This is a genomic window from Citrobacter sp. CK198, from assembly GCF_030333295.1.
Taxonomy (GTDB): Bacteria; Pseudomonadota; Gammaproteobacteria; order Enterobacterales; family Enterobacteriaceae; genus Citrobacter_B; species Citrobacter_B koseri.
Genome location: NZ_JAOWGE010000007.1, coordinates 229,598 through 287,268 on the forward strand (window position 1 = coordinate 229,598; position 57,671 = coordinate 287,268).

The 57,671-nt window shown below is 54.4% G+C and carries 52 protein-coding genes (2 of these 52 running past the window's edge); 26 read left to right on the forward strand and 26 right to left on the reverse strand.

From position 1 onward, the window contains the following. The 3 genes from gltB to OGY62_RS01680 form a co-directional block, all read left to right on the forward strand. Positions 1 to 3,425, forward strand: partial view of a glutamate synthase large subunit gene (gene gltB / locus OGY62_RS01670; protein WP_286458932.1) — the 3' portion only. The gene continues 1,036 nt to the left of window position 1, outside the view; the window shows 3,425 of its 4,461 coding nt (coding positions 1,037-4,461); its start codon lies beyond the left edge, outside the window; the stop codon is at positions 3,423 to 3,425. Between the two features lie 11 nt (positions 3,426 to 3,436). Next, a complete protein-coding gene (gene gltD, locus OGY62_RS01675; protein ID WP_110493749.1) occupies positions 3,437 to 4,855 on the forward strand; it encodes a glutamate synthase subunit GltD in 1,419 nt (472 codons plus the stop codon). A gap of 209 nt (positions 4,856 to 5,064) precedes the next feature. Next, positions 5,065 to 6,150: a PDDEXK nuclease domain-containing protein gene (locus OGY62_RS01680; RefSeq protein ID WP_286458934.1), complete on the forward strand. Its 1,086-nt coding sequence runs from the start codon at positions 5,065 to 5,067 to the stop codon at positions 6,148 to 6,150. Positions 6,151 to 6,280: 130 nt separating this feature from the next. On the opposite strand, the gene nanQ is transcribed toward OGY62_RS01680, so the two are convergent. The 11 genes from nanQ to zapE all read right to left on the reverse strand — a co-directional run bounded on the left by nanQ (position 6,281) and on the right by zapE (position 15,624). Next, a complete protein-coding gene (gene nanQ / locus OGY62_RS01685) occupies positions 6,281 to 6,748 on the reverse strand; it encodes an N-acetylneuraminate anomerase (protein WP_049012049.1) in 468 nt (155 codons plus the stop codon). Then, on the reverse strand, positions 6,748 to 7,620 hold the full coding sequence (nanK, locus tag OGY62_RS01690) for an N-acetylmannosamine kinase (protein WP_286458947.1): 873 nt from the start codon (positions 7,618 to 7,620) through the stop codon (positions 6,748 to 6,750). The genes nanQ and nanK overlap by 1 nt, the downstream gene beginning before the upstream one ends. Then, complete coding sequence (locus tag OGY62_RS01695; RefSeq protein ID WP_071257720.1) at positions 7,617 to 8,306, reverse strand: N-acetylmannosamine-6-phosphate 2-epimerase; 690 nt, start codon at positions 8,304 to 8,306, stop codon at positions 7,617 to 7,619. Before OGY62_RS01695 ends, nanK begins: the two co-directional genes overlap by 4 nt. Before the next feature lie 49 nt (positions 8,307 to 8,355). After that, positions 8,356 to 9,846: a sialic acid transporter NanT gene (gene nanT / locus OGY62_RS01700; protein WP_012135356.1), complete on the reverse strand. Its 1,491-nt coding sequence runs from the start codon at positions 9,844 to 9,846 to the stop codon at positions 8,356 to 8,358. A gap of 120 nt (positions 9,847 to 9,966) precedes the next feature. Continuing rightward, positions 9,967 to 10,860, reverse strand: a complete 894-nt coding sequence (gene nanA / locus OGY62_RS01705) for an N-acetylneuraminate lyase (protein WP_012135358.1) — start codon at positions 10,858 to 10,860, stop codon at positions 9,967 to 9,969. Between the two features lie 137 nt (positions 10,861 to 10,997). Continuing rightward, on the reverse strand, positions 10,998 to 11,786 hold the full coding sequence (gene nanR / locus OGY62_RS01710; RefSeq protein ID WP_012135359.1) for a transcriptional regulator NanR: 789 nt from the start codon (positions 11,784 to 11,786) through the stop codon (positions 10,998 to 11,000). Between the two features lie 115 nt (positions 11,787 to 11,901). Next, the gene (gene sspB / locus OGY62_RS01715) at positions 11,902 to 12,402 is read right to left on the reverse strand and encodes a ClpXP protease specificity-enhancing factor (protein WP_104868129.1); all 501 of its coding nucleotides are present in this window, start codon (positions 12,400 to 12,402) and stop codon (positions 11,902 to 11,904) included. Positions 12,403 to 12,407: 5 nt separating this feature from the next. Next, positions 12,408 to 13,046 (reverse strand): stringent starvation protein SspA, encoded by a 639-nt coding sequence (gene sspA / locus OGY62_RS01720; RefSeq protein WP_286458935.1) that lies wholly within the window; start codon positions 13,044 to 13,046, stop codon positions 12,408 to 12,410. A 314-nt stretch (positions 13,047 to 13,360) separates the two neighbouring features. Further along, positions 13,361 to 13,753 (reverse strand): 30S ribosomal protein S9, encoded by a 393-nt coding sequence (gene rpsI / locus OGY62_RS01725; RefSeq protein WP_000829818.1) that lies wholly within the window; start codon positions 13,751 to 13,753, stop codon positions 13,361 to 13,363. 15 nt (positions 13,754 to 13,768) lie between these two features. Next, the gene (rplM, locus tag OGY62_RS01730) at positions 13,769 to 14,197 is read right to left on the reverse strand and encodes a 50S ribosomal protein L13 (RefSeq protein WP_000847556.1); all 429 of its coding nucleotides are present in this window, start codon (positions 14,195 to 14,197) and stop codon (positions 13,769 to 13,771) included. Between the two features lie 302 nt (positions 14,198 to 14,499). Next, positions 14,500 to 15,624, reverse strand: a complete 1,125-nt coding sequence (gene zapE / locus OGY62_RS01735) for a cell division protein ZapE (protein ID WP_049010584.1) — start codon at positions 15,622 to 15,624, stop codon at positions 14,500 to 14,502. Between the two features lie 192 nt (positions 15,625 to 15,816). Between zapE and zapG the strand changes: the two genes are divergently transcribed. The 3 genes from zapG (at position 15,817) to degS (ending at position 18,910) form a co-directional block, all read left to right on the forward strand. Next, positions 15,817 to 16,215, forward strand: a complete 399-nt coding sequence (gene zapG, locus OGY62_RS01740) for a Z-ring associated protein ZapG (RefSeq protein WP_042292056.1) — start codon at positions 15,817 to 15,819, stop codon at positions 16,213 to 16,215. A gap of 168 nt (positions 16,216 to 16,383) precedes the next feature. Beyond that, complete coding sequence (gene degQ / locus OGY62_RS01745; protein ID WP_047460939.1) at positions 16,384 to 17,751, forward strand: serine endoprotease DegQ; 1,368 nt, start codon at positions 16,384 to 16,386, stop codon at positions 17,749 to 17,751. Between the two features lie 91 nt (positions 17,752 to 17,842). Continuing rightward, complete coding sequence (degS, locus tag OGY62_RS01750) at positions 17,843 to 18,910, forward strand: outer membrane-stress sensor serine endopeptidase DegS (RefSeq protein ID WP_012135367.1); 1,068 nt, start codon at positions 17,843 to 17,845, stop codon at positions 18,908 to 18,910. 103 nt (positions 18,911 to 19,013) lie between these two features. Here the strand turns inward: degS and mdh are convergent, their stop codons facing one another. Next, positions 19,014 to 19,952 (reverse strand): malate dehydrogenase, encoded by a 939-nt coding sequence (gene mdh / locus OGY62_RS01755; protein ID WP_012135368.1) that lies wholly within the window; start codon positions 19,950 to 19,952, stop codon positions 19,014 to 19,016. A 436-nt stretch (positions 19,953 to 20,388) separates the two neighbouring features. Here mdh and argR point away from each other — a divergent pair, with 436 nt between their 5' ends. Then, positions 20,389 to 20,859, forward strand: a complete 471-nt coding sequence (argR, locus tag OGY62_RS01760) for a transcriptional regulator ArgR (RefSeq protein ID WP_012135369.1) — start codon at positions 20,389 to 20,391, stop codon at positions 20,857 to 20,859. 377 nt (positions 20,860 to 21,236) lie between these two features. Then, positions 21,237 to 21,500, forward strand: a complete 264-nt coding sequence (gene yhcN / locus OGY62_RS01765) for a peroxide/acid stress response protein YhcN (protein WP_012135371.1) — start codon at positions 21,237 to 21,239, stop codon at positions 21,498 to 21,500. Between the two features lie 61 nt (positions 21,501 to 21,561). Here the strand turns inward: yhcN and OGY62_RS01770 are convergent, their stop codons facing one another. The 5 genes from OGY62_RS01770 to aaeX all read right to left on the reverse strand — a co-directional run bounded on the left by OGY62_RS01770 (position 21,562) and on the right by aaeX (position 26,522). Next, positions 21,562 to 21,837 (reverse strand): barstar family protein, encoded by a 276-nt coding sequence (locus tag OGY62_RS01770; protein WP_012135372.1) that lies wholly within the window; start codon positions 21,835 to 21,837, stop codon positions 21,562 to 21,564. Positions 21,838 to 21,866: 29 nt separating this feature from the next. Then, on the reverse strand, positions 21,867 to 23,315 hold the full coding sequence (locus OGY62_RS01775) for an NAD-dependent succinate-semialdehyde dehydrogenase (protein WP_115608784.1): 1,449 nt from the start codon (positions 23,313 to 23,315) through the stop codon (positions 21,867 to 21,869). Between the two features lie 90 nt (positions 23,316 to 23,405). After that, positions 23,406 to 25,373, reverse strand: coding sequence for a p-hydroxybenzoic acid efflux pump subunit AaeB (aaeB, locus tag OGY62_RS01780; protein ID WP_012135374.1), 1,968 nt, complete (start codon positions 25,371 to 25,373; stop codon positions 23,406 to 23,408). A gap of 5 nt (positions 25,374 to 25,378) precedes the next feature. Then, positions 25,379 to 26,311 (reverse strand): p-hydroxybenzoic acid efflux pump subunit AaeA, encoded by a 933-nt coding sequence (aaeA, locus tag OGY62_RS01785; protein WP_012135375.1) that lies wholly within the window; start codon positions 26,309 to 26,311, stop codon positions 25,379 to 25,381. A 7-nt stretch (positions 26,312 to 26,318) separates the two neighbouring features. Beyond that, on the reverse strand, positions 26,319 to 26,522 hold the full coding sequence (aaeX, locus tag OGY62_RS01790) for a p-hydroxybenzoic acid efflux pump operon protein AaeX (RefSeq protein ID WP_000051840.1): 204 nt from the start codon (positions 26,520 to 26,522) through the stop codon (positions 26,319 to 26,321). A 183-nt stretch (positions 26,523 to 26,705) separates the two neighbouring features. Between aaeX and aaeR the strand changes: the two genes are divergently transcribed. Continuing rightward, on the forward strand, positions 26,706 to 27,635 hold the full coding sequence (gene aaeR / locus OGY62_RS01795) for an HTH-type transcriptional activator AaeR (RefSeq protein ID WP_049010571.1): 930 nt from the start codon (positions 26,706 to 26,708) through the stop codon (positions 27,633 to 27,635). A 102-nt stretch (positions 27,636 to 27,737) separates the two neighbouring features. On the opposite strand, the gene tldD is transcribed toward aaeR, so the two are convergent. From tldD to csrD, 8 genes are all read right to left on the reverse strand, one after another. Continuing rightward, complete coding sequence (tldD, locus tag OGY62_RS01800) at positions 27,738 to 29,183, reverse strand: metalloprotease TldD (protein WP_047460926.1); 1,446 nt, start codon at positions 29,181 to 29,183, stop codon at positions 27,738 to 27,740. Positions 29,184 to 29,368: 185 nt separating this feature from the next. Beyond that, positions 29,369 to 33,169: an AsmA2 domain-containing protein YhdP gene (gene yhdP / locus OGY62_RS01805; protein ID WP_286458938.1), complete on the reverse strand. Its 3,801-nt coding sequence runs from the start codon at positions 33,167 to 33,169 to the stop codon at positions 29,369 to 29,371. A gap of 67 nt (positions 33,170 to 33,236) precedes the next feature. Then, the gene (gene rng / locus OGY62_RS01810) at positions 33,237 to 34,706 is read right to left on the reverse strand and encodes a ribonuclease G (protein ID WP_012135381.1); all 1,470 of its coding nucleotides are present in this window, start codon (positions 34,704 to 34,706) and stop codon (positions 33,237 to 33,239) included. Continuing rightward, positions 34,696 to 35,289, reverse strand: a complete 594-nt coding sequence (locus OGY62_RS01815; protein WP_200076008.1) for a Maf family protein — start codon at positions 35,287 to 35,289, stop codon at positions 34,696 to 34,698. Before OGY62_RS01815 ends, rng begins: the two co-directional genes overlap by 11 nt. 8 nt (positions 35,290 to 35,297) lie before the next feature. Next, positions 35,298 to 35,786 (reverse strand): rod shape-determining protein MreD, encoded by a 489-nt coding sequence (gene mreD / locus OGY62_RS01820; protein ID WP_012135383.1) that lies wholly within the window; start codon positions 35,784 to 35,786, stop codon positions 35,298 to 35,300. Then, a complete protein-coding gene (gene mreC / locus OGY62_RS01825) occupies positions 35,786 to 36,805 on the reverse strand; it encodes a rod shape-determining protein MreC (RefSeq protein ID WP_049009237.1) in 1,020 nt (339 codons plus the stop codon). Before mreC ends, mreD begins: the two co-directional genes overlap by 1 nt. A 64-nt stretch (positions 36,806 to 36,869) precedes the next feature. Beyond that, positions 36,870 to 37,913: a rod shape-determining protein MreB gene (gene mreB, locus OGY62_RS01830; protein WP_000913396.1), complete on the reverse strand. Its 1,044-nt coding sequence runs from the start codon at positions 37,911 to 37,913 to the stop codon at positions 36,870 to 36,872. Positions 37,914 to 38,220: 307 nt separating this feature from the next. Beyond that, positions 38,221 to 40,161 (reverse strand): RNase E specificity factor CsrD, encoded by a 1,941-nt coding sequence (csrD, locus tag OGY62_RS01835; protein ID WP_047460917.1) that lies wholly within the window; start codon positions 40,159 to 40,161, stop codon positions 38,221 to 38,223. Between the two features lie 203 nt (positions 40,162 to 40,364). Here csrD and acuI point away from each other — a divergent pair, with 203 nt between their 5' ends. From acuI to OGY62_RS01905, 14 genes are all read left to right on the forward strand, one after another. Continuing rightward, positions 40,365 to 41,339, forward strand: a complete 975-nt coding sequence (gene acuI / locus OGY62_RS01840) for an acrylyl-CoA reductase (NADPH) (RefSeq protein WP_047460914.1) — start codon at positions 40,365 to 40,367, stop codon at positions 41,337 to 41,339. A gap of 77 nt (positions 41,340 to 41,416) precedes the next feature. Continuing rightward, complete coding sequence (gene msrP / locus OGY62_RS01845; RefSeq protein ID WP_502873547.1) at positions 41,417 to 42,418, forward strand: protein-methionine-sulfoxide reductase catalytic subunit MsrP; 1,002 nt, start codon at positions 41,417 to 41,419, stop codon at positions 42,416 to 42,418. After that, entirely contained in the window at positions 42,419 to 43,039 is a 621-nt protein-coding gene (msrQ, locus tag OGY62_RS01850; protein WP_286458942.1) for a protein-methionine-sulfoxide reductase heme-binding subunit MsrQ, read from the forward strand. 235 nt (positions 43,040 to 43,274) lie between these two features. Further along, a complete protein-coding gene (aroQ, locus tag OGY62_RS01855; protein WP_012135390.1) occupies positions 43,275 to 43,727 on the forward strand; it encodes a type II 3-dehydroquinate dehydratase in 453 nt (150 codons plus the stop codon). A 22-nt stretch (positions 43,728 to 43,749) separates the two neighbouring features. Then, a complete protein-coding gene (accB, locus tag OGY62_RS01860) occupies positions 43,750 to 44,220 on the forward strand; it encodes an acetyl-CoA carboxylase biotin carboxyl carrier protein (RefSeq protein WP_012135391.1) in 471 nt (156 codons plus the stop codon). Positions 44,221 to 44,230: 10 nt separating this feature from the next. Then, on the forward strand, positions 44,231 to 45,580 hold the full coding sequence (gene accC, locus OGY62_RS01865; RefSeq protein WP_012135392.1) for an acetyl-CoA carboxylase biotin carboxylase subunit: 1,350 nt from the start codon (positions 44,231 to 44,233) through the stop codon (positions 45,578 to 45,580). A 106-nt stretch (positions 45,581 to 45,686) separates the two neighbouring features. After that, positions 45,687 to 45,929, forward strand: coding sequence for a YhdT family protein (locus OGY62_RS01870; RefSeq protein WP_012135393.1), 243 nt, complete (start codon positions 45,687 to 45,689; stop codon positions 45,927 to 45,929). Continuing rightward, a complete protein-coding gene (gene panF / locus OGY62_RS01875; protein WP_047460907.1) occupies positions 45,919 to 47,370 on the forward strand; it encodes a sodium/pantothenate symporter in 1,452 nt (483 codons plus the stop codon). Before OGY62_RS01870 ends, panF begins: the two co-directional genes overlap by 11 nt. Positions 47,371 to 47,381: 11 nt before the next feature. After that, entirely contained in the window at positions 47,382 to 48,263 is an 882-nt protein-coding gene (gene prmA, locus OGY62_RS01880) for a 50S ribosomal protein L11 methyltransferase (protein WP_047460904.1), read from the forward strand. A 141-nt stretch (positions 48,264 to 48,404) separates the two neighbouring features. After that, the gene (locus OGY62_RS01885) at positions 48,405 to 49,181 is read left to right on the forward strand and encodes a carbonic anhydrase (RefSeq protein ID WP_012135396.1); all 777 of its coding nucleotides are present in this window, start codon (positions 48,405 to 48,407) and stop codon (positions 49,179 to 49,181) included. A 292-nt stretch (positions 49,182 to 49,473) separates the two neighbouring features. Continuing rightward, complete coding sequence (gene dusB, locus OGY62_RS01890) at positions 49,474 to 50,439, forward strand: tRNA dihydrouridine synthase DusB (RefSeq protein ID WP_047460900.1); 966 nt, start codon at positions 49,474 to 49,476, stop codon at positions 50,437 to 50,439. 23 nt (positions 50,440 to 50,462) lie between these two features. Next, the gene (fis, locus tag OGY62_RS01895) at positions 50,463 to 50,759 is read left to right on the forward strand and encodes a DNA-binding transcriptional regulator Fis (RefSeq protein WP_000462905.1); all 297 of its coding nucleotides are present in this window, start codon (positions 50,463 to 50,465) and stop codon (positions 50,757 to 50,759) included. Between the two features lie 86 nt (positions 50,760 to 50,845). Beyond that, positions 50,846 to 51,730: an adenine-specific DNA-methyltransferase gene (gene yhdJ, locus OGY62_RS01900; RefSeq protein WP_047460898.1), complete on the forward strand. Its 885-nt coding sequence runs from the start codon at positions 50,846 to 50,848 to the stop codon at positions 51,728 to 51,730. An 82-nt stretch (positions 51,731 to 51,812) separates the two neighbouring features. After that, positions 51,813 to 51,977 carry a DUF2556 family protein gene (locus OGY62_RS01905; RefSeq protein ID WP_047460895.1) on the forward strand — a complete coding sequence of 55 codons (165 nt, stop codon included), beginning with the start codon at positions 51,813 to 51,815 and terminating at the stop codon, positions 51,975 to 51,977. Between the two features lie 52 nt (positions 51,978 to 52,029). Here OGY62_RS01905 and envR read toward each other — a convergent pair whose 3' ends face one another. Next, complete coding sequence (gene envR, locus OGY62_RS01910; protein ID WP_286458944.1) at positions 52,030 to 52,692, reverse strand: acrEF/envCD operon transcriptional regulator; 663 nt, start codon at positions 52,690 to 52,692, stop codon at positions 52,030 to 52,032. 406 nt (positions 52,693 to 53,098) lie between these two features. On the opposite strand from envR, the gene OGY62_RS01915 reads away from it, so the two are divergent. From OGY62_RS01915 to OGY62_RS01925, 3 genes are all read left to right on the forward strand, one after another. After that, positions 53,099 to 54,256 (forward strand): efflux RND transporter periplasmic adaptor subunit, encoded by a 1,158-nt coding sequence (locus OGY62_RS01915; RefSeq protein WP_047460889.1) that lies wholly within the window; start codon positions 53,099 to 53,101, stop codon positions 54,254 to 54,256. 11 nt (positions 54,257 to 54,267) lie between these two features. After that, positions 54,268 to 57,381: an efflux RND transporter permease subunit gene (locus OGY62_RS01920; protein WP_110493742.1), complete on the forward strand. Its 3,114-nt coding sequence runs from the start codon at positions 54,268 to 54,270 to the stop codon at positions 57,379 to 57,381. Between the two features lie 255 nt (positions 57,382 to 57,636). Beyond that, a protein-coding gene (locus tag OGY62_RS01925) for a putative periplasmic lipoprotein (protein WP_012135403.1) crosses the window boundary here: on the forward strand, positions 57,637 to 57,671 show its 5' portion. It continues 187 nt past the right edge of the window; only the first 35 of its 222 coding nucleotides appear in the window; the start codon lies at positions 57,637 to 57,639; its stop codon lies beyond the right edge, outside the window.

Below are 57,671 nucleotides of genomic sequence, written 5' to 3' on the forward strand. Positions count from 1 at the left end.
TCGCTGCCTGTAACCTCGACCGTAACGGTCTGCGTCCGGCGCGCTACGTCATCACCAAAGATAAACTGATCACCTGCGCCTCTGAGGTGGGGATCTGGGACTACCAGCCTGACGAAGTCGTGGAAAAGGGCCGCGTCGGCCCCGGTGAACTGATGGTGATCGACACCCGTGGCGGGCGCATCCTGCACTCTGCGGAAACCGATGACGATCTGAAAAGCCGCCATCCGTATAAAGAGTGGATGGAGAAGAACGTCCGCCGCCTGGTGCCGTTTGAAGATCTGGCCGACGATCAGGTCGGAAACCGCGAGCTGGACGACGACATGCTCGCCAGCTATCAGAAACAGTTTAACTACAGCGCCGAAGAGCTGGATTCCGTCATCCGCGTACTGGGCGAAAACGGCCAGGAAGCGGTCGGTTCAATGGGTGATGATACCCCCTTCGCCGTGCTTTCCAGCCAGCCGCGCATTATTTACGACTACTTCCGCCAGCAGTTTGCGCAGGTGACCAACCCGCCAATCGACCCGCTGCGTGAAGCGCACGTCATGTCGCTGGCCACCAGTATTGGCCGCGAGATGAACGTCTTTTGCGAAGCGGAAGGACAGGCGCACCGTCTGAGCTTTAAATCGCCAATTCTGCTGTACTCCGATTTCAAACAGCTCACTACCATGAAAGAGGAGCATTACCGCGCCGATACGCTGGATATCACCTTCGATGTGACGGAAACCTCGCTCGAAGAAACGGTGAAAGCGCTGTGCGATAAGGCTGAACAGATGGTGCGTAACGGCACCGTCTTGCTGGTGCTCTCTGACCGTAACATCGGGAAAAACCGTTTACCGGTTCCGGCGCCGATGGCTGTCGGGGCGGTACAGACTCGTCTGGTGGATAAGAGCCTGCGCTGCGATGCCAACATCATCGTAGAAACCGCAAGCGCGCGTGACCCGCACCACTTTGCCGTGCTGCTGGGCTTTGGCGCCACGGCGATCTATCCGTATCTCGCCTATGAGACGCTAGGCCGTCTGATCGACACCCAGGCCATCGCCAAAGACTACCGTACCGTGATGCTGAACTACCGTAACGGCATCAATAAAGGTCTGTACAAGATCATGTCCAAAATGGGCATTTCGACCATCGCCTCATACCGCTGCTCCAAACTGTTTGAAGCGGTCGGTCTGCATGACGACGTGGTGAGCCACTGCTTCCAGGGCGTGGTCAGCCGCATTGGCGGCGCCGGTTTTGCCGACTTCCAGCAGGATCTGCTGAACCTCTCGAAACGTGCCTGGCTGGCGCGTAAACCGCTGGATCAGGGCGGTCTGCTGAAATACGTGCACGGCGGCGAATACCACGCCTATAACCCGGATGTGGTGCGCACCCTGCAACAGGCGGTGCAGAGCGGCGAGTACCGCGATTACCAGGCATATGCCGCGCTTGTTAACGAACGCCCGGCGGCAACGCTGCGCGATCTGCTGGCGCTCAATCCTGGCGATAACGCCATCAGCATCAACGATGTTGAACCGGCGAATGAGCTGTTTAAACGCTTCGATACCGCCGCGATGTCCATCGGCGCGCTGAGCCCGGAAGCGCACGAAGCGCTGGCGGAAGCGATGAACAGCATCGGCGGTAACTCCAACTCCGGCGAAGGCGGCGAAGACCCGGCGCGCTACGGCACCAACAAAGTGTCGCGCATCAAACAGGTCGCTTCCGGCCGCTTCGGCGTAACGCCAGCGTATCTGGTCAATGCTGACGTCATTCAGATTAAAGTCGCTCAGGGCGCGAAGCCGGGCGAAGGCGGCCAGTTGCCGGGTGACAAAGTGACCCCGTACATCGCCAAACTGCGCTATTCCGTACCGGGCGTGACGCTGATTTCTCCGCCGCCGCACCACGATATCTACTCTATCGAGGATCTGGCGCAGCTGATTTTCGACCTGAAACAGGTCAACCCGAAAGCGATGATCTCCGTGAAGCTGGTTTCTGAACCGGGCGTCGGCACCATCGCTACCGGCGTGGCGAAAGCCTATGCAGACCTGATCACTATCGCCGGATATGACGGCGGCACCGGCGCCAGCCCGCTCTCCTCCGTGAAATATGCGGGCTGTCCGTGGGAGCTGGGCCTGGTGGAAACCCAGCAGGCGCTGGTGGCTAACGGTCTGCGTCACAAGATCCGTTTGCAGGTGGACGGCGGCCTGAAAACGGGCCTCGACATCATCAAAGCGGCGATTCTCGGCGCGGAAAGCTTTGGCTTCGGCACCGGCCCGATGGTGGCGCTGGGCTGTAAATACCTGCGTATTTGCCACCTGAACAACTGCGCGACAGGCGTGGCGACTCAGGATGACAAACTGCGTAAGAACCACTACCACGGCCTGCCGTTCAAAGTGACCAACTACTTTGAGTTTATCGCCCGCGAAACCCGCGAGCTGATGGCGCAGCTTGGCGTGAAGCGTCTGGTGGATCTGATTGGCCGTACCGACCTGCTGAAAGAGCTGGAAGGGTTTACCGCTAAGCAGCAGAAGCTGGAACTGTCCCGACTGCTGGAAACCGCTGAGCCTCATCCGGGTAAAGCGCTGTACTGCACCGAGCATAACCCGCCGTTTGATAACGGCGTGCTGAACGCGCAACTGCTGCAACAGGCGAAGCCGTTTGTCGATGAGCGCCAGAGCAAAACCTTCTGGTTCGACATTCGCAACACCGACCGCTCCGTGGGCGCGTCGCTCTCTGGCTATATCGCTCAGACGCATGGCGATCAGGGGCTGGCCTCTGACCCGATCAAGGCGCACTTCAGCGGCACCGCAGGTCAGAGCTTCGGCGTCTGGAACGCGGGCGGCGTGGAGCTGTATCTGACGGGCGATGCCAACGACTACGTCGGTAAAGGCATGGCGGGCGGTCTGCTGGCGGTGCGTCCTCCGGTGGGTTCAGCGTTTCGCAGTCATGAGGCCAGCATCATCGGCAATACCTGTCTGTACGGCGCGACCGGCGGTCGTCTGTATGCGGCGGGCCGCGCGGGCGAACGTTTCGCAGTACGTAACTCCGGGGCCATCACCGTGGTAGAAGGCATTGGCGACAACGGCTGTGAATACATGACGGGCGGTATTGTCTGCGTACTGGGCAAAACGGGCGTTAACTTCGGTGCTGGCATGACGGGCGGCTTCGCCTACGTGCTGGATGAAGACGGCGAGTTCCGCAAACGCGTGAACCCGGAGCTGGTGGAAGTGCTGAACGTCGATGACCTGGCCATCCACGAAGAACATCTGCGCGGTCTGATTACCGAGCATGTGCTGCATACAGGTTCCCAGCGCGGTGAAGAGATCCTGGCTAACTGGTCAGTATTCTCAACCAAATTCGCGCTGGTTAAGCCGAAGTCCAGTGATGTGAAAGCACTGTTGGGTCACCGTAGTCGTAGCGCAGCTGAGCTGCGTGTGCAGGCGCAGTAAGGGGTAGAGCAATGAGTCAGAACGTATACCAATTTATCGACCTGCAACGCGTTGATCCGCCGAAGAAGGCGCTGAAGATCCGCAAAATCGAGTTTGTTGAAATTTACGAACCGTTTTCCGAAGGCCAGGCCAAAGCGCAGGCGGATCGCTGCCTCTCCTGCGGCAACCCGTACTGCGAGTGGAAGTGTCCGGTACATAACTACATCCCGAACTGGCTGAAGCTGGCGAACGAAGGACGTATTTTCGAAGCGGCGGAGTTGTCTCACCAGACCAACACGCTGCCGGAAGTGTGCGGCCGCGTCTGCCCGCAGGATCGTTTGTGCGAGGGCTCCTGTACGCTCAACGACGAGTTCGGCGCAGTGACTATCGGCAACATCGAGCGTTATATCAACGATAAAGCGTTCGAAATGGGCTGGCGCCCGGACATGACTGGCGTGCGTCAGACCGACAAACGCGTGGCGATTATCGGCGCGGGCCCGGCAGGACTGGCCTGTGCCGACGTACTCACTCGTAACGGCGTGAAGGCGGTGGTCTTTGACCGTCACCCGGAAATCGGCGGTCTGCTGACGTTCGGCATCCCGGCTTTCAAGCTGGAAAAAGAGGTGATGACCCGCCGTCGTGAGATCTTCACCGGCATGGGCATTGAGTTCAAACTGAATACCGAAGTGGGTCGCGACGTGCAGCTGGACGACTTGCTGGCAGAGTACGATGCGGTGTTCCTCGGCGTTGGCACCTATCAATCAATGCGCGGCGGGCTGGAAAACGAAGATGCCGACGGCGTGTTCGATGCCCTGCCGTTCCTGATTGCCAACACCAAACAGATCATGGGCTTTGGCGAAACCACTGACGAACCGTTCGTCAGTATGGAAGGCAAACGCGTCGTGGTACTGGGCGGCGGCGACACCGCGATGGACTGCGTGCGTACCTCGGTTCGCCAGGGCGCGACGCACGTCACCTGCGCCTATCGTCGTGACGAAGAGAACATGCCAGGCTCCAGACGCGAAGTGAAAAACGCGCGCGAAGAAGGGGTCGAATTCCAGTTCAACGTGCAGCCGCTGGGCGTAGAAGTGAATGCCAACGGTAAAGTAAGCGGCGTGAAGATGGTGCGTACCGAAATGGGCGCGCCGGACGCGAAAGGTCGTCGTCGTGCGGAAATCGTCGCCGGTTCCGAGCATGTGATCCCGGCAGATGCTGTGGTAATGGCGTTTGGTTTCCGCCCGCACAACATGGCGTGGCTGGCGAAACACAGCGTGGAACTGGACTCCCAGGGGCGGATTATCGCGCCGGAAGGCAATGAAAACGCCTTCCAGACCAGCAACCCGAAAATCTTCGCCGGTGGCGACATCGTGCGCGGCTCGGATCTGGTGGTCACGGCAATTGCCGAAGGCCGTAAAGCGGCAGACGGTATCCTGAACTACCTGGAAGTGTAATACTTCTGGCTCCCCTGCCACAGCCTGACGCTGATGGATGGGGAGTCAATATTTCTCTGCTAAATATATGCGAATTCATTCTTCGAAAGCCGCTCGCAAATACGGCTGTAACTCAATGTAATACACCTCTCCTGGATTGACCGGAATATGCCTGAAGCGTATTGGTAGCGATATATTTTTCATTTCACAACTATCGCGCCAGGGATGACATGACTGTACCAACACCACTTCAACACGCTGACGATTATCAGCAAATCCATGACGGTATTATTCGATTAGTGGACAATGCCCATACCGAGGCCGTCCGCAGTATTAATGCTTTGATGACGGCAACCTACTGGGAAATCGGCAGGAGAATTGTCGAGTTTGAACAAGGCGGCGAAGCACGAGCGGCTTATGGTATTCAACTCATTGAGCGGTTATCCGCAGATTTAAGCCAGCGCTATAAGCGTGGATTTTCCACCAGGAATCTGTGGCAAATGAGAACATTTTATCTATGTTTTCAGTATATTGAAATTCCGCAGACAGTGTCTGCGGAATCTTCACATTTGATACAACTCGCTAAAGTTTTTCCGCTTCCCTGGTCAGCTTATGTGCGTTTACTATCGGTAAAAAATCCCGATGCCCGCACTTTTTACGAGAAAGAGACGCTACGTAACGGCTGGTCTGTGCGGCAACTCGATCGGCAAATCTCCACCCAGTTCTACGAACGGACGCTACTGTCCCATGACAAATCCGCCATGTTGCAGCAGCCTGCGCCCGCCGAGCCAACAGTCTTGCCGGAGCGAACCATACGCGACCCGTTCATTCTGGAATTTCTTAACCTGAAGGACGAGTATTCCGAGTCGGATCTCGAAGAAGCGCTGCTCAGTCACCTGATGGACTTTATGCTGGAGCTTGGTGACGATTTTGCTTTTGTCGGCCGCCAGCGCCGATTACGCATAGACGATAGCTGGTTCCGCGTCGATCTGTTGTTCTTCCATCGCCGCTTGCGCTGCCTGTTGCTCGTTGACCTGAAGGTCGGCAAATTCAGTTATGCGGATGCCGGGCAGATGAATATGTACCTGAACTATGCCAAAGAGCACTGGACAATGCCGGGAGAAAACCCGCCCGTCGGGTTGGTTTTGTGCGCAGGAAAAGGCGCGGGGGAAGCGCATTACGCGCTAAACGGCCTGCCGAATACCATCATGGCGAGCGAGTACAAAGTGCAGTTGCCTGACGAAAAACTACTGGCAGATGAGCTCATTCGTTCACAAATAGCACTGACTGCACAGCAAGTTGAATCAACTGAATAACCAATTTACTTTGCACATCAGGAAAAGCACTGCGTCACGAGCTGAATTTTCAACAACTCGACTGACGGGATTATGCACTATCGGGAGATATAAAACGTTATACCGGATGGCTATAAACCATCCGGTATTTTCATGCCTCTAATAAGCTGGCGCGCACCTTCACCACAGCTTTCTTAATCTCCCCTGGCTCGCCAGCCATACACCCGGGCTTATGGGGTTCCCCCGGCATAAACACGGAGAACATCCCCGGTGTCAGCGTAATGGACTGCTGTTCATGGATACGGCGGCAAAGCTGGTAATCCTCTTCACCATGCAGCTCCTCGCATTCGCACGCTGACCCGACTACGCCGAACAGAATGCGCTCCTCACCCGTCAATAACAGCTGAATGTCGATGTACTGCACATGCAGCTCCGCTTTTTTCTCCTGCGGCGACTGTGTGGCAAACTGCATCACATTCATAAACATATCGTCGCCCTGCAATTCGTAGCGCCCGGGCGTTTTCTCCTGCGGCCTTGCCGCCAGCGCCAGGGTTAACGCATCCAGCAATACCGGATGCAGCCCGGCAGACGGTAACGACTGAATTTCTCCCATCAACATCATTTATCTCCCTGAGCTAACAACGCAGCGCCCAGTAGCCCCGCGTCATGTCGGTAATGCGCTGCGCTCAACGTCACCTGATAAACCGCCGGCTCCTGCGCCAGAAAGTGGCGTACCTGCGCCAGATATCCCTCAGCTAACCCTACGCTGCCGCCAATAACCACCTGCTGGCAATCCGTTGTCGCTTTAACATCGGCAATTAACCGCGCGACAACCTGCGCGGAGTGCTGAACCAGACGCACAGCCTGTTCGTTCCCGGCCGCCGCATGTGCAAAGACAGTTCTGGCGTCGCACCCGGCCAGGGAACCCTGCGCCGCTGCCGCGATGCCGCGTCCTGAGGCGATAGCCTCCACACAGCCGCGTCGGCCGCAACCGCAAACCGGCCCCTGCGGATCGGCCAGAGTATGCCCCAGATGCCCGGCCAGACCGCTCATCCCGGTGAGCAATCTGCCGTCGCTCACCACGCCGCCGCCAACGCCGGTCGACACGGTAATAAACACCATATCGCGGACATCAGACGTAAGGGCATGGTATTCCGCCCATGCCGCCGCCTGCGCGTCATTCACCGCCAGCGTCGGCAGACCGGTAAGATCTTCTAACGTCTGCACCAACGGAAAATGCAGCAGACCACCCAGGTTATGCGGATTTATCGCCAGTAGCGCGCCTTCTCTGATAATGCCGGTAGAGGCTATCGCCACCCGCTGCGCGGTCGTTTGCAGCGGTTCAACCAGCACTTTTAGCGCCTCTCGCAGCGCATCCGGCGTTTTGCTGGCGGGGGTCGGCAATTCACGTCGTTCGCGGATGCGTAAATCATCATCCACCCGCGCGGCAGCCAGCTTGGTGCCGCCAATATCGATCGCCAGCGTGCTCATGACGTCGCCTTTTTCAATGCCGTGTTGTACCACTGACAAATATGTTCCAGCCGCGTAATGGCAGATCCCACCGTCACCGCCCACGCGCCGTGACGCATGGCTTCAGCGGCCTGTGCCGGCGTGTTGTAACGCCCCTCGGCAATCACCCGGCATCCGGCATCATGCAGGACTTTGACCAGCGCGAGGTCAGGTTCGTCCGGCGTGTCCGGCGTGGTGTATCCCGACAGCGTGGTGCCGATAATTTCCGCGCCACGTCGCTGACAGGCTAAGCCATCTTCCAGTGACGAGCAGTCGGTCATCGCCAGCAACTGGTGCTGATGAATACGCGCCAGCAGCGCATCGACGGTCGCCGGACGTACGCGGTCAGTACCGTCAACCGCAATAATATCCGCCCCGGCCTGTGCCAGCGCATCCACATCCTCAAGGAATGGCGTGATGCGTACCGGGGAGTCGTCAAGGTCACGCTTGAGAATACCGATAATCGGTACGGAGACCAGCGCACGGGCCGCCCGCAAATTGTCCACGCCTTCAATGCGTAGCGCGACGGCGCCAGCCTGCTCCGCCGCCAGCGCCATCGCAGCCACGATGTCCGGTTTATCGAGCGGGCTGCCAGGAACCGGCTGGCAGGAGACAATCAACCCGCCATTGGCGGCAATGTTTTTATCCAGTTGTTCAAGTAACGACATATCCACTTCCTTACGCAGGTCGCCCGGCAAACTGGCCGGGCAAACCTCATCAGCTTTTGGTTTTTACAAAGGCGCTTTTGTCGCCGCCAAACGGCACGGCCCCGCTGAATGGTTTTCCGTCGATAGCATCATGCATACGTAATGCTTCAGGACGCAGCCAGCGCTGTACGCGAGACGGCATATCCAACCCAATCAACAGGATCACCACAAAGGTCAGGCTGAAGGAGAGCGATCCCAGCGCGGTGCCCAGATCCAGACGCTGTGCGATCAGCGCCCCGAGGATAGGGGCCAGCGCGCCGCCCAGTGCGCCAACGTTATAGGTAAAACCCAGACCTGCCGCTCGCTGGTCGGTATCAAAATAACCGCCAATGAGTTTCGGTAAGATCCCGGAGATCCCCTGCCCCAGCATCTGCTGGAAAAACAGTAGCAGACCCAGTACCCAGACGTTTGCGCCGCCAATCGCAAATACCGGAATGATCAGCACCTGGGAAGCCAGCAAACTGCAAACGTAGGCTTTGCGCGTACCCAGCCAGTCGCCGAGGAAACCGCCCACGCAGCAGCCGACTGCCGCCCCAAAGCCGCTAAAGAAAAGCACCTGCGCAACGGTGTGAGGATCGTAAGCCAGTTCAGTTTTCAGATACGTTGGCAGCAGCGCCTGAATCGGCCATGAATAGAGGAAAGCAAAGAGCACCACGATCATCAGCATCACGCCCGTTGGCCAGCGTTTGCCGCTGCTTTGCACCATAAAACTGATGAAGATAACGGCGCACAGTAACCCTAACACCGCCACGATCGCCGCATTTTGCAGGTCGCCCGCAAAGCAGAACCACAGTGCGGTTGCGGCGGCGATCGTCATCAGCACATTGACGACGCGATGTTCGCCCCGGTAGAGAATATCCACCATCGTGCGCACCGGCGCTTTGCCTTCGTGTTTCTCTTTCCAGTCTTCCGCTTCAGGGATGTTTTTACGCAGCCAGAGCGCGAAAATGATCGGCAGAATGCCAATGAAGAACAGCGCGCGCCAGCCCCAGACCGGAACCACCAGGCTGTAAACCTGCGCCGCCACGACCGCCCCGACGGAGAAACCGGAAATCAGGAATCCACTGGCTTTATTACGTAAGTGCTTCGGCCAGCTTTCAATGACATAGGTGGCGCTGGAGCCATATTCGCCCGCCATTCCCATACCGATCACCAGACGGGCGATAAACATGGTGGTATAGCCGGGCGCAAAACCGCAGGCCAGCGTCCCCATAGAGAAAAGAATGATACTGGTGACCATCGCCAGACGTCGGCCATAGCGGTCACCCATTGCGCCTAACATCAGCCCGCCAAACCAGCGGGAAATAAACGCCGCCGAGATCAGGCTGGCCGCCTGAACCGTCGTTAACCCAAACTCGCCCTGCACTTCCGTCAGAACAAGAGCAATCAACACAAAATCAAAACCATCAAGCAAATATCCCAGCCAGGCGGCGGAAAATGCCCGCCACTGCGCCCGGTTGAGATGGCGATACCACGGGATATTCTGGGTAGAAGTACTCATTTTTCATTCTCCCGACGATTTTTATTGTCGCTTTGCCGGATGGCGGCTTCGCCTCGCCTTACCCGGCCTACGTTTCATATTTTGTAGGCCGGATAAGCGTTAGCGCTATCCGGCAACCGGTCAACCGCGTTCCTGCATTAACTGCTGCGCCAGCGCTTTCAGTTCAGGCAGATACTTCTCATCAACCGGCGAAAACGGCTTACGGCACAGCGGTACGGAGACCACGTCCATGTAGTGCAGCACCGTTTTCAGCCCACGGAATACGCCGGTTTTAATGAGCAGATCGATGACCTTATTGCACTCGGTTTGCAGATGCTGCGCTTTCGCTACATCGCCTTCCTGCAAGGCCTTAACAATCCCCTGATAACGCCAGCCCATAATGTTGTAAGTGCTGCCGATGCCCCCGTCTGCGCCTGCCAGCAGACCGGAAGCGAAGATTTCGTCATAACCGTTGTAGAGCACCAGATCAGGATGCGCACGGCGGATCTGCTCCATCTGATAGAGATCGCCGGAGGTTTGTTTCAGCGCGCCAACGCCGGGCAGCGTGACCAGCGTGTTGATTTGATCCAGCGTCAGCTTCACGCCGCTCAGCGCAGGAATGTTGTACACCACCATCGGTAATCCTTCAGCGGAATCGATAATGGCGCGGTAGTGATCGCAATGCTCTTCAAAGCTAAACGGATAATAAAACGGCGTCACGGCGGAAACGGCATCAAAACCGTAACGATGCGCCGCGCTGGCCAGTTGCTGGCTCTCTTCGGTACTGACCGTACCGACATGGGCAATCAGCGTCACTTTGCCCTTCGCCTCTTCCGCCACAATTTCCAGGACCTGCTCTCTTTCTGCGCGGCTCTGAACGAACGCTTCTCCGGTCGAGCCGCCGACGTACAGCCCATCAATGCCCTGCGCAATGTTGAAACGCACCAGACGGCGCAGGCTCTCAATATCCAGTTTCTGCTGGTTATCAAAAGGAGTTAACAACGCTGGCATTACGCCTCGTAAATCTTTTGCCATAACGACCTCTGTCGATGATTAGTGTTATCTGACTACATACCTTTATACCTGTTATACCAGATCAAATAAGCAGCACCCCAGTACAGAACGCACAGAGTGCGATCTACTTCACTAAACGATCGTCAGGATCGCGATCGCTAACGCAATTTTTTCTTTTGATCGAAGGCGTGCCAGGTGGCGGATACGCTATTGAGGTGGGTTTGCAGCGCGCGGTCAGCTTCATCTGGATCGCGCCGACGAATGGCATCGACAATAGCGATATGCTCTTGATAGCTCACGCTATTATGCTCATGTAACTCCTGCCCGGAGACCGCAGGACGCGCAGCGATCAGCCAGTCCAGCAGCGCGACATGAATCGCCATGAAGATCGGATTGCCGGGGATTTCCGCCAGCACGCGGTGAAACTCGACGTCGGAACGAATGAAGAGCGCGTTATCGTCCAGCGACTGGCTGTTGATCTCCAGGGCTTTCGCCAGCAGATCAATTTGCTCATCCGTCGCGTGTTCCGCCGCATAGCGCACAAGGCTTGATTCAAAGAACAGGCGCAGTTGCTCAAAGTGGGCGATACCGCCGGGATGCGAGAGGAAATCTTTCGCCATGCCGGAAAGTTCGCTGATGATGGTATCAGCAGAAGGCCGCGACACGCGGGCGCGTTCGCCGTTATTGATTTGCACCAGACCTTTACGCTTGAGCGCGGCAAGCGCTTCACGCACCGACGGGCGGCCCACGTTGAAGAAGGTCATCAACTCCCGCTCAGACGGCAGCTGCTCCCCTTCGCCGAATTCACCGCGACGAATCATCTGCTCCAGTTCTTCTTCTACCATTTCCGACAGTTTTTTACGCGCCAGCGGACGGCTGCGCAAACTACGGCCGATGGTTGGCGGAGAATTTTCTGCTTGCGAATCAAATGCGTTCATAGCGTCCATTATGTAAATCGTCGAGGAAAACAGCAACTAAAGCCATCCTATCACAGGATCGAAAGTGGGGTGAAATCGTGGCAGGCGTGAAAAAAAACAGGCCCTGAGGGCCTGTCTGTCTTGGTTACTTCACTACGCGTAATGCGGGTCGACCACCACGCGGCGGCGGCGGATCGTCATCAGGATTGTTGTCATCGCCATGATCGGGCTTATCACCATCAATCACGGACATGACCGTTTCGCTCTCCGCGCCCGGCGTTACATCGTCATCATTTAAGCTGGCGACGTCTTCATCGTAAGCGGCTTCAGGTTCAAACATTGTGCCTGCGCCGTTTTCACGCGCATAGATCGCCAGTACCGCAGCCAGCGGTACGGAGACCTGGCGTGGGACGCCGCCAAAGCGCGCGTTGAAACGCACTTCGTCGTTGGCCAACTCCAGATTGCCAACCGCACGGGGAGCAATGTTCAGAACAATTTGCCCGTCGCGCGCATATTCCATAGGGACATGCACGCCAGGCAGCGTCACATCCACCACCAGGTGCGGCGTGAGCTGGTTATCCAGCAACCATTCATAGAATGCACGCAGCAAATATGGACGGCGTGGGGATAGCTGTGACAAATCCATACTGATTAACCCCGACCGAGGCGCATTTCACGTTCAGCTTCAGTTAAAGAAGCGAGGAACGAGTCACGTTCAAAGACGCGGGTCATATAGCCTTTCAGCTCTTTAGCGCCCGCACCGCTGAACTCAATACCCAGTTGCGGCAAACGCCACAGCAGCGGCGCCAGATAGCAATCAACCAGGCTGAACTCATCGCTCAGGAAATACGGTTTTTGACCAAACACAGGCGCGATCGCCTGCAACTCTTCACGCAGTTGTTTACGCGCAACGTCAGCTTCAGAAGCGGCCCCGTTCACGATGACGTTCATCAGCGTGTACCAGTCTTTTTCGATACGGTGCATGTACAGGCGGCTTTCGCCACGCGCAACCGGGTAAACCGGCATCAGCGGCGGATGAGGGAAACGCTCATCCAGGTATTCCATAATGATGCGAGATTCCCACAGGGTCAGCTCACGATCCACCAGGGTCGGTACGCTCTGACTCGGGTTGAGGTCAATCAGATCCTGAGGTGGGTTATCCTTCTCCACATGCTCGATCTCGAAACTAACACCTTTCTCCGCCAGCACAATGCGGACCTGATGGCTATAGATGTCAGTAGGACCAGAAAACAGCGTCATTACCGAACGTTTGTTGGCAGCGACAGCCATGAAAACCTCCAGGTATATTCAGAATTTTTACTGCTACCAGCCACCGCGTGGCCAGCCAGAAGTTATGTCACCCGCCTGCGGAAAAGTCATTATTGTTCAAAAAGCAAACAAAAAATGAACAATACCCGTTATTTGGGCAGAAAATTGGATGATAGTTTACCAGATTTTGTGACCTTTGTGGTGAGTCGATTCTGGAAATGGGGAAAAAGAGGTGGCAATCAGAGGATTACTTTGGACACACGCGCATTTTTCCATAAAAAAACCCGCCGAAGCGGGTTTTTTCGCCAATGGTAATCTGCCGGAGCAGAAACCCATTAACGTTTGGAGAACTGCGGACGACGACGTGCTTTACGCAGACCGACTTTCTTACGTTCAACCTGACGAGCGTCACGAGTAACGAAGCCAGCTTTACGCAGTTCAGAACGCAGAGACTCGTCGTACTCCATCAGAGCGCGGGTGATACCGTGACGGATCGCACCAGCCTGACCAGAGATACCACCACCTTTAACAGTGATGTACAGATCCAGTTTCTCAACCATGTCGACCAGTTCCAGCGGCTGACGAACTACCATGCGGGCAGTTTCACGACCGAAGTACTGTTCCAGAGAACGTTGGTTGATAACGATTTTGCCGTTGCCCGGTTTGATGAACACGCGAGCTGCGGAACTTTTGCGGCGACCAGTGCCGTAGTATTGATTTTCAGCCATTGCCTATAATCCCGATTAGATGTCAAGAACTTGCGGTTGCTGTGCCGCGTGGTTGTGCTCGTTGCCAGCGTAAACTTTCAGTTTACGGAACATAGCACGACCCAGCGGGCCTTTTGGCAGCATGCCTTTAACCGCGATTTCAATCACACGCTCAGGACGGCGAGCAATCATCTCTTCAAAGGTCGCTTGTTTGATACCACCGATGTGACCGGTGTGGTGATAGTACACTTTGTCAGTACGCTTGTTGCCGGTTACAGCAACTTTGTCAGCGTTCAGAACGATGATGTAATCACCGGTATCGACGTGCGGAGTGTATTCCGCTTTGTGCTTACCGCGCAGGCGAAGAGCCAGTTCAGTAGCCAGACGGCCCAGAGTTTTACCGGTCGCGTCAACAACGTACCAGTCGCGTTTTACGGTTTCTGGTTTAGCTGTAAAAGTTTTCATTAAAAGCTTACCCAATAGATAGTTACACGTTGGTGAACACCCAAACGTTTTCAATTGTTGAGGTTCACACGACAAAGTCCGGCAAACCTACCCCTTCGAATAGCCAATGCCAGCACACAAAAAGTTTTGGGAAAAAAACTTTCTTGTAACGTGGGGTCGCAGGATTATAGAGAAGTCAGGGGCAAAGATCGACCCCTTTTTGTGATTTGCAATGGGTTTTGTGCGGGGCATTTCTGCTGGTCTGATAAGCGAAGCGCCACCAGGCAACCTGCGCCGGATGGCGGCGAAACGCCTTATCCGGCCTACGGCATATGCGAGCGTTTCAGATACTCCTCGCTCTGCATCTCCTGCAAACGCGACAAACAGCGCTGGAACTCAAACTTCAGGCGTTCGCCCTGATAGATCTCATATAAAGGCGCGTCGGCGCTCACCACCAGCTTCACATGGCGCTCGTAGAATTCATCCACCAGCGCGATAAAACGGCGCGCTTCGCTTTCCATCAGCGGCGTCATGACCGGCACATCAAACAGCAGAACCGTGTGGAACAGGCGCGACAGCGCAATATAGTCATGCTGGCTGCGAGCGTCCACGCATAAGGTGATGAAGGAGACCGCCAGCGTCTGGTTTTCCACCCCCATTGTCGGTAACGGACGATGATTCACCTCCAGCGTTGGCGCATTCTCACGTTTCGCACCGGCCAGCGCCAGCCAGAGTTTATCCATCTGTTGCTGCGTTTCGTTATTACGCGGCGAGAGCCACAGATGTGCCTGCGTCAGCGTGCGCAGACGATAATCCACCCCGGCATCCACATTCATGATGTCGCAATGCGCTTTGATAGCGTCGATAGCCGGAAGGAAGCGGGTACGTTGCAGGCCATTGCGGTACAGCTCATCCGGCGGGATGTTCGAGGTCGCCACCAGGGTAATACCGCGGGCAAACAGCGCTTTCATTAAGCCGCCAAGCAGCATCGCGTCGGTGATGTCGGAAACAAAAAACTCATCAAAGCAGAGCACATCCGTTTCGGCTTTGAAACGGTCGGCAATAATCTCCAGCGGGTCGGTCTGCCCCTGTAGCGCCGTCAGCTCCTCATGCACGCGCAGCATAAAGCGGTGGAAATGCAGACGCTGTTTCCGCTCGCCCGGCAGACTATGATAGAAGAGATCCATCAGCCAGGTTTTCCCTCGCCCGACCCCACCCCACATATACAGACCACGCACCGGCGCATTCGCTGACGGTTCACGTTTGCCAAGCAGTTTACCGAAACGGGCCATCAGTCCGCCGGTTTGCGGCGCCGGAGGCGTTTTGGCGATCAGCGCCTGGTAAATCGACTCCAGTCGGTTGACCGCATCTTTTTGCACGTCGTCGGGTTGATGGCTGCCATCGTTGAGGGCCTGAAGGTAACGCGATGTGGGGGAAATGCTTTGCATGATGTTATTGTTATTCCTTGAAAATCGATGTGCCGACGTTCACGGCTGACGAAAAAAAGGCCGTTCTACATTACGTGATATAAACACGGGATTCCACTTCTACGGGATTAGCGGTTATAGTGGCATAATCAGGCGCAGGCATGGAGCCTAAAGCCAACACCCTACGGAAACAAAAGACAACGGGAGATGTTCATGACCTGGGAATATGCGCTAATTGGGTTAGTCGTCGGTATCATCATTGGTGCCGTAGCCATGCGTTTTGGTAATCGTAAATTACGCCAACAGCAGGCATTGCAGTACGAACTGGAAAAGAATAAAGCTGAGCTGGAAGAGTATCGTGAAGAGCTGGTCAGCCACTTTGCCCGCAGCGCCGAGCTGCTGGATACCATGGCGCATGATTATCGTCAGCTGTATCAGCACATGGCGAAAAGCTCCAGCAGCCTGCTGCCGGAACTGTCTGCGGAATCGAACCCGTTCCGTAACCGTCTGGCGGAGTCTGAAGCCAGTAACGATCAGGCGCCGGTCCAGATGCCGCGTGACTATTCCGAAGGCGCTTCCGGCCTGCTGCGTAGTGGCGCAAAACGCGACTAATCGCACATCGTTAAGAAATTTTTCGGGCGCAGCGATTGCGCCCGTCTCTTCTCTCCTGTCCCAGCTATTATTTAGTCATTAACCTCATTGTTACCAGGCCGAAAATTCAATAACATCAAACTGTTTTGAATCGTCTTTCCGTTCACTCAAGGTACGAGAGCAGGCTCCATGAAAAAACAAATCCCGTTGTTAAGTGCATTAGCGTTAAGTGTCGGGTTAACGCTCTCGGCACCGTTTCAGGCCGTCGCATCGATACCCGCGCAGATTCCCGGTCAGGCGGCGCTCCCCAGTCTCGCGCCAATGCTGGAAAAAGTGCTGCCGGCCGTGATTAGCGTGAAGGTTGAGGGAACCGCGACCCAAAGTCAGAAGGTTCCAGAAGAGTTTAAAAAGTTTTTTGGCGACGAGTTGCCTGATCAACCCTCTCAGCCGTTCGAAGGGCTGGGATCGGGCGTCATCATTGACGCCGCCAAAGGCTACGTTCTGACCAATAACCATGTCATTAATCAGGCACAGAAGATCAGCGTTCAGTTAAATGACGGACGCGAGTTTGACGCTAAACTGATCGGCAGCGACGACCAGAGCGACATCGCGCTGCTGCAAATCCAGAACGCCAGCAACCTGACGCAAATCGCCATCGCCGACTCCGACAAACTGCGCGTCGGCGACTTTGCCGTCGCGGTAGGCAACCCGTTTGGTCTGGGGCAAACCGCCACCTCCGGCATTGTCTCCGCGCTTGGCCGGAGCGGGCTGAATCTGGAAGGACTGGAAAACTTTATTCAAACCGACGCCTCGATTAACCGCGGCAACTCCGGCGGCGCGCTGCTGAATCTCAACGGCGAGCTGATCGGCATCAACACCGCTATTCTGGCACCTGGCGGCGGTAGCATCGGCATTGGGTTTGCGATTCCGAGTAATATGGCGCGCACGCTGGCGCAACAGCTGATTCAGTTTGGTGAAATTAAACGCGGCCTGCTGGGAATTAAAGGCATGGAATTGACCGCCGATATCGCCAAAGCCTTCAAGCTGGATGTACAGCGCGGGGCGTTCATCAGCGAAGTGCTCCCGGGTTCAGGTTCCGCGAAAGCGGGTGTGAAATCCGGCGACGTGATCACCAGTCTCAACGGCAAGCCGCTGAGCAGCTTTGCCGAACTGCGCTCACGCATCGCAACGACGGAACCCGGCACGAAAGTGAAGCTCGGTCTGTTACGCGACGGCAAACCGCTGGAAGTCGAAGTCATCCTCGACACCAGCACGTCATCCTCCGCCAGCGCGGAGATGATCGCCCCGGCATTGCAGGGCGCAACGCTGAGCGATGGTCAGTTAAAAGACGGCAATAAAGGCATCAAAATTGATAACGTTGAAAAAAGCAGTCCCGCCGCCCAGGCCGGTTTGCACAAAGATGATGTGATCATTAGCGTTAACCGCGATCGCGTGCACTCGATTGCGGAAATGCGCAAAGTGCTGGAAGCGAAACCGTCGATTATTGCGCTACAGGTCGTACGCGGTAACGAGAACATTTACCTGCTCCTGCGTTAAGTCATCGTTAACCGGACATCAGCCCCACGTGCGATGTCCGGTTAACTCGTGGTATGCTGCTGCCGTTCCCTTTTTTAATGACGCCTCCATCATGTTTGTGAAGATCTTACGTTCGGTCGCAATTGGTCTTATTGTGGGTGCCATTCTGTTGGCGGCCATGCCCTCGCTGCGCAAAATAAATACCCTGACCACACCGCAATTCGACAGCGCGGATGAGACGCCAGCCAGCTATAATTCGGCGGTTCGCCGCGCCGCGCCTGCCGTCGTCAACGTTTATAACCGCAGTATGAACAGCACCACGCATAATCAGCTTGAGATCCGTACGCTGGGATCGGGCGTGATCATGGATCAGCGCGGTTACATCATCACCAATAAGCATGTGATCAACGATGCGGATCAGATCATCGTCGCCCTACAGGATGGACGCGTGTTTGAAGCGCTGCTGGTTGGTTCGGATACGCTGACGGATCTGGCGGTGTTAAAGATTAATGCCACGGGCGGTCTGCCGACAATCCCGATCAACACGAAACGCTCACCGCATATTGGTGATGTGGTTCTGGCCATCGGCAACCCGTATAACCTGGGGCAGACCATTACTCAGGGGATCATCAGCGCCACCGGGCGTATCGGTCTGAACCCAACCGGACGACAAAACTTCCTGCAAACGGACGCCTCCATCAACCACGGTAACTCCGGCGGAGCGCTGGTTAACTCGCTGGGCGAACTGATGGGCATTAACACCCTGTCATTTGATAAGAGTAACGACGGCGAGACGCCGGAAGGGATCGGTTTTGCAATCCCGTTCCAGTTAGCGACCAAAATTATGGATAAGCTGATCCGCGATGGTCGCGTGATTCGCGGTTATATCGGCATCGGTGGGCGAGAAATCGCGCCGCTGCATGCGCAGGGCGCCGGGATGGATCAAATCCAGGGGATTGTGGTCAATGAAGTGTCGCCGGACGGCCCGGCTGCGCAGGCGGGTATTCAGGTCAATGATGTGATCATTTCAGTCAACAACAAACCTGCTGTTTCCGCTCTGGAGACCATGGATCAGGTTGCTGAAATACGTCCAGGTTCGGTGATCCCGGTGATTGTGATGCGTGACGATAAAAAGCTGACGCTCCAGGTCACCATTCAGGAATACCCGGCGACAAATTAACGTAATAAAAAAACCGGAGTCATCTCCGGTTTTTTACTGTGTCTCGGTTAACTTGTAGGCCGGATAAGGTGTTTACACCGCCATCCGGCCTGCACAAAAGCGCTTACTTGTTAACGAACTCTTCGCCCAGGGCGATATCTTTTTTCAGCGTATCCAGCATACCTTCCAGCGCATTCTGTTCAAACGCGCTCAGTTTGCCGATAGACTTGCGCTCTTCCACGCCGTTTTTACCCAGCAGCAGCGGCTGAGAGAAGAAGCGCGCATACTGGCCGTCACCTTCAACGTAGGCACATTCCACCACGTCCTTCTCGCCTTGCAGCGCGCGCACCAGAGAAAGACCAAAGCGCGCAGCAGCCTGACCCATAGACAGGGTTGCCGATCCGCCGCCAGCCTTCGCTTCAACCACTTCCGTACCCGCATTCTGGATACGTTTGGTCAGGTCAGCCACTTCCTGCTCGGTGAAGCTGACGCCCGGGATCTGCGACAGCAGCGGCAGAATGGTCACGCCAGAGTGACCGCCGATAACCGGAACTTCAACGTCGGTCGGCAGTTTGCCTTTCAGTTCCGCGACAAAGGTGTTGGAGCGGATGATGTCCAGCGTGGTCACGCCAAACAGTTTGTTCTTGTCGTAAACGCCGGCTTTTTTCAGAACTTCAGCAGCGATAGCGACGGTAGTGTTCACCGGGTTGGTGATGATGCCCACACAGGCTTTCGGACAGGTCGTTGCGATCTGTTGTACCAGGTTCTTCACGATACCTGCGTTGACGTTAAACAGGTCGGAACGATCCATACCCGGTTTACGCGCCACGCCAGCTGAGATCAGTACGACGTCTGCGCCTTCAAGCGCCGGGGTCGCGTCTTCGCCGGAGAAACCTTTGATTTTTACTGCTGTAGGGATATGGCTCAAGTCAACGGCCACACCTGGGGTCACTGGAGCGATGTCGTACAGGGAGAGTTCTGAACCTGAAGGCAGTTGGGTTTTTAACAGTAGTGCAAGCGCCTGGCCGATACCGCCGGCAGCGCCGAGGACTGCGACTTTCATCCTAAACTCCTTATTATATTGATAAGCTAAGTGTTTGTTGCTCCGCGGCGGCGACCATAATTCACAAATCCAATGAATACAACCACCACGCGTCAAGAATGCGTAGTCACGCAAATTTGGCTTTTATGCATTTAACTTACGTAATAGAAAAGCTAATTTACGTAATTCAAAAGCGCCTGAACCACAGAACAACTTTCCAACAGGTGCTGACAATATACTCTACTGCCCCTCCAAAACAACATCAATTTGATAACATTTAATTTACTTTTAAGCTTATTTGCGCGCCGTGACGCAGGCATGTTTCTTGATAACGGAATTTGATAGAATTCCGCTCTTTCATAACATTATTTCAGCCTCCGGCGAGGCAGACTGTTTGCATAAAAATTCATCTGTATGCATAATAATGTTGTTTCCATCCTCATATTACGGGTGACTTATGCGAAGCTCGGCTAAACAAGAAGAATTAGTCAAGGCGTTCAAAGCGCTACTCAAAGAAGAAAAATTCAGTTCACAGGGCGAAATCGTCCTCGCGTTACAGGATCAGGGCTTTGATAACATCAACCAGTCCAAGGTCTCGCGCATGCTGACCAAGTTCGGCGCGGTGCGTACCCGCAACGCAAAAATGGAGATGGTCTACTGTCTCCCGGCTGAGCTAGGCGTGCCAACCACCTCCAGCCCTTTAAAGAATCTGGTGTTAGATATCGACTACAACGATGCTGTTGTGGTGATCCATACCAGTCCTGGCGCCGCACAGCTGATCGCGCGTCTGCTGGACTCGCTGGGGAAAGCGGAAGGCATCCTCGGGACCATTGCCGGTGACGACACCATTTTCACCACTCCCGCGAATGGCTTTACGGTGAAAGATCTGTACGAAGCCATTCTGGAACTGTTCGAACAAGAGCTGTAATCCCTTCTCCCCGTCGTTAAGCGCGACGGGGAAAAAACCTGCCGCCACCTCTTCCGCCGTCATTTTTCACTGCCTGTCACTTAACAAATAGTGCGTTTAACCGTCAAAAATCATTTACATGGTGAATGTGCATTGGAAAAAACGCACAAATTGCAAAATTTCATATCCTTATGATTTTATTGCATTTAATCTTAGTCACACGCTTTTTAACACGTTTTTAATTCCATACGGTTATAAAAAAACAAATCGTTAACACACAATAACCCATGAAACCATTAGCGTGGTATTAATTAATCGCGTGATTAGTGTATACTTGATTTTGTGATGAGGGTCACGAAACACAGACCCTAATAAAAGAATTCGACGAGGTAAAAATCATGAAAATCAAAACTACTGTTGCAGCATTAAGCGTTCTGTCCGTTCTCTCTTTTGGCGCATTCGCAGCCGAATCCATCAACGCAGAACAAGCGCAAGGCCGTCAGGCTATCGGCTCTGTTTCCGTAAGCGCTATCGGTTCTTCCCCGATGGATATGCATGAAATGCTGAACAAAAAAGCAGAAGCAAACGGCGCATCCGCCTATCAGATTACTGAAGCACGTAGCGGCGACAACTGGCACGCTACGGCAGAACTTTACAAATAAACCCTCGTCGTCTAGTCCGACGACTTGCCCCCGACTGCCGGGGGCTTTTTTATGTTTGTCATCACGAATGGCGAACATTAAACCGCAGCTGCCCTTCCAGTTCCTCTTCTGCTTCATCAAACAGCAAAATCAGCGCGCCGTAACGCCTGCGCAGTTTTTCCGGCAGATGAACAAACTCAATCTCCAGCGGCAATGGCAGCACCTCGCTCATGAGAGCATCCCATAGAGAATCAAGATCGCCGACTTTCTCTCTGGCAAGGCCAAACATCCGCGTAAATTCGCGGTAAAAATCGTTCTGGTCTTCTATTTCATCAAAATCAAAGGTATAGATGTTCATAGCCAGCCACCACCCCCGACGCAGTCACATTACAGGCCGCCGATGTGCAGGGTCTTCACTTCCAGAAACTCTTCAAGCCCCAGCACCGATCCTTCACGCCCCAGACCCGACTCTTTCACCCCGCCAAATGGCCCCAGCTCGGTTGATACGGCGCATTCATTAATCCCAATCATGCCGCTTTCAATCGCCTGGGAAACACGGAATACGCGTTGTAAATTTTGCGTGTAGAAGTAAGCCGCCAGGCCAAACGGCGTATTGTTGGCGCGCTGAATGACCTCGTCTTCACTGGTAAAACGAAAGCAGGCCGCGACCGGCCCGAAGGTCTCTTCACTGGCCAGTTTCATCCCATCGCTACAGTCGCCCAGTACGGTGGGCTGCCAGAAATTCCCGCCTAACGAATGCACTTTAGCGCCTGCCAGCACCTTCGCCCCTTTTGCGATAGCGTCCTCAACATGCTCACGCACTTTATCGACGGCCGCCGGTTCAATCAGCGGGCCGACGATCACGCCCTCCTCCAGACCATTTCCGACCTTCAGTTTTTGTACGGCATCCGCCAGCTTGCGGGTAAATTCGTCATAGACCGACTCATGGATATAGAAACGGTTAACGCTGACGCACACCTGCCCCGCGTTGCGGAATTTATTGGCGATCGCCCCCTGTACCGCAGCGTCAATATCCGCATCGTCAAACACGATATACGGCGCATTGCCCCCCAGTTCCATCGAGACTTTCTTCATCGTGTCAGCCGCGTTACGCACCAGCGTTTTCCCAACGGCGGTCGATCCGGTAAAGGAGATTTTGCGCACCTCGTGGCTGGCCATAATGGCGTCGCTGATCTCCGGGGTATTGCCCGCGACGGCGTTCAGCACGCCGTCAGGTACGCCAGCTTTCTTCGCCAGCGTCAGCAAGGCGAATGCGCTAAGCGGCGTGTTATTCGCCGGTTTAATGACCCCCGTACAGCCTGCCGCCAGCGCCGGGCCTAATTTACGGGTCAACATTGCCATCGGGAAATTCCACGGCGTAATCGCCGCCACGACGCCAATCGGTTCACGAGTGGCAAAGATCCGCGATCCGGGTTTGATCGGCGGGATTATTTCGCCATTTGCCCGCTTCGCCTGTTCAGCAAACCACTGGATGAAACTGGCGGCGTACTCCACTTCGCCTTCCGCCTCTTTCAACGGCTTCCCCTGCTCAGTGGTCATCAGACGGCCCAGCCAGGATTTATGCTCAATGATCAGTTCATACCAGCGATACAGAATGGCCGAGCGCTCTTTTGCCGTTTTGGCCCGCCAGGCAGGGAAGGCTTTTGCCGCCGCCGCAATCGCCTCTTCGGTCTCTTTTTTACCGGCTTTGGCGACGGCGGCTATCGTTTCACCGGTTGCCGGATTAAGAACATCGAAGGTGTTATCCAGCGTTTTCCAAAGTCCATCAACCAGATATCCCGTCTGAAAAAGTTCGTTGTCCTGGAGCGTTTGCATGGTTCTTTCTCCTCCTGATGTCATGTTTTCCGCACGTCAGATAAGTATAGCCACAAAAAAACCGACGCTTTTGGCGTCGGCTCCTGAGTGTTAGTTATCCGTCAAGGCGTGCTGATATTTGTGCAACATGCCGGATAGCCGTTTTACCGGCTCCGTCACCCGTGGCGGCGCTTCCCAGACTCGCAATTTTTCCTGATAGACATCAAGCTCATCCAGCAGTTGTCCAAAGTAGCGCCGACGCTTATCGTCATTTCCGGCTGAAATCACATGATCGGCCGTACGCCGGAGCTGGCGGTGAAAAGCAGATAAATCATGATTGACCGGGATGGGCGCATCACGCAGACGTTGGTGCGCAATGATCATCGTCAGCGCCAGACGAAACTTCGGCAGGTCGCCCGGGAATTTGTTCATTAACAAGAACAACTGCTGATACAGCGCCGGAAGGTGGTTCTCTTTACGGCGCACAACGTTGGTGGTCATCGCAGACACCGCTGCGGAAACGAACTGGTTAAGCAGCACACGTCCGGTTCTGTCGCGTGAATTATCACGAACCAACAGAATGACGATAAACGCCATCATGCACCCCACAATCTGCCCGAGCGCGCTGTCAAGGAACTGACTGAAGTGGAAGGTCATTGGGTTGTCCAGCACGATGATGTTAATGGTACTGGCCAGCGCCCCCATCGAACCCAGCCGCCGTTTCTGGACTTCGATCCCGAGAAAGAATCCCAGCACCGCCAGGCTCAGACACAGCAGCAACATGCTTTGCTGCGTATTCGGGATGATCACTAAAAAATAGAGCAGGCCCAACGGCAGCGCCGCCAGCGTCCCGTAAATAAAGTCGATTGCGACCATGCGCGGGTTGGGTAAGCGCATCGCCAGCGACGTGACGACCGCAATCATCACCATCGCGCCGCTTCCCGACGTCCAGCCCGTCCACAGCCAGAATAAGGTGCCCAGCACACAGGACAGCGTGGTGCGCCAGAAGTTAACCATCGCGTGATGGCGCTCGGCAGATTCCACCTTCACGACGGGCTCGCCCTGCAACACTTCCTCTTCTGTCACGCTGATTTTGGCGTTGCCAATCACGCCGCGCTTTAGCAGCAGATAGCGCGTCGCCGCACCGGCCCAGGTGTAAAGGGTTACGGGCGTTTCACGTTCGCCGGTCCAGGCAATGATGCGGCGCATCCGCTTAAGCTGTTTATGTACGTCCTGCGCGGTTTCGACGGGCGTTTCGAACAGCTCGCGGAAGGTGTCGGTGATCAACTCCGGGTGAGTGTTCTGAATCAGGTATGTTTCACAGGACTGGGTGATCAGCGTCAACGAGAGCGTATTCAGCGCTTTCAGGCGGCGGTTGGCGCGCCCCCAGCGCGATGACTCCATATTGAGATTGCTGCGCATGCCTTCCAGCGCCGCCGTCCGCCGCACCAGATCGCCCCAGGCTTTGTCCACTTCCTCACTGTCACCGTGCTTAATACACAGCTGCATCAGCTGGTATTGCGCCACCAGCAGACCGTCGACTTCACGATCCACTTCCTGTTTCACTGAACGCGGCGAAAAGAGCAGATCCGCCATAATGGCGCAGACGATACCAATCACGATCTCGCTGCAACGTTCAACCGCGAACTGCGGCGTCAGTAGTGGCTCCGCCTGAATGGTAATGACGATGATCAGCGCCGTATACCCGGACAGCCCCCATGCATAGGAGTTTTCAACCCGTACCAGCGAGGAGATCCAGGTACAAAATCCCGCCCAGATACAGCACACCAGAATCATTAATAACGGCGCGCGAATCATGGTGATGATAATGGTCAGCGCGGCGATACAGCCAATAAATGTCCCGATGATACGCAGCATCCCGCGATAGCGAATCGCGCCGGAATAGGGTTCCCCACCGGCGGCGAATGCCGGGCCTGCGGCGACAATCGCGGCGGTCAGCACCGCCCAGCGCGGCGTCTCAAGCTGAAAGTGAAAGCCAACGAACAGCGCCAGGACGATGGCGCATGCCAGTTTTACCGCAAAGCGGATATGCTGGTTGGCAATGGAGAAGATACCCATGGTGATTAACCAAACTCGCGCAGACGGTGCGCCATTTTACGGAAGAAGGAGTCCTGCGTTTCATCACGATCCTGCTTGCCGGTAATCACAACGGTTGCGGTTGTCCCGGCAGGCCACAGGTTGTCCTGCTGATCGTCCAGACGGATACGTACCGGAACACGCTGCGCCAGACGTACCCACTCCAGATTGGAGTCGATGGTCGCCATCCCTTTGGCGTCACGCGTGCTGCTGGCGTTAGTGACCCCAGCCGCCACGCTGTCAACGGTGCCTTTCAACACTTTGTTACTGCCAAGCGGCGTTATCTCTGCGCGATAGCCCGGACGGACGCCTTCCAGTTTGGTCTCTTCCATATAGGCCAGCACGTAGAAAGAGTGCTGTTTCACCAACGCAACCGCCGTTGAGCCACGGGTAATAAACTCGCCGGTGTAGACGTTCAGGTTGGTGACCCAACCGTCAGCAGGGGCGCGAATCACGGTACGTTCGAGGTCTAATTTTGCCAGATCGCGCGTCGCCTGCGCTTTGGCAAGCTGATGTAATACGGTTTGCAGAACGTTATTGGCCTGATCGATCTCTTCACGCGACATCGCCTGGACGCCAAGGCGGTTACGGCGGCCAGCCTCCTGCCGTTTTTCCTGTGCCAGCACCTGGTAGTAGGCAACGTCAGCTTCCGCTTCTTCGAGGGCTTTTTTATAGCGCGGCTGATCGATAGTGAACAGTATCTGGTCTTTCTTCACCAGCTGGTTATCATGCACACTCACGTTGGTGATAAGGCCCGCGACGTCTGGCGCAATGGCAACCACGTCGGCGCTGAAGCGCGCGTCACGCGTCCACGGCGACTCGGTGTAATAGACCCAGGCACGGAAAATTGCGATGAAGGCCAGAATGACCAGTACGAGCGTGATGGCCGTACGAGAGAGTTTTCTTGTTAGTGTTTTCACTTCTACCTCAAACGAACAAGCGCGATATTAAATAGAACAGGCAGCAATACAGCGCGGTATTAAACAGAGCCGGATGCCAGACGAAGTCATAAATGCCGGTTGGAACCAGCATCCGGCGCACCAGCCAGAAAATCGCCAGTGACAAAAGCAATTCGAAAAATATCGGTGGGAAGGAGAGACCAAACACCACGATAACGGGAAACAGACTCATGTTGACCTTGATTTATAAAGAGAGTGCAGGCGATACAGTTTTCAGCCAATGCCACCGCAGGGAAGGGCGTGGAAAGCCAGGCGAGAGCGGCATAGCGGTTATTTGAATAATAATATATTAACGTAACTGTTATGCTGTTATCTATAATATGTGATCTAAATCACTTTTAAGCCAGAGTGAATAATGGAAAGATTAAAACGCATGTCGGTGTTCGCCAAAGTCGTTGAATTTGGCTCCTTTACCGCCGCTGCCAGACAGCTACAAATGAGCGTTTCCTCTATCAGCCAGACCGTGGCGAAACTGGAAGATGAGCTACAGGTTAAGCTGCTAAACCGCAGTACGCGCAGCATTGGGCTGACCGAGGCCGGTAAAATTTATTATCAGGGTTGCCGTCGGATGCTGCACGAAGTGCAGGATGTCCATGAGCAGCTTTATGCCTTCAACAACACGCCTATCGGCACCCTGCGAATTGGTTGTTCTTCAACCATGGCACAAAATGTCCTCGCCGGGTTAACGGCCAAAATGCTGAAAGAGTACCCTGGCCTGACGGTTAACCTGGTGACCGGCATCCCGGCGCCGGACCTGATCGCCGATGGTCTGGACGTGGTGATTCGCGTCGGTGCGTTGCAGGACTCCAGCCTGTTTTCACGCCGTCTGGGGGCAATGCCGATGGTGGTGTGCGCCGCCAAAAGTTATCTCGCGCAATTTGGCGTGCCGGAAAAACCCGCCGACCTCAGCAATCACTCATGGCTGGAATACAGCGTGCGCCCGGATAACGAGTTTGAGTTGATTGCGCCGGAAGGGATCTCCACCCGGCTGATCCCACAAGGACGCTTCGTCACCAACGATCCGATGACGCTCAGCCGCTGGCTGACCGCAGGCGCCGGGATCGCCTACGTTCCGCTGATGTGGGTGATCAATGAGATCAACAGCGGAGAGCTGGAGATCCTGCTGCCCCGCTACCAGTCCGATCCACGCCCGGTTTACGCGCTGTATACCGAAAAAGATAAGTTGCCGCTGAAGGTGCAGGTGGTGATTAACTATCTGACAGACTATTTTGTCGATGTCGCGCAGCTATTTCAGGGAATGTACGGTCGAGGGAAAGAGAAGTGATCAACGGCTCGCCTACAGAACAGGCAGGCCGGATAAGGCGTTCACGCCGCACCCGGCAAAATGCCCGATAACGCAATGGCGTATCGGGCCTACAAAACGACTTTACGCGGTGCCGCCCACGGTCAGGTTATCCACTTTTAACGTCGGCTGACCCACGCCTACCGGCAGACTCTGCCCTTCTTTACCGCAGACGCCAACGCCGTTATCCAGTTTCAGATCGTTCCCGACCATAGAGATCTGCTGCATCGCTTCGATACCAGAACCAATCAGCGTCGCCCCTTTCACGGGTTTCGTCACCTTACCGTTTTCGATCAGGTACGCTTCTGAAGTCGAGAACACAAATTTCCCGGAAGTGATATCCACCTGCCCGCCGCCAAAGTTAGGCGCATAGATACCGTATTCCACAGACTCGATAATCTCCTGCGGCGTGGATTTCCCGGCCAGCATATAGGTGTTGGTCATACGCGGCATCGGCAGATGCGCATATGATTCACGACGTCCGTTACCGGTCGGCGCAACGCCCATCAGACGCGCGTTGAGTTTATCCTGCATATACCCTTTCAGGATGCCGTTTTCAATCAACACGTTGTACTGGCCCGGCGTACCTTCATCATCAATGGCGACCGAACCACGGCGATCGGCGATCGTGCCGTCATCAACCACGGTACACAATTCAGATGCGACCAGTTCACCGATATGGCCGCTGAACACCGACGTACCGCGACGGTTGAAATCCCCTTCCAGTCCGTGGCCTACCGCTTCGTGCAGCAGCACGCCAGGCCAGCCCGCGCCCAGCACAACGGGTAATGTTCCCGCCGGAGCGGCAACCGCCGACAGATTCACCAGCGCCATGCGCACCGCCTCTTTCGCCCAGGCATCGGCGCGTACTTCACCGTCCAAATCGCCTAAGAAAAAGTCATAACCAAAACGACCGCCGCCGCCGCTGGAGCCGCGCTCGCGTTTACCGTCTTCCTCTACCTGCACGCTGACAGACAGACGCACCAGCGGGCGCACATCCGCCGCCAGCGTACCGTCGGTCGCCGCCACCAGAATCAGCTCATACACGCCGGTCAGGCTGGCCGTCACTTCCTGTACGCGCTTGTCGGCTTCACGCGCCGCCTTGTCCACGCGACGCAGAATGTCGAGTTTCTCTTCGCGGCTCATGCTCTGTAGCGGGTCAATAGCGGTATAAAGCATCGGGTGCTCTACCGCGCCCAGTGTTTTTACTTTGCCGTCGCCGCTGTCGCGCACGATGGTACGCGCGGCCTGCGCGCTCTGCTCCAGCGCTTGCAGGCTGATCTGATCGGCATAGGCAAACCCTGTTTTTTCACCATTGATAGCGCGCACGCCAACGCCCTGATCAATGTTGTAAGAACCATCTTTGATGATGCGATCTTCTAAAACCCAGGATTCGTGATAGCTCGACTGAAAATAGAGATCGCCGTAATCGAGACGGCGTTCGGCCAGTTGGCCCAGAATGGCAAACAAATCCTGATGGTTCAGGCCGTTCGCCGCTAGCAATTGTTCACTTACCAGGTTCAGACTCATCGTTTTGCTACTCGTTAGTTACTGTTGTAGGCCTGATAAGACGCGCCTGCGTCGCCATCAGGCGCTTCAATGCCGGACTGCGGTAGAAGTTATGTAGGCCGGATAAGCGCAGCGCCATCCGGCTTTTGCAGTTCGTCATTCATTTCTATTTACTGAGATTGGGGCAATTACTCGCCCCCGTCAAATCATTGCTGGCTTTCTTTACGCGGCTGGCGCAGGACTTCGTTAATCTGCGGTTTGTCTACCGGGCCCGTGATGCGATAGCGCAGAATGGAGACTTTGCTCCACAACGGCCCCAACACTTTACTCGCGGCAAATACCGCCGCCCCGACAATCGGGTTCACCGCAAACGCGGCGGCAACCCCTACCGTGGCGGAGATTTCCGGTGCGACGACGGCTTCAATATCGAGTTCCCGACGCACCAGATTGACAGAACCTTTCATGGCGATGTCGGCCTCCAGCCCATCCACCAGCGTATCGTCAGTGTGCATCACGCCGTCTTTGATCCACGCCGTACTGCGAATAGAGTCAAAGTAGAAACCGTCGCTGAACGTATCGCTAAAATCAAAACGCAGCTTACGCAGCAGTGCATCAAAACTCAGCAGACGTAGAAGCTGCCCCGCATGACCGGTGCTCAGCTCGGTAATTTCACCTTTCCCCAGGCGGGTACGTAAAATGCCATTAAGGGAAGCCTCATCCGGCTGCCAGGGCAGGTTACGCCAGTGTAAGTCATAGTCCACGTTAAACGAGGCGTTGCGGATAGGGGTTGAAACGCCAAAGAATCCCGCTGCGGCATCAATTTTATGGCCGCGCAGTTTCCCCTTCAGCGACGTGCGCTCGCTACCCGGCGTGTTCACCCAGACACCCTCAGCCGTCAGCCGGGAGAAGCCCGTATCCAGCAGCCCGTTACTCAGGGTCAGCGTATTTCCCTGAATCGCGACGTCGCCGTCAATACGCCCATATTTTTGCCCCCACAGCCAGCATTCAACGCAGCGTAACTGCACATCAGGCCAGCCGCGGAAACTGACTCGCTCAAGGGAGGAGAACGGCGAGGTCGCCTGCGCGCCGTCTGTACGCTTCGCCGCGCTCGGGTTGTAATACAGGTATTTGATGTTCGCCTGCCACGGGGCATTATTGCGTATCGCCAGCGTGGCGTTAATCTCGCGCCCCTGCGCTTCGACCTTCTGACCATTCAGCGACGGCTCAGAGACAATGCTCAGGTTATTCCACTGTTGCCCGCCCAGCGACAGCGAAGGCGTTCGTAGCGTCACGCGCTGCGGCAAACTGGTCTTTGCGCCAACGTTATCCGCCGCGCCTTTCTGGAACAGCGCCAGCCACTCTGCGCCATCCATTGCCGGAAGATTAAGCTCAACGCCTTGTCGGTCAGGCAATGTCGGCGTGGTGCGGCTATCCGTTGTCCAGATTGCCCGATCCAGCGTCAGTTTCTGATTCAGCAGCCAGCGGCTGTTAAAGTGATTATTTTTCCCGGCGCTGCCGGTCAGCGCGAAGCCACGCAAGTTACCGTCAGCCTTAATGCTCACCGGCAAGGATTCCCCGGCCTGCTTGTCGAGCGGTGACGGTAAGTGACTGCTCACATTCTTCAGGTCGCCTTTCAGTTCTACGTTGTATGTCGCACCAGAGTGATAAGGAAGCGCAATGCCCACTTTACCGTTCCACGCCATACCGCCGCTTATAGCATCGTTCACCTGCGCAGGTAGCACGCCCATACGGTCCGGCTGCCAGTTGCCGTTAAGGTTGACGTCGACCTGATAGGCCTTTTCCCCTTCATTGGTGGAGAAATCCACGTTCAACGGCTGATTAAACCAGTTTGCCGTTAACGGTTCGCTCTTAAGATTGCCGTTGTTGAAGCTGAACTTACCGCTCAGGTTCTTCAGCGTGCTGTCGAGCGGCTTAATGAACAAACTATTATTACGCAGCAAGACATCCCCTTTGGCGGTGACCAGCTCGCCATCCAGCGGAATATCAAGATGTAAGCGAGCATTCACATCGCCGTCAATCTGGAGCTGCTCCAGCGTGGCACCGAGAGAATCTTTCAGCGGCGTGTCGTCAAAATACGGGCCGACCGCTTTACCCGGCCCATTGATATCGGCATCAATCAGCAGCTTTTCTTTGGCATAGTCCGGGATGATCGCGGTCAGATTGCTGGCCTTAACACCGCCCAGATTGACGCTATCCGCCTTCATCCACAGGCCATCGTTCAGGAAGTCCAGCTCAATGTTGAGGTCGGTCAGCGCGGGCCAGTCAGGCTGGAAAGCAAACTTCGCGTTACGCAGCGGCACCAGCACTTCAAACTGACCTTCATTATGTTTGTAGGGGAAAAGATGTGGATTGCCGCCATACACCAGCGTAGCGTTATCCGCTTCGCCGCCCTGAATCGCGCCGCTAAGGTAATCAACCAGCTCTTTGCCCATCAGGTTTTCCGGGAAATAACGCCAGGCCTGTGAACCGTCATCGGTGCTGATCCCCGCCAGAATCCCCAGCCAGGGCTCCTCTCCGGCGGGTTGCAGATAACGAAAACCGCCGCGCGCATGTACGGCTTTCGCTTTCACGTCGATGTTGCGCCCGTCCAGCTGAAACCCTTTGTCATTCTTCAGCCAGGTGAGCGTCGCCACGCCGCTTTCAATTTCCAGCGGTGCGCGAAAGACGGTTTCATACGGCATTTCGGCCTGCTGCATCGAGGCGGTCAGCGCGCCGTTTTCCACGCTGCCGGACAAGGTGCCGGAGAAGTGTTCCGCGCCCGGTAAGAGCTTCCACTGCTTCCAGGCGAGGTTATCCCACGACGCCTGGAAACGTGTTTTCTCCGTCGCCTGTAGCGGGATATCCAGCGCGAGAGTGTCTATTTTTCCGCGTGGCTGTGTGGCCTGCCAGATGTCGCCCAGCGCAGGCGAGAGTTTCGCCGCCACCGGACGCAGCCCGTCCATATCGGCCAGTTCAAGGTTGCTGGCGCGAATACGCAATTCATCGCTGCGTATGTTGTTCTGACCGCCAACTTCTTGTTCCGGCACCCAGGCCAGCGTTAACGCGCCGCGCGGCCAGGGTTTGCTATCCAGCGTGATACGCGTGTCAGGAATATAAAACTGCCAGCCCGGCTGTTCACGCGTAATGTGCGCGGTCAGGTTATCAACGGAAAGCGTGTGCGAATGATTATCGCCCTGCCAGCTCGCGCCGCCCTGCTTAAGCCAGATATCGCCGCTGGAGACTTCGCCTTTCGTGAGCGTCATCCAGCCTTCCAGGCTAAAGCGTGCGGTTTGCAGCGCCACGTTATCCTGCATCCATTTGCCCAGCCACGGCTTCACGTCAATATCGTCGGCCTGTAGCCAGACCCGACCGTTGTTCAGCAGCCCGTCGTCGTCACGCAGATCCATACGAACCTGCATCACGCCATGCTGCCCGGTCAGGCTGGAGAGACTGACCTGACCTTCCGCGCGGTGCCTGTCTTTGCCGTTCAACCAGGTAAGCTGCGGGATCGCCAGTTCGGCTCGCTGGCCTGATAAGGTCAGAAAGCTAATTTGGCTATCCCGGAGATCGAAGTGATCAAACTGACGCAGGAAAAGATCGCTAATACGGTTGGTTTCAATGCCTTCGTCGCTGTCGCTGCGTTGGATCGGCGTATTAGTACGGATGTGCAGTTGCCAGAAGGTGAGATCGCGAAACTGCCAGCGCATGTGCAACAGGCTTTGCCAGACATCCAGCGCCAGCGTGACGCGCTTTACTGAAAGCTCGCCGCCATCTTTCAAACTGGCATGGATGTCCTGGGCTTCAAGCGTGGGGCCAAAGGTTTGCCAGTTCGCATGCAACTGGCTGGCGGCAACAGGAATACCCGTGGCAGATTCAATTTTGCTGAGGATCGCCGGACGCCAGCTATCCAGATGGGGGAGCGCAAGGCGCAATCCACTGATCAGCAGCGCAACGACGACGACGAGCGCGGCTCCAGTGAGCAGTAATATCCCCGGCAATCGCCTCACGCGTCTCTCCTTGTCTGCCAAAAATGTGACTCACAAACCCGTTATCCGGCCTGGAAACGGCGGTCTTTTACATCATTACGACGTCAAATTGCTCCTGGTTATAGAGCGGTTCAATCTGGACTTTAACTTGCTTGCCGACAAAAATTTCCACCTCTGCCAGCGCGTGCGACTCTTCGCCTTTTAACGTTTCCGCCACCGCTGGAGAGGCATAAACGAGGAAACGATCGGAGTCGTAGGCATGATGCACACGCACGATTTCACGCATAATTTCATAGCAGACGGTTTCCACCGTTTTCACCGTACCGCGTCCATGACACGTTGGACATTCATTGCATAGCACATGTTCCACGCTTTCGCGGGTACGCTTGCGGGTCATCTCTACCAGACCCAGTTGCGAAAAGCCGTTGATGCTGGTTTTCACGCGATCTTTGCTCAGCGCCTGCTCCAGAGAATGCAGTACCCGACGGCGATGATCTTCATTATTCATGTCGATAAAATCGATGATGATGATACCGCCCAGATTGCGCAGACGCAGCTGCCGCGCAATCGCCTGCGTCGCCTCAATATTGGTATTGAAGATCGTGTCATCGAGATTACGGTGCCCGACAAACGCCCCGGTATTGATATCAACGGTGGTCATGGCTTCGGTTTGATCGATAATCAGATAACCGCCGGATTTCAGCTCCACCTTGCGTTCCAGCGCGCGCTGAATCTCATTTTCAACATCAAAGAGATCGAAAATCGGCTGATGACCGCTGTAGTGTTCGAGCTTGCTGGTCATCTCGGGGATATATTCCGCAGTAAATTCCAGCAATGCCTCGTACGTCAGACGCGAATCCACGCGGATTCTGTCCAGCTCGGCATCGGCAAAATCACGCAGTACGCGCTGCGCCAGCGCCAGTTCGCCGTACATCTGATAGCGCGTTTGCGGCCGCTTTTTACGCTCCATGACTTTCGTCCAGACGCGTTTGAGGTAAGCGGCGTCCGACGCCAGATCCTCTTCGCACACCCCTTCCGCCGCCGTACGGATGATAAATCCACCCTGCTCGTCGCAATACTCCGCCACCACCTTCTTCAGGCGTTCACGTTCGGTTTCGCTTTCAATACGCTGAGAAACGCCAACGTGCGACGCGCCGGGCATAAAGACGAGGTAGCGGGAAGGCAGCGTGATGTCCGTCGTCAGGCGCGCGCCTTTGGTGCCAAGCGGATCTTTTACCACCTGCACCATCAGATCCTGCCCCTGACGCACCAGCTCAGAGATGTCGCGTACGGTGAAGTTCTTTTGCTCTTCACCCGCCACGCATTCGGTATGTGGCATAATGTCTGAAGCATGAAGAAACGCGGCTTTCTCCAGTCCAATATCTACAAAAGCCGCCTGCATACCCGGAAGTACACGGCTTACACGGCCTTTGTAGATATTGCCTACGATGCCTCGTCGCGCTTCACGCTCAATATGAATTTCCTGAAGAATACCGCCATCAATGTACGCCACGCGTGTTTCCGATGGCGTTACGTTTACCAACAATTCAGCCGTCATGTTTATCCCTTTTCTCACGCAGTGCGTTAAAATTGCTCAGCAACTCATACGTTTCAACCAGCGGTAAGCCGACCACGGCGTGATAGCTGCCGTTTATCTTCCTGACAAAACAGCCACCCTGCCCCTGAATACCGTATGCTCCAGCTTTATCCATAGGCTCACCGCTGGCGACATAGCCCGCGATGTCCTCATCACTCAGTGTTCTGAACGTCACCTCCGTCACCACCAGACAATCCAGCACGTACTGGCTGTCCGCCAGCGCGACGGCCGTCATCACCTGATGCGTCTGCCCCGACAGTTTGCGCAGCATATGCGCCGCGTGTTCTACATCGCGCGGTTTCTCCAGCACTTCACCGTTAAGAATCACGATAGTATCGGCGCCCAGCACCGGCAAGTCGCGCGCCGTTTGCGCCACGCCTGCCAGCGCCTTTTCCCGCGCCAGACGGGAGACATACTGTTGCGCGCTTTCGCCTTCGCCACGCGTTTCTTCAATTCCCGTAACGATACGTACAAAAGAGACGCCCAGCTGCGCAAGCAGCTCCTGGCGGCGAGGTGAACCGGAAGCAAGATAAACGTCAGTCATAGAAACCTTTACTGCACAGCAAACTGCTGGCGCACTTTGCGCATCAGCAGGAAAAGCCAGGGCCAGAGCACACCGTTTACTACACTACTCCAGAATACTTCCGGTCTGAAAGAGACGTTGATCACTAAAAACTCGGCCCAGAAAACAATAATGTCCACGACCAGTGAGAGCAATATCACCACCAGCGCCTGTTGCCAGAGCGCCAGGTTACGGAATAGCTGGAATTTCAGTGCAACCAGATAAGCAATGATACTCATCGACAAGGCCCGCACGCCAAGCGTGGAGCCGCTGATCAGATCCAGTATGGCACCCATCACAAAACCTGTACCCACATTTACGCGGTGCGGCAGTGCAAGGATCCAGTACAGCAAGATAAGGAGCACCCAGTTTGGCCGGAAAACGATGATGTCATCCGGCCAGGGCATGATTTGCAGCAATAGCGCAATAAGAAACGAGAGCCAGATAACCCAGCGACCCTGGCTACGATAACTTGCCACTATTGCCCCCCCGTTGCGCGCGTAGCCGCCGGTTGTTGAGGCGCGGCAGGCGCGGGGCTAATCCCCGTGGCAGGGTCCGGCATTGGCGCTGGCGGCCCCATCGCATCTGGCGAAGGCAGAACCTGCGGCATCATCTGCATCAGTCGTTCGTTAGCGACGCGATGCACATCTTCCGGCGTCATCGGATTAGCGCCGTTACGATCGGCTCCCCACAGCAGCAGCAGATAACGCAAACGCTGTAAACCCGCAGTCGGACGCGCCTGAATCACGGTGTAAGCACGTTGGGTGTCCAGCTTGACGGACGAAACCACGCCCACCGGATACCCTTCCGGGAAACGGCCGCCCAGACCCGATGTTACCAGCACATCGCCAACGCGAATGTCGGTGTTTGCCGGTAAATGCTCAAGCTGTAAATCGTCCGTGCAGCCGTTACCGGCGGCAATGACGCGGATATCGTTACGCAGCACCTGAATCGGCAACGCATGTGTCGCATCGCAAATAAGCAGAACGCGGCTGGTCAGTTTCGCCACCGCAACGACCTGGCCCACTACGCCTTTGTCGCTGATGACCGGTTGCCCCTCATAGACCCCGTTCACGCTTCCTTTGTCGATCACCACCTGATCGCTGTAAGGATCGTTAACCGTGGAGATGACCTGAGTCACCATTTTTTGTTCGTCCTGACGCAGCGGCGAACCCAGCAGCTCGCGCAAACGCGCGTTCTCCTGTTTGTATTGCCCCAGCATCAGCAATTCGCTGTTTTTCAGCAACAGTTCCTGGCGCAGCGCCCGGTTTTCAAGTTCGAGTTGGTCACGCGAAGCCAGCGTTTGCGACACGCCGTCGAGTAATTCACGGGGACCATTGGAAATAAAGTAGAAAGGGCTGACGGCGGTATCCATGTACGTGCGGATTTGGCTGAACGTCCCCAGGCGGCTGTCGGCTATAATCACGCCGAGCGCCACCAGCACCGCCAGAATAAGGCGAATCTGTAGCGACGGGCCACGGCTAAAAATTGGCTTCATAAGTTTGCGTATTCTCGTATCAGAGTCGGCAGGGTAATCAAACCATCACCCTGCCGGTATCCGATTACTCTTCGCTGAACAGGTCGCCGCCGTGCATATCGATCATTTCCAGCGCCTTGCCGCCGCCGCGCGCCACGCAGGTCAGCGGATCTTCAGCAACAACGACAGGAATGCCGGTTTCTTCCATTAACAGACGATCAAGGTTACGCAGCAGCGCGCCGCCGCCCGTGAGCACCATACCGCGCTCGGAGATATCAGACGCCAGTTCCGGCGGGCACTGTTCCAGCGCAACCATCACCGCGCTCACGATACCGGTCAGCGGCTCCTGCAACGCTTCCAGAATCTCGTTGGAGTTCAGGGTAAAGCCGCGTGGAACGCCTTCCGCCAGGTTACGCCCGCGAACTTCGATTTCACGCACTTCGTCGCCCGGATACGCAGAACCGATTTCGTGTTTGATACGTTCTGCGGTCGCTTCGCCGATCAGAGAACCGTAGTTACGGCGCACGTAATTGATGATCGCTTCGTCGAAGCGGTCGCCGCCAATACGCACAGAAGAAGAGTAAACCACGCCGTTCAGAGAGATAACGGCCACTTCCGTCGTACCGCCACCGATATCGACAACCATTGAACCGGTTGCTTCAGACACCGGCAGACCGGCGCCGATTGCCGCAGCCATCGGTTCTTCGATCAGGAACACTTCACGAGCGCCAGCGCCCTGTGCGGATTCACGAATCGCACGACGCTCTACCTGGGTCGCTCCTACCGGTACACACACCAGCACACGAGGGCTTGGACGCATAAAGCTGTTGCTGTGCACTTGTTTGATGAAGTGCTGGAGCATTTTTTCAGTCACGAAGAAGTCAGCGATAACGCCGTCTTTCATCGGGCGAATAGCAGCGATATTGCCCGGCGTACGACCCAGCATCTGCTTCGCATCATGACCTACTGCGGCCACGCTTTTCGGTGAACCGGCACGATCCTGACGAATGGCCACAACGGAAGGCTCATTCAATACGATGCCTTGTCCTTTTACGTAAATGAGGGTATTCGCAGTACCCAGGTCAATGGACAGGTCATTGGAAAACATGCCACGAAATTTTTTCAACATACTAAGGGATAATCCTGAAAGCTGGGGCGGAAAACAAAATCCGCTTACTTTACCAACCACACGCAGCAGCGACAAGGCGCAAAAATCATCTGCTACGGTGAAAATTAGCGCAGTACGTTTCCTTTGTTACAAATCTCTGTCTGGGTCCATCAGAACTGAATACATCAGCAGCAATCCTGGCCTTCATTTGCAACCTGTAAAAGGTCGTTTACCTGCATATTTGCTGCAACAATCTGGCGAGCAGACAAGCACACCCCCATGAGGCACAGCGCGCGTTATTCTACGTGAAAACAAATTAAACGGCAGGTTAAACCGAGTATCTTTGCGAATATTTTTTCACGTTGGTGTCAAGTGGTTGGGAGGAGGCAAAAAAATCCCCCTGTCCGCCCGCCACTCCGCGCCCCGTCAGCGTATGCCACTCGCTACGCGAACGGACGCCTGTCGCGTAAACCTGCGTATGCGTTCCCGTGCAGGCTTCCACCAGGCTCTGTACCAGCAACTGGTTTTCCGTTCGTTTCTCAATGTTTCTTACCAGACTCGGATGAAGTTTCAGTAATTCCACATTAAGTTCTTTAATCCAGCTGGTACTCACCAGCGTCAAACCCGCCTGTGTCACCGCGATCCGAACGCCAAGCGCATTCATTAAACGAATAACAGGCTGTAACCGACTGATGTGTTGACAAACATCTGCCTCGGCAAGTTCAAAAATAATACGTTTTCGCTGCGATTTTTCGCACTGCATCAACGTATCACGCAGCCAGCGCTGAAACCGTGGGCGGATCAACGATTCTACCGTTACCTGCATCGCCAGATTTTCCTCCGGCCAGTATTTCAGCAGCGGGATCAAACGGCTAATTTGCAAGCGGTCATACTCTTCCGATAAACCGAACTGCAATACCATCGGCATGTATTCCGCCGAAATCACCTCTTCGGCGCCGTCAAAGATACGGCACATCAGCTCCCGGTGGTGTACGCGTCCTTCACGCATTACCGCCGGTTTCTGATAAATCCGCGGCCCGCCCCGGCTGAGCATCTGCTCAATAAGGGTGCGCCAGCGTACATTGCCACGGCCTTTTTCCGGCAGCGAATCGTCATACACCGCCCAACTGTTCCCTCCCTGCAACACGGCATTTCGGGTCGCGGCTTCGGCATGTTCCATCACCTGCTCCGTCGACTGACCGCTACGCCATGCGCAAATGCCGATATGTACCATATCGTCACGATCGAGCTTTTTATTAACCGGTAATGCATCTACCGCTTTTAATAACTGCCCGGCGATACTCTCCGCTTCTTTCAATGTGCGGTGCGGCAACAGGACAGCAAAGTCGCTGCGGTGGTAGCGCGCCAGCAGCGAACCCGGGTAGCGCATAATAAATGTCGACAGCAGATTAATCAGCGCAAACAGCTGTTCTTCCGCGAGATCGCGCCCCCAGCTGTCGTGAAGCAGGTTAAAGTCTGGCAGGCGGATCATCATCACCACGCCATGCGATCCCACTTTTTCCTGATCTTCCAGCAGCGTCGCCAGTTGGTTATCAAAAAACAGGCGATTGCCCAGCCCGGTTTTGACATCCTGCGCCGCATAAGAACGGATAAGCGTATCCAGACGGCTGCGCTGTTCGCTGGCAAACTGAATTTCAGACAGCAGCATATCCAACGCGCTGCTGGTGCGCGCGGGCCATTCATAGACCGACCCTCGCGCATTCGGCCCGCGTTCGCCGTTCAGAATACGCGTTGCACGAATTTCCAGCAGCTCCTGCCCGGACAGCTGGCGCTGTAGCCAGCGTACCGATAAGAACAGGATGAGAACGATAAAGCCGATCGCCAGCGTGAGCGGCGCGGTGGTCACGAGCGAGTGAAAATAGTTGCCCATCGGGTCCTGAAACACCACATGCAGCGAGGTGCCGGGATGTTTTACCAGCGGAATCGTCAGCTCACGATACAGGTTGTTGCTTCCCGCCGGCCGATAGCTGCTGTTGCGCGAATGGCTATACACCTGGCGGCCATCCTGCAACAAATCGACGCGCACGATATCGACCGATACCATCAGTTCATTAATCTGCGGCGTCAGCGTGACAAAATCAGAGGAGACAAGATGCGTGTCAATAGCGGTGGCGACCGCCTGAATGCGGCTGGTGAATTTATTCTCGATGGCATTGTAAAAACTCAGCGAGCAGCCGATGAGCGTAACGAAGATCGTTAACCCGGTAAGCAGCGTGACAAAGGCTGAGAATTTCGTCGTTAATCGCATCCGTGTGTTAACTCCGACAGTTATAAACGACATGAAAGAGCAACTCTGAACGCGAAGTCCGTTAAATTGCACAGCTAAGCGGGCATACTACCAAATCAGGTCTATCTGGCAATTTATTGCGTTGAATCGGCATCACGTTTTGATTAGCGAGTATAGTCTTCATAAATATTTTTCCAATCCACTATGCAAATTGAGGACAGGTTATGCAGGCTTTGATCTTAGAACAGCAGGACGGTAAAACCCTTGCTTCCGTTCAGACCCTTGAAGAAAGTCGGCTACCGGAAGGGGATGTAACGGTAGATGTCCACTGGTCCAGCCTGAACTATAAAGATGCTCTGGCCATCACCGGGAAAGGGAAAATCATCCGTAACTTTCCGATGATTCCTGGCATCGATTTCGCCGGAACCGTACGCGCCAGTGAAGATCCCCGCTTCCATGCCGGTCAGGAAGTTTTACTGACCGGCTGGGGCGTAGGCGAAAACCACTGGGGCGGTCTGGCTGAGCGCGCCCGCGTAAAAGGCGACTGGCTGGTTGCTCTCCCGAAAGGTCTTGATAGCCGAAATGCGATGATTATCGGCACCGCCGGTTTTACCGCCATGCTGTGCGTGATGGCGCTGGAAGACGCGGGCATTCGCCCTGAAGATGGCGAGATTGTCGTGACCGGCGCCAGCGGCGGCGTGGGCAGCACTGCCGTTGCGTTGCTGCATAAGCTGGGCTACCAGGTTGTGGCCGTGTCAGGACGCGAAAGCACCCACGACTACCTGCGTAGCCTGGGTGCCAACCGCATTCTGGGGCGCGATGAGTTTGCCGAATCCCGCCCGCTGGAGAAACAACTCTGGGCCGGGGCCATCGACACCGTTGGCGATAAAGTGCTGGCGAAAGTGCTGGCGCAGATGAACTACGGCGGCTGCGTTGCGGCCTGTGGTCTGGCGGGCGGCTTCGCGCTCCCCACCACGGTCATGCCGTTTATTCTGCGTAATGTCCGCTTGCAGGGCGTGGATTCCGTGATGACTCCGCCTGCCCGCCGCGCAGAAGCCTGGAAACGCCTGGTCAACGACCTGCCAGCCTCTTTCTATGCGCAGGCTGCAACAGAAATCACGCTGGCAGACGCGCCAAAATTCGCCGATGCCATCATCAATAACCAGGCACAGGGCCGTACGCTGGTGAAGATTGCCTAATCTTCAAATTTTCGTGACATATTCGCGTTAACGTTTCGCCTCCGTCATGCTTAAAAAAACGCATGACGGAGGATGCTATGAAAATGAAAAAACTGACGGAAGCCGACGTAACTGCGGAGTCCGTTTTTATGTTGCAGCGCCGCCAGGTACTGAAAGCTTTAGGTATCAGCGCGGCCGCCCTTTCTCTGCCCGCCACCGCCCAGGCCGACCTGCTGAGCTGGTTTAAAGGCAACGATCGTCCCCCTGCGCCTGCCGGTAAGCCGCTTGATTTCAGCAAACCCGCCACCTGGCAAAACGACCTCCCGTTAACGCCGGAAAACAAAGTCACCGGTTATAATAATTTCTATGAATTCGGCCTCGATAAAGCAGACCCGGCCGCCAACGCGGGTAGCCTGAAAACCGATCCCTGGACGTTGAAAATTAGCGGCGAAGTGGCAAAACCCCTAACGCTCGATCACGATGCGCTCACGACGCGTTTCCCGCTGGAAGAGCGAATCTATCGTATGCGCTGCGTTGAGGCATGGTCGATGGTGGTTCCCTGGATTGGCTTCCCCTTACATAAACTGCTCGCACTGGTCGAACCCACCAGCAATGCTAACTATGTGGCGTTCGAAACGATCTACGCGCCCGATGATATGCCGGGACAAAAAGACCGCTTTATCGGCGGCGGGCTAAAATACCCTTACGTCGAAGGATTGCGTCTGGACGAGGCAATGCACCCGCTCACGCTGCTGACTGTCGGCGTCTATGGTAAAGCGCTGCCGCCGCAAAACGGCGCGCCCATCCGTCTGACGGTGCCGTGGAAATACGGGTTCAAGGGGATTAAATCGATCGTCAGTATTAAACTGACCCGCGAACGCCCGCCGACCACCTGGAATCTGGCCGCGCCAAACGAATACGGATTTTACGCCAACGTGAATCCGCACGTTGATCATCCGCGCTGGTCACAGGCGACCGAGCGTTTTATTGGCGCGGGCGGCATTCTGGATGTACAAAGACAGCCGACGCTGCTGTTTAACGGCTATGCCAGTGAAGTGGCGTCTTTATATCGCGGTCTGGATCTGCGGGAGAATTTCTAAGTGCGTCTGACACAAAAACAGATCGTCTGGCTAAAAGTACTGCTGCATCTTGCCGGATTATTACCGTTTCTCTGGCTCGTCTGGGCGGTGAATCAGGGAGGGCTCAGCGCCGATCCGGTCAAAGATATTCAACACTTTACCGGTAGGACAGCGCTGAAATTCTTGCTCGCTACCTTGCTGGTTTCACCGCTGGCGCGCTACGCTAAACAGCCATTATTGATCCGCACCCGCCGCTTGTTAGGGTTATGGTGCTTCGCCTGGGCCACGCTGCATTTAACCAGCTATGCGCTACTTGAACTGGGCATAAATAATCTGGCGCTGCTGGGCCAGGAGTTAATCACTCGTCCTTATTTAACGTTGGGTATTATCAGTTGGTTCATTTTATTCGCCCTTACGTTGACCTCCACGCAGGCGGCGCAACGAAAACTGGGGAAACGCTGGCAACATTTGCATAACTTCGTTTATCTTGTCGCGATTCTGGCTCCCATTCATTATCTGTGGTCGGTAAAAATTTTATCGCCGCAGCCGGTCATTTATGTCCTGCTGGCGCTGGCGCTTTTAGCCTGGCGCTACAAGACATTTCGCCAGTGGTGGCGGTCGTTTGCGGGCAAAATGCTGTAACGCCTCCGTTATGTGCGGTTTGTTGCAAAACCAGGACTCGCCTTGGGTCTTTGCGTGTTAGCAGTTGATAATCTTCCCTGATAAGACCAGTATTTAGCTGCCAAATGCTACGAAATCGTTATAATGTGCGACCTTGGTTTCCCGGACAGGGTTTTTAAGCCGCTGAAAGGGTGACAATCGCGCATCAAAGGTATATTTTGTTTTTTACCGGAGAATCGCAGGAGATAGCTGCACGATGGCCGACAAATTACACATTTTGCTTTTAAACGGTCCGAACCTTAATATGCTCGGCACCCGTGAACCCGATAAGTACGGCACCCTGACATTAACGGAAATTGTTAACCGTTTGAATGCAGAGGCCGACGCGCTGAATGTGACGCTGGATCATTTGCAGTCTAACGCGGAGTACGCACTCATCGACCGTATTCATCAGGCTAAAGACACTGTGGACTATATCCTGATTAATCCGGCCGCGTTTACGCACACCAGTGTTGCGATTCGCGATGCGCTGCTCGCGGTGAGCATCCCGTTTATCGAGATTCACCTGAGCAACGTACATGCGCGGGAACCGTTTCGCCAGCATTCGTATCTTTCCGATATTGCGGCTGGCGTTATTTGCGGATTCGGCGCTGACGGTTACTCATACGCTTTACAGACGGCGGTAAAACGCCTGTCACAATCACACTAAACAAAGAGTACGGAACCCACTCATGGATATTCGTAAGATTAAAAAACTGATCGAGCTGGTTGAAGAATCAGGCATCTCCGAACTGGAAATTTCTGAAGGCGAAGAGTCTGTGCGCATCAGCCGCACCGCGCCAAACGCAGGTTTTCCAGTGATGCAACAAGCTTATGCTGCGCCAATGCAGCAGCCAGCTCTGTCTAACGCTGTCGCTCCGGCGGCTGTTCCAGCAATGGAAGCGCCTGCTGCATCAGCGGAAATCAGTGGTCACATCGTACGTTCCCCAATGGTTGGTACTTTCTACCGCACCCCGAGCCCGGATGCGAAAGCATTCGTCGAAGTCGGTCAGAAAGTTAACGCGGGCGATACCCTGTGCATCGTTGAAGCCATGAAAATGATGAACCAGATCGAAGCCGATAAATCCGGCGTGGTGAAAGCAATTCTGGTCGAAAGTGGTCAACCGGTAGAATTTGACGAGCCGCTGGTCGTCATCGAATAACGAGGCGAACATGCTGGATAAAATTGTCATCGCCAACCGTGGCGAGATTGCACTACGTATTCTTCGTGCCTGTAAGGAACTGGGTATCAAGACCGTGGCTGTGCACTCAAGCGCGGATCGCGATTTAAAACACGTATTGCTGGCGGATGAGACGGTCTGTATTGGCCCGGCTCCGTCCGTAAAAAGCTATCTGAACATCCCGGCTATCATCAGCGCCGCTGAAATCACCGGCGCGGTGGCAATCCATCCGGGTTACGGCTTCTTGTCTGAGAACGCCAACTTCGCTGAGCAGGTTGAACGCTCCGGCTTTATCTTCATTGGCCCGAAGGCCGACACCATCCGCCTGATGGGCGATAAAGTGTCTGCAATCAGCGCAATGAAACAGGCTGGCGTTCCATGCGTACCGGGTTCTGACGGCCCGTTGGGCGACGATATGGATAAAAACCGCGCCATTGCAAAACGCATCGGCTACCCGGTTATTATCAAAGCGTCCGGCGGCGGCGGCGGTCGCGGCATGCGCGTTGTGCGCGGCGATGCCGAACTGGCGCAATCCATTTCCATGACCAAAGCGGAAGCGAAAGCAGCCTTCAGCAATGACATGGTGTACATGGAAAAATACCTGGAAAACCCACGCCACATCGAAATTCAGGTGTTGGCTGACGGTCAGGGTAACGCTATCTATCTGGCAGAACGTGACTGCTCCATGCAGCGTCGTCACCAGAAAGTGGTCGAAGAAGCGCCAGCGCCGGGCATTACCCCGGAACTGCGTCGTTACATCGGCGAGCGTTGCTCCAAAGCGTGTGTCGATATCGGCTATCGCGGAGCAGGTACGTTTGAGTTCCTGTTCGAAAACGGCGAGTTCTATTTCATCGAAATGAACACCCGTATTCAGGTAGAACACCCGGTTACTGAAATGATCACCGGCGTTGACCTGATCAAAGAACAGCTGCGTATCGCTGCGGGCCAGCCGCTGTCCATCAAGCAGGAAGAAGTTGTGGTGAAAGGCCATGCGGTAGAATGCCGTATCAACGCTGAAGACCCGAACACCTTCCTGCCAAGCCCGGGTAAAATCACGCGCTTCCACGCGCCGGGCGGCTTTGGCGTACGCTGGGAGTCCCATATCTACGCGGGTTACACCGTACCGCCGTACTATGACTCCATGATCGGCAAGCTGATCTGCTACGGTGAAAACCGTGACGTGGCGATTGCCCGTATGAAAAACGCATTGCAGGAACTGATCATTGATGGCATCAAAACCAACATTGACCTGCAAACCCGCATCATGAACGACGAGCACTTCCAGCACGGTGGCACCAACATCCACTATCTGGAGAAGAAACTCGGTCTTCAGGAAAAATAAGCATGCGTTAACTGAAAAAGGCCGGTTTTCCGGCCTTTTGTTTTTTTCCCTCCGGTACATCCCATAAGGTACAATCCCCGCTTTCTTCATCCACAAGGGACAAAAAATGGACACGCGTTTTGTTCAGGCCAACAAAGAGGCGCGTTGGGCGCTGTGGCTGACCCTTCTGTATCTGGCTGCGTGGTTGGTGACTGCTTACTTACCAGGCGCGGCACCCGGCATAACGGGCCTTCCACACTGGTTTGAAATGGCCTGCCTGCTGACGCCGCTTGTTTTCATTTTACTGTGCTGGGCTATGGTGAAATTTATCTATCGCGACATTCCTCTGGAGGACGATGATGCAGCTTGAAGTCATTCTGCCGCTTATCGCCTATCTGCTGGTGGTGTTTGGTCTGTCGGTCTATGCCATGCGAAAAAGGACGACGGGCACCTTCCTGAATGAGTATTTCCTCGGTAGCCGTTCGATGGGCGGAATTGTATTGGCGATGACGCTGACCGCCACCTACATCAGCGCCAGCTCATTTATCGGCGGCCCGGGCGCGGCCTATAAATACGGCCTGGGCTGGGTATTGCTGGCGATGATCCAGTTACCCGCCGTCTGGCTCTCGCTGGGTATTCTGGGTAAGAAGTTCGCTATTCTGGCGCGGCGCTACAACGCCGTCACCCTTAACGATATGCTGTTTGCCCGCTATCAAAGCCGTCTGCTGGTCTGGCTGGCAAGCCTCAGCCTGCTGGTGGCTTTCGTCGGGGCGATGACCGTACAGTTTATTGGTGGCGCGCGTCTGCTTGAGACCGCAGCGGGCATCCCCTACGAAACAGGGCTGTTAATCTTTGGCGTCAGCATCGCGTTGTATACCGCATTTGGCGGTTTTCGCGCCAGCGTGCTCAACGATACGATGCAGGGCATGGTCATGCTGATTGGCACCATCGTCCTGTTGGTCGGCGTGGTTCATGCGGCAGGCGGCCTCGGACACGCGGTCGAAACCCTGCAAACGATCGACCCGAAACTGGTGACGCCGCAGGGCGCGGATGACATTCTGTCACCGACCTTTATGACCTCATTCTGGGTGCTGGTGTGCTTTGGCGTGATCGGCCTGCCGCATACTGCCGTGCGTTGCATCTCCTATAAAGACAGTAAAGCGGTGCATCGCGGCATTATCATCGGCACGATTGTGGTGGCGATCCTGATGTTCGGTATGCACCTGGCGGGCGCGCTGGGACGGGCGGTGATTCCTGACCTGACCGTACCGGACCTGGTCATTCCAACGCTGATGGTTAAGGTTCTGCCGCCGATTGCCGCCGGCATCTTTCTCGCCGCGCCGATGGCGGCCATTATGTCGACAATCAATGCCCAGTTGCTGCAAAGTTCCGCTACGATCATTAAAGATCTCTATCTGAATATTCGCCCGGAGCAAATGCATAACGAAACTCGCCTGAAGCGGATGTCAGCCATCATCACGCTGCTGTTAGGCGCGCTGCTGCTGCTCGCAGCCTGGAAACCGCCGGAAATGATTATCTGGCTTAACCTGCTGGCTTTCGGCGGCCTGGAAGCGGTGTTCTTATGGCCGCTGGTGCTGGGCCTGTACTGGGAGCGTGCAAACGCGACAGGCGCGCTAAGCGCCATGATCATTGGCGGCGTGTTGTATGCCGTGCTCGCCACCTTTAACGTTCAGTACCTGGGCTTTCACCCCATCGTGCCCTCGCTACTGCTCAGTTTATTGGCTTTTCTGGCCGGAAACCGTTTTGGTTCATCTGCCCAGCAAGCCACCTTATTGACTACTGATAAATAAAGAGTTTTGCCATGCCGTGGATCCAACTGAAACTGAATACGACCGGTACGAACGCCGAAGAACTTAGCGATGCGCTGGTGGAAACCGGCGCGGTCTCTGTGACCTTCCAGGACACGCACGACACGCCGGTATTTGAGCCGCTGCCAGGTGAAACGCGTCTGTGGGGCGATACCGACGTTATCGGCCTGTTCGATGCCGAAACCGACATGAAAGAGGTGGTGGCAATCCTTGAGCATCATCCGCTGCTGGGCGCGGGTTTCGCGCATAAGATTGAGCAACTGGAAGATAAAGACTGGGAACGCGAATGGATGGACAACTTTCACCCGATGCGCTTTGGCGAGCGTCTGTGGATTTGCCCGAGCTGGCGCGATGTACCGGATGAGAACGCCGTCAACGTCATGCTGGACCCGGGTCTGGCCTTCGGTACCGGCACGCATCCCACCACATCCCTCTGCCTGCAATGGCTCGACGGGCTTGATCTGAACGGTAAGACGGTGATCGACTTTGGCTGCGGTTCCGGCATCCTGGCGATTGCCGCATTAAAACTGGGCGCAGCGAAAGCTATCGGGATCGATATCGATCCGCAGGCGATCCAGGCCAGCCGTGATAACGCAGAGCGCAACGGCGTATCTGAGCGTCTGGAGCTCTATCTCCCCAAAGACCAGCCAGAAGCCATGAAAGCCGATGTGGTGGTCGCTAACATCCTGGCTGGCCCATTACGTGAACTGGCCCCGTTAATCAGCGTACTGCCCGTTGAGGGCGGTTTACTGGGGCTTTCCGGCATCCTGGCCAGCCAGGCGGAAAGCGTATGCGAAGCCTATACCGAACTCTTTACGCTCGACCCGGTGGTAGAGAAAGAAGAGTGGTGCCGCATTACCGGTCGTAAAAAATAATCAGTCCTTTCCGGCGTGGTCATCTGGCCACGCCTTTTTCACACGATTCACTTTCCTCTCCTGCTCGTCACCGATACAATATTCTTTATAATTGATTGATTTACATAATGTTATGTTGTTTTCAATTCATCGGGTAAATGCATGAAGTTAATTTCTTTGACCACTGCCTTTCTGGCAATCTGTATGATGCCCGTTTCCGTTTCGGCAACTGACTGGAGCTATGAAGGCGACACCTCTCCCGCGCACTGGGGTGAAATCAATAAAGCATACAAACTGTGCCAGACCGGGATGAGCCAGTCCCCTGTTGATATTCTCACCACGAATGAAATCCAGCTCCCGCCGCTTAACGTACAGTACATCGATCGCGCCGACATGCTCCTGAACGTTAACCACACTCTTCAGGTAACAATGAACCCCTATTCTTCTGCTTCCGCTCAGATTGACGATCAGCCTTATGCTTTAGCAGAATTTCATTTTCATGCCCCAAGTGAAAATACCATCAATGGTAAACACTATGCGATGGAGCTGCACCTGACGCACAAAAACCAGGAAGGTGAGATTGCCGTCGTTGCCGTCATGTTTGATATCGGTGAGCCAAATGAGGCAATTGAACGTTTATGGCAATCCATCCCGGCAACCCCGGGCGACAGCATACCGCTGCTTTCCCCCGTCGATATCAATTTGCTGTTGCCGGAAGACAGAACCTACTGGCGCTTTAGCGGCTCATTAACGACGCCTCCCTGTAGCGAAGGCGTAACCTGGATTGTCCTGAAACAGCCTATGACGCTTTCTGCCGGTCAACTGGAAAAATTTCGCCATACAATACACCCTGCCAACAATCGCCCTGTCCAGCCTTTGAATGGCCGCGTCATTAACGAATGGTCGATACCGACGCTTCGCGATCCTGTCCTGAAATGAGGCGGCGATCACACTATGAAACGATAATCTGCTGGTTAAATCAGCAGATTATGTTGTCCAGCCGTCAGCCATAGAAGAAAAAATGAGAAGTTACGCAAAATTGTAAGCGTATAAAAATTCGGCCTCATTTTATAACGCAATGATTTATAAAGTTAATTAATTCTCATCATTCATCTTAACTGCGATTCTTTGATCCACCTCAGAGGATTGGTCAAAGTTTGGCCTTTCATCTCGTGCAAAAAATGCGTAATATACGCCGCCTTGCAGTCACAGTATGGTCATTTCTTAACTCATGCGCATCGGACAATACCAGCTTAGAAATCGCCTGATCGCAGCGCCCATGGCTGGCATTACTGACAGACCTTTTCGGACGCTGTGCTATGAGATGGGAGCAGGATTGACGGTATCCGAGATGATGTCTTCTAACCCGCAGGTTTGGGAAAGCGACAAATCTCGTTTACGGATGGTGCACGTTGATGAGCCAGGCGTTCGCACGGTGCAAATCGCCGGTAGCGACCCTGTTGAGATGGCCGATGCCGCACGTATTAACGTGGAAAGCGGCGCCCAGATTATTGATATCAATATGGGGTGTCCGGCTAAAAAAGTGAATCGCAAGCTCGCAGGTTCAGCCCTCTTGCAGTACCCGGATTTAGTGAAGTCGATACTAACCGAGGTCGTGAGTGCAGTGGACGTTCCTGTCACCCTGAAGATTCGCACCGGCTGGGCCCCGGAACACCGTAACTGCGTAGAGATTGCCCAACTGGCTGAAGACTGTGGCATTCAGGCTCTGACCATTCATGGACGCACCCGCGCCTGTTTGTTCAATGGAGATGCTGAATACGACAGTATTCGGGCAGTTAAGCAGAAAGTTTCCATTCCGATTATCGCGAATGGCGACATTACTGACCCGCATAAAGCCAGAGCTGTGCTCAACTATACGGGGGCGGATGCCCTGATGATAGGCCGCGCAGCTCAGGGAAGACCCTGGATCTTTCGGGAAATCCAGCATTATCTGGACACTGGGGAGTTGCTACCCCCCCTGCCTTTGGCAGAGGTTAAGCGCTTGCTTTGCGCGCATGTTCGGGAACTGCATGACTTTTATGGCCAGGCAAAAGGGTACCGAATTGCACGTAAACACGTCTCCTGGTATCTCCAGGAGCACGCTCCAAATGACCAGTTTCGGCGCACATTCAACGCCATTGAGGATGCCAGCGAACAGCTGGAGGCGTTGGAGGCATACTTCGAAAATTTTGCGTAATGAAATAAAGAGCTGACAGAACTATGTTCGAACAACGCGTAAATTCTGACGTACTGACCGTTTCTACCGTTAACTCTCAGGATCAGGTGACTCAAAAGCCCCTGCGTGACTCGGTTAAACAGGCACTGAAGAACTATTTTGCTCAACTGAACGGTCAGGATGTTAATGACCTCTATGAGCTGGTACTGGCTGAAGTAGAACAGCCCCTGTTGGACATGGTGATGCAATACACCCGTGGTAACCAGACCCGTGCTGCCCTGATGATGGGCATCAACCGTGGTACGCTGCGTAAAAAATTGAAAAAATACGGCATGAACTAATTTCGATTAGCTAATTGCTTGTTTAAAAAGGCGCTACTCGGCATGGGGAAGCGCCTTTTTTATTCGCGTCAGACAGGAGTTTGTTCATGAATGTCGGATTTGAGCCGCAATATTTTGGCGATGAATCGAAGAAGATCATTCACGGTGATGCGCTTTCAGAATTGAAAAAACTGCCCCCGGAAAGTGCCGATTTAATTTTTGCCGACCCGCCCTACAACATCGGAAAAAATTTTGACGGTCTGGTGGAGTCCTGGGACGAAGAGACCTTTTTGGCCTGGCTGTTTGAATGCATTGATGAGTGCCATCGGGTGCTGAAAAAACACGGCACGATGTACATCATGAACAGCACAGAGAACATGCCCTATCTCGACCTCAAATGCAGGAAACTGTTCGATATCAAAAGCCGCATCATATGGTCGTACGACAGCTCAGGCGTGCAGGCCAAAAAGTATTTTGGCTCAATGTATGAACCCATTCTGATGATGGTAAAAGATGCGAAGAACTATACGTTTAATCGTGATGACATCCTGGTTGAAACCAAAACCGGCGCAAAAAGAGCGTTGATCGATTACCGCAAAAATCCGCCCCAGCCCTACAACACGCAAAAAGTCCCCGGAAACGTCTGGGATTTTCCCCGCGTCCGCTACTTAATGGATGAGTATGAGAACCATCCCACGCAAAAACCCAGAGCGCTGTTGAGCCGGATCATCCTGGCCTCCTCAAACCCGGGCGACACGGTGTTAGATCCCTTCGCCGGAAGCTTCACGACGGGCGCCGTAGCCGTGGAAACCGGACGAAAATTTGTCGGCATCGAAATCAACAATGAATACGTAAAAATGGGCATCAGAAGGCTGAACGTCACCTCTCACTATGCGGAAAACGAGCTGGCAAAGGTGAAAAAGCGCAAGACAACAAACCTGTCCAAAAAGAGCCGAATGACCGAAATGACGGATACGTCTCAGGTGAAGTAAAAGCATTGTAAGTCTGCTTTTCTGCCGCGTTATTTCGTGTATATTCCTTGCACGCTTGGGCATGAATACACAGGATTTGGCAATGATTCGTAAGTATTGGTGGCTGGTTGTTTTCGCAGTCTCCGTTTTCCTTTTTGACGCATTACTCATGCAGTGGATCGAACTGATGACAACGGAATACGATAAATGCCGCAACATGAATTCGGTTAACCCGCTCAAACTCGTCAACTGCGCCGACCTTGAGTAGCACGCCAGCCAATTCTATGCAAATTATGCCGACGCACAGTTGGGGATAACCGTTACGCTTCCCCGATCGGGTTATTATTCTGCGTTAATACCATCACATTGCCATTCGGAACTAACATTTTTAATACATTATCCACTAATTGTGGCGCCTGCTTATAGAGATCATAAGTGGAAGGATTCATTAACCAGTTCTTTACAATCCCGCTAAAACTGCCATGAAGCACAATTAAATTAACTTCGACATCAAGACCGGTCGCAATCAGTCCTTTATTCATACATTGCTGTAATGCTTCACGCATTATCTGATAACTGAAACCTATTTTTTCCCGAATATCCTGCTCTGATATCATATCATTATGAAATTCACATTTATGATATAAAATCTGCATCAATGACTGTTGTCGGGGCACCTCAGCAATATATTGCAAAGCGGCAATCAGTTTTTCACGCAAATTCTGTAGCGGATTATCGCCCCCACACGTTGTTAACCTGTCCTGAATGAGATCGCGTAGCGGCGGTTGCTGACCCCATACCTCATTAAACAACTGCGTCTTGTTCTCAAAATGCCAATAGATAGCGCCCCGCGTAACATTCGCAGCGTCTGCAATGTCGTTTAGCGTGGTGCTGCCGACCCCGTGCAAGGCGAACTGTACGATCGCTGTTTCAATCAAGTGTTGTCGGGTTCTAAGGGCGTCCGCTTTTGTTTTCCTGGCCATAATGAAGTGTGTCTGAAATCGAAGGATGACAGTAAATACTGTTCAGGGATAACGCGCAAATGTATCACTTCATTTTTATTTAAACGAGAGTCCTCGTGTATTATTACGCACAATACATCCAAATAAATAATAAAGACAAATGAATCAAATAAAATCATTCACCAAAAGAATGTGTATTTCCATTTGTGTTAATGAAAGACAGGGCTTTACTTTCCCACCGCATTATGAAACGACAGGATATTAATCTTTTTTTGCTTTTACGTGCCGTGCATGACGACCGGAAATAAGTATTGCTTACATCACGAGCTGATAATTTGTAGGATAGCCAACTGCTATTTTATTTGTGCGCGTTAACGCCTTACCGTTATCCGGTAAATAACGAGCTTCGGTTTTCTAAGGAACAGTAATGACGAAACATGCCAGGTTTGCACTCCTGCCCTCATTCATCATAATCTCCGCTGCGTTACTCGCCGGTTGTAACGATCAGGGAGATACGCAAGCTCACCCTGCTGAGCCGCAAGTCACCGTCCACGTAGTCGAATCTGCCCCCTTAGCGGTGACGACCGAGCTGCCGGGGCGCACGACGCCATTTCGTATTGCGGAAGTCCGGCCTCAGGTCAGCGGCATTGTACTGAAAAGGAATTTCACCGAAGGTAGCGATATCGAAGCAGGCCAGTCGCTTTATCAGATTGACCCGGCGACTTATCAGGCTGATTACGACAGCGCCAAAGGCGAGCTGGCAAAAAGCGAAGCTGCCGCCGCCATTGCGCACTTAACGGTTAAACGCTACGTTCCGCTGGTTGGCACAAAATACATTAGCCAACAAGAGTACGACCAGGCCATCGCCGATGCTCGTCAGGCCGATGCCGCCGTTATCGCCGCAAAAGCCGCAGTAGAAAGCGCGCGCATCAACCTCGCCTACACCAAAGTGACTTCGCCGATCAGCGGCCGCATTGGTAAATCCAGTGTCACCGAAGGCGCGCTGGTGACCAATGGTCAGGCAACCGAACTGGCGACCGTGCAACAGCTTGACCCTATTTACGTTGATGTGACGCAGTCCAGCAGCGATTTTATGCGTCTCAGGCAGTCCGTCGAGCAGGGTAGCCTGCACAAAGACAACACCCGCAGCAACGTCGAGTTGGTAATGGAAAATGGTCAGGCGTACCCGCTGAAAGGCACGCTGCAATTTTCCGACGTTACGGTAGATGAAAGTACCGGTTCTATCACCCTTCGGGCTGTTTTCCCCAATCCTCAGCACACCCTGCTTCCCGGTATGTTTGTCCGCGCGCGAATTGATGAAGGCATTCAGCCCAATGCCATTCTCGTTCCACAGCAGGGCGTAACGCGTACGCCGCGTGGCGATGCGATGGTGATGATCGTCAATGATAAAGATCAGGTTGAAGCGCGCGACGTTATCGCTACTCAGGCGATCGGCGATAAATGGTTAATCAGCAAAGGGTTGCAACCGGGCGACAAAGTTATCGTCAGCGGCTTGCAGAAAGCCCGCCCGGGCGAACAGGTTAAAGCCACCACCGATGCCCCTGCGGCGAATGCAGCGCAATAAGGTAACCGGACATGGCAAACTTTTTTATTAATCGCCCGATTTTTGCCTGGGTTCTGGCCATCATTCTCATGATGGCTGGCGCCCTGGCGATCATGCAGCTGCCCGTTGCGCAGTACCCGACCATCGCGCCGCCCGCCGTTGCGATTTCCGCAACCTATCCGGGAGCGGACGCGCAAACGGTGCAGGATACCGTAACGCAGGTTATCGAACAGAATATGAACGGTATCGATAACCTGATGTATATGTCGTCCACCAGCGACTCGTCCGGTAGCGTAACCATTACGTTGACGTTCCAGTCCGGCACCGACCCGGATATCGCACAGGTTCAGGTACAAAATAAACTGCAACTGGCCATGCCTTTGTTGCCGCAGGAAGTACAGCAGCAAGGTATCAGCGTCGAGAAATCAAGCAGTAGCTTCCTTCTGGTGGCCGGTTTTGTTTCCGACAATAAGAACCTGACGCAGGATGATATTTCCGATTATGTGGCGTCTAACGTTAAAGATACCATCAGCCGGACATCCGGCGTCGGCGACGTCCAACTGTTTGGCGCGCAGTACGCGATGCGTATCTGGCTCGACAGCAATGCGTTAAACAAATACCAACTGACGCCGTTAGATGTTATTAACCAGTTGAAAACGCAGAACAACCAGATTGCCGCAGGCCAACTGGGCGGGACGCCTTCTATCCCGGGCCAGCAGCTTAACGCCTCTATCATCGCGCAAACACGCCTGAAAACGCCTGAAGAGTTTGGCCGCATCACGCTGAAAGTGAATCAGGATGGTTCGATGGTCCATCTTAAAGATGTGGCCCGCATCGAACTGGGCGGCGAAAACTACAACATGGTGACGAAGATTAATGGCCAGGCGGCGACAGGTCTGGGTATTAAGCTGGCAACCGGCGCGAACGCGCTGGATACGGCAGCGGCCATTAAAGCAAAGCTTGCGGAACTACAACCGTTTTTCCCGCAAGGGTTGAAAGTGGTCTACCCGTATGACACCACGCCGTTTGTGAAAATATCGATTCATGAAGTGGTGAAAACGCTGTTTGAAGCAATCATCCTCGTTTTCCTGGTCATGTATCTTTTCCTGCAAAACATACGCGCGACGTTGATACCGACCATTGCGGTGCCGGTTGTACTGCTGGGTACATTCGCCATCCTGGCGGCGTTCGGTTTCTCTATTAATACGTTAACAATGTTCGGGATGGTGCTCGCCATCGGCTTGCTGGTCGATGATGCTATCGTCGTCGTGGAAAACGTCGAACGCGTGATGGTGGAAGAAAAGCTACCGCCCAAAGAAGCGACTCAGAAATCAATGTCGCAGATTCAGGGCGCGCTGGTGGGGATCGCGATGGTGCTTTCCGCCGTATTTGTGCCGATGGCCTTCTTTGGCGGCTCAACTGGCGCAATTTACCGCCAGTTCTCGCTGACTATCGTTTCTGCAATGGCGCTTTCTGTACTGGTTGCGCTCATCCTGACGCCTGCGCTTTGCGCCACTCTGCTTAAGCCTGCGTCTGCCGATCACCATGAAAAGAAAGGTGGCTTCTTCGGGTGGTTTAACACGCTGTTTGAGAAAAGCGTCGGGCATTACAGTAACAGCGTCAGCGGTATTTTGCGCAAGACCGGGCGTTATTTGCTGCTGTATGTCCTTATCGTCGGCGGCATGGCCATTTTGTTCCTGCGCTTACCCACCTCCTTCCTGCCGGAAGAAGATCAGGGCGTATTCATGACGATGGTGCAGTTACCTGCTGGCGCGACGCAGACACGTACGCAGCAAGTGCTGGATCAGATTCAGAACTACTATCTGAACCAGGAAAAAGCCAACGTTGAATCCGTCTTTACCGTGAATGGTTTTAGCTTTAGCGGACAGGGGCAGAACTCCGGTATCGTCTTTATTAGCCTGAAGCCCTGGGAAGAACGCCCCGGCGAAGAAAATGGCGTAGAAGCGATCGTTGCCCGCGCAACCAGGGCATTCAGCCAGATAAAGGATGGTCTTGTCTTCCCGTTCAACCTGCCCGCGATTATTGAGCTGGGTACGGCAACGGGGTTTGACTTTGAACTGATCGATCAGGCGAACCTGGGTCACACGGAGCTCACCAAAGCCCGGAACCAGTTGCTGGGTATGATAAAAGAGCATCCTGACCTGCTGGTTCGCGTACGCCCTAACGGACTGGAAGATACGCCACAGTTCAAGCTGGATGTCGATCAGGAAAAAGCACAGGCTCTGGGAGTCAGCCTGTCAGACATCAACCAGACGATTTCCACCGCGCTTGGCGGCACGTACGTGAATGATTTCATCGATCATGGACGAGTGAAGAAAGTCTATGTCCAGGCGGATGCGCCGTTCCGCATGTTGCCCGGTGACATCAACAATCTGTATGTCCGTAGCGCAAACGGTGAAATGGTTCCGTTCTCCACCTTCAGTTCGGCACGGTGGATTTACGGCTCACCACGTCTGGAACGCTACAACGGTATGCCTTCAATGGAGCTGTTGGGTGAAGCGGCGCCCGGCAGAAGTACCGGGGAAGCGATGGCATTAATGGAAAGCCTGGCGGAAAAATTACCGAACGGTATTGGTCATGACTGGACAGGCATGTCGTATCAGGAGCGCCTCTCCGGCAACCAGGCTCCGGCGTTGTATGCAATCTCACTGATTGTGGTCTTCCTTTGCCTGGCTGCATTGTATGAAAGCTGGTCCATTCCGTTCTCCGTTATGCTCGTTGTACCGCTAGGCGTGGTCGGCGCATTGCTGGCCGCCTCGCTTCGCGGACTGAATAACGACGTTTACTTCCAGGTTGGCCTGCTCACAACCATTGGTCTTTCTGCTAAAAACGCCATCCTGATTGTGGAGTTTGCCAAGGATCTGATGGAGAAAGAGGGACGAGGGTTGATTGAGGCAACGCTTGAAGCGTCGCGTATGCGTTTACGCCCAATCCTGATGACATCTCTGGCGTTCATCCTCGGCGTTATGCCGCTGGTTATCAGTCATGGCGCAGGCAGTGGCGCACAAAATGCGGTGGGAACAGGGGTTATGGGAGGAATGCTGACGGCGACATTGCTGGCAATCTTCTTCGTTCCGGTCTTCTTTGTGGTCGTGAGACGTCGTTTTAACCGGCATCATGATTAACCACTAAAATTACGGCGCCCTCGGGCGCCTTATCCATTTATGTATTAAAAAGATAGTCATTTATTTTCCCTGCTATTTACCAGACATGCACTGCTTAGCCATCCTTTTCTCCATTATTTTTACAATCCACATGAATTGAAATTATTCCATATGCGGGTGCCTTTTTAAGGCGTGATAAAATAGCGTCGGGTTCGCAGCTAGCGGAGCATTCGACTTTGCTGGATGTAGCGAAACGTTTATTTTTGAGGTAACACCATGAAAAGATTAATTCCTGTTGCATTGCTCACAAC

Bases quoted from the DNA above. Each gene is read 5' to 3' on its own strand.
- gltD (WP_110493749.1), top strand. From the start codon at position 3,437: ATGAGTCAGAACGTATACCAATTTATCGACCTGCAACGCGTTGATCCG.
- OGY62_RS01680 (WP_286458934.1), top strand. From the start codon at position 5,065: ATGACTGTACCAACACCACTTCAACACGCTGACGATTATCAGCAAATC.
- nanQ (WP_049012049.1), bottom strand. From the start codon at position 6,748: ATGTTGATGGGAGAAATTCAGTCGTTACCGTCTGCCGGGCTGCATCCG.
- nanK (WP_286458947.1), bottom strand. From the start codon at position 7,620: ATGAGCACGCTGGCGATCGATATTGGCGGCACCAAGCTGGCTGCCGCG.
- OGY62_RS01695 (WP_071257720.1), bottom strand. From the start codon at position 8,306: ATGTCGTTACTTGAACAACTGGATAAAAACATTGCCGCCAATGGCGGG.
- nanT (WP_012135356.1), bottom strand. From the start codon at position 9,846: ATGAGTACTTCTACCCAGAATATCCCGTGGTATCGCCATCTCAACCGG.
- nanA (WP_012135358.1), bottom strand. From the start codon at position 10,860: ATGGCAAAAGATTTACGAGGCGTAATGCCAGCGTTGTTAACTCCTTTT.
- nanR (WP_012135359.1), bottom strand. From the start codon at position 11,786: ATGGACGCTATGAACGCATTTGATTCGCAAGCAGAAAATTCTCCGCCA.
- sspB (WP_104868129.1), bottom strand. From the start codon at position 12,402: ATGGATTTGTCACAGCTATCCCCACGCCGTCCATATTTGCTGCGTGCA.
- sspA (WP_286458935.1), bottom strand. From the start codon at position 13,046: ATGGCTGTCGCTGCCAACAAACGTTCGGTAATGACGCTGTTTTCTGGT.
- rpsI (WP_000829818.1), bottom strand. From the start codon at position 13,753: ATGGCTGAAAATCAATACTACGGCACTGGTCGCCGCAAAAGTTCCGCA.
- rplM (WP_000847556.1), bottom strand. From the start codon at position 14,197: ATGAAAACTTTTACAGCTAAACCAGAAACCGTAAAACGCGACTGGTAC.
- zapE (WP_049010584.1), bottom strand. From the start codon at position 15,624: ATGCAAAGCATTTCCCCCACATCGCGTTACCTTCAGGCCCTCAACGAT.
- zapG (WP_042292056.1), top strand. From the start codon at position 15,817: ATGACCTGGGAATATGCGCTAATTGGGTTAGTCGTCGGTATCATCATT.
- degQ (WP_047460939.1), top strand. From the start codon at position 16,384: ATGAAAAAACAAATCCCGTTGTTAAGTGCATTAGCGTTAAGTGTCGGG.
- degS (WP_012135367.1), top strand. From the start codon at position 17,843: ATGTTTGTGAAGATCTTACGTTCGGTCGCAATTGGTCTTATTGTGGGT.
- mdh (WP_012135368.1), bottom strand. From the start codon at position 19,952: ATGAAAGTCGCAGTCCTCGGCGCTGCCGGCGGTATCGGCCAGGCGCTT.
- argR (WP_012135369.1), top strand. From the start codon at position 20,389: ATGCGAAGCTCGGCTAAACAAGAAGAATTAGTCAAGGCGTTCAAAGCG.
- yhcN (WP_012135371.1), top strand. From the start codon at position 21,237: ATGAAAATCAAAACTACTGTTGCAGCATTAAGCGTTCTGTCCGTTCTC.
- OGY62_RS01770 (WP_012135372.1), bottom strand. From the start codon at position 21,837: ATGAACATCTATACCTTTGATTTTGATGAAATAGAAGACCAGAACGAT.
- OGY62_RS01775 (WP_115608784.1), bottom strand. From the start codon at position 23,315: ATGCAAACGCTCCAGGACAACGAACTTTTTCAGACGGGATATCTGGTT.
- aaeB (WP_012135374.1), bottom strand. From the start codon at position 25,373: ATGGGTATCTTCTCCATTGCCAACCAGCATATCCGCTTTGCGGTAAAA.
- aaeX (WP_000051840.1), bottom strand. From the start codon at position 26,522: ATGAGTCTGTTTCCCGTTATCGTGGTGTTTGGTCTCTCCTTCCCACCG.
- aaeR (WP_049010571.1), top strand. From the start codon at position 26,706: ATGGAAAGATTAAAACGCATGTCGGTGTTCGCCAAAGTCGTTGAATTT.
- tldD (WP_047460926.1), bottom strand. From the start codon at position 29,183: ATGAGTCTGAACCTGGTAAGTGAACAATTGCTAGCGGCGAACGGCCTG.
- rng (WP_012135381.1), bottom strand. From the start codon at position 34,706: ATGACGGCTGAATTGTTGGTAAACGTAACGCCATCGGAAACACGCGTG.
- OGY62_RS01815 (WP_200076008.1), bottom strand. From the start codon at position 35,289: ATGACTGACGTTTATCTTGCTTCCGGTTCACCTCGCCGCCAGGAGCTG.
- mreC (WP_049009237.1), bottom strand. From the start codon at position 36,805: ATGAAGCCAATTTTTAGCCGTGGCCCGTCGCTACAGATTCGCCTTATT.
- mreB (WP_000913396.1), bottom strand. From the start codon at position 37,913: ATGTTGAAAAAATTTCGTGGCATGTTTTCCAATGACCTGTCCATTGAC.
- csrD (WP_047460917.1), bottom strand. From the start codon at position 40,161: ATGCGATTAACGACGAAATTCTCAGCCTTTGTCACGCTGCTTACCGGG.
- acuI (WP_047460914.1), top strand. From the start codon at position 40,365: ATGCAGGCTTTGATCTTAGAACAGCAGGACGGTAAAACCCTTGCTTCC.
- msrP (WP_502873547.1), top strand. From the start codon at position 41,417: ATGAAAATGAAAAAACTGACGGAAGCCGACGTAACTGCGGAGTCCGTT.
- aroQ (WP_012135390.1), top strand. From the start codon at position 43,275: ATGGCCGACAAATTACACATTTTGCTTTTAAACGGTCCGAACCTTAAT.
- accB (WP_012135391.1), top strand. From the start codon at position 43,750: ATGGATATTCGTAAGATTAAAAAACTGATCGAGCTGGTTGAAGAATCA.
- accC (WP_012135392.1), top strand. From the start codon at position 44,231: ATGCTGGATAAAATTGTCATCGCCAACCGTGGCGAGATTGCACTACGT.
- OGY62_RS01870 (WP_012135393.1), top strand. From the start codon at position 45,687: ATGGACACGCGTTTTGTTCAGGCCAACAAAGAGGCGCGTTGGGCGCTG.
- panF (WP_047460907.1), top strand. From the start codon at position 45,919: ATGCAGCTTGAAGTCATTCTGCCGCTTATCGCCTATCTGCTGGTGGTG.
- prmA (WP_047460904.1), top strand. From the start codon at position 47,382: ATGCCGTGGATCCAACTGAAACTGAATACGACCGGTACGAACGCCGAA.
- OGY62_RS01885 (WP_012135396.1), top strand. From the start codon at position 48,405: ATGAAGTTAATTTCTTTGACCACTGCCTTTCTGGCAATCTGTATGATG.
- dusB (WP_047460900.1), top strand. From the start codon at position 49,474: ATGCGCATCGGACAATACCAGCTTAGAAATCGCCTGATCGCAGCGCCC.
- fis (WP_000462905.1), top strand. From the start codon at position 50,463: ATGTTCGAACAACGCGTAAATTCTGACGTACTGACCGTTTCTACCGTT.
- yhdJ (WP_047460898.1), top strand. From the start codon at position 50,846: ATGAATGTCGGATTTGAGCCGCAATATTTTGGCGATGAATCGAAGAAG.
- OGY62_RS01905 (WP_047460895.1), top strand. From the start codon at position 51,813: ATGATTCGTAAGTATTGGTGGCTGGTTGTTTTCGCAGTCTCCGTTTTC.
- envR (WP_286458944.1), bottom strand. From the start codon at position 52,692: ATGGCCAGGAAAACAAAAGCGGACGCCCTTAGAACCCGACAACACTTG.
- OGY62_RS01915 (WP_047460889.1), top strand. From the start codon at position 53,099: ATGACGAAACATGCCAGGTTTGCACTCCTGCCCTCATTCATCATAATC.
- OGY62_RS01920 (WP_110493742.1), top strand. From the start codon at position 54,268: ATGGCAAACTTTTTTATTAATCGCCCGATTTTTGCCTGGGTTCTGGCC.